Below are 57671 nucleotides of genomic sequence, written 5' to 3'. Positions count from 1 at the left end.
ATACGGGCAAGCGACGTCAGAATTTCCATGAGCCTGTCGAGATCGGTCTCGGTTTCGGCCAGGGCGACCAACGGTTGCGCGGCTTTCTTGATGGCATATTCTCCGGCGACACGGATACAGAGAATCTTGTACCCGTCATGAGCGTCGCTCAGACCTTGAACGACCTTGTCTTCATTGCTGGATAAGACTGCATTGAGTGCGTTGACGACCATATAGTCAATGGACGTGTCTCCCACCGGGTTCTTGAGCAGTTCCAACAGTCCCGGAAGAGCGTCCGGGTTTTTGCTTCCCGAAATTTCGTTGAGGATCGTGATTTGATCCAGAAATTCCTTGTCTCTGAAATTGTTAAGCATTGGCATGGTTTCTCCACATCTTACAAGGTCGGCGGTTTACTCAAAGCAAAATTCAATGGTGAAGTCCCCGTCCTTCGTCGTGAAGGGGATGGCCATGATAGGGGATTTCGCCATGTGCGAGATGGTGTGATTGTCCCCCATGACAACTGTTGGCGTGGAGCCTTGGAACACGAATCCCTGTTCGGCAAGTCCTGCTCGGGCCTGGCCTGAAATCATGTTTGTCAGTTCACCAACCGCATCCTTGACGTCTTGCATAATATCATCAATCTCGTCGCCGAGCATGTTCTTGACGATAGCGACGGCACATCCCTTGGAGAATGAGAGAGAAACGCTCCCGTTTTTTTCGCCGGTGATGCCTACCATGCCTGAGACGTCTCCCGCCGCGACATTATTTTTCTTGACGTAGGGCTTGCCTACCTCCGGCTTGATGAATGCCATGGTAGACAGTACATCAACGGCTGCTTTTATGAAGGGTTTTGCCAATTTAACATCCATGCTTATTCTCCTTGGGAAATCATATTCGCTGTCACAGAAGCTTTATTATACAACCTTTTGAAATGGTTCGTCAAAGGCAGTGTTTGTCGTTGAATGGATGAGGAAATGGTATATCCTCGTATTTCAATTACCTATCGGCTTCATGTAAAGGGGTCAAGACGTGTAGAATGAGAAATGACACTCTATAACGCCTTTGGAGAACGGAAAAGCAGGGTTGGTCCGCAAAAATGTGCAGCAAGAATGCCCGATGCGGCTTGACAAATTCGCTGGTGACTTCATATTTTGAGAAAATACAAAAAAGGGAGCTGTCATCATGAGTACATACACGATTCATCCCATCGTCATGGGAACCAAGTTGTTTGACAAGGGGATGATGACATATCAACAGGGGTATGGAACGCCGTACACGATTCCCATTTATACCTGGTATATCGAAGGCGGCGACAAGCGTATCCTCGTGGACACCGGCGAGATGCAGCCAATCATTTCCGAAGAACGGGAAAAGGCCATTGGCGGCACGATATATACCTTTGAAGACGGACTTGCGAAATACGGGCTGAAGCCGGAAGATATCGATATCATCATCCATACGCATTTGCATAACGACCACTGCGAAAACGATTACAAATGCGAGAACGCGACGATCTATGTCCACGAAAAGGAATTGGAGCATATCCATACGCCCCATCCGCTCGATTTCCGGTACCTTGAAGACTACATAGAGGATGTGGAGGAAAACGGGCAGGTGGTTGCGGTGAAGAGCGACACCGAAGTGGTACCCGGCATTACCATGATCCACACTCCGGCGCATACGCCCGGCGGCATGTCCGTGAAGATCGATACAGACAAGGGGTCCGTGTTGATTTGCGGATTCTGCACCATTCTGGAAAATTTGTATCCACCCATTGAGGTCAGGGCCATGGAAATGGAAGTGATCCCGCCCGGAACAAACACCGGCCCCAATGAGGCCTATGACATCTTGCTCAAGGCCAAGGACATGGCGGACCATGTTTTGCCGTTGCATGAGCCGAAATGGGCGAGCATGGAGACGGTCCCGGAATAACGTTTTTTCCCCACATGGACGCGGGAGGTTTTCCTTTGAAAGCCTCCCGTTTTTCTTGCCACTGCTGCCCCTCCGGGCGTAGGGTCCCCGTTATGTCTGTGGTTATTTTCGCAATTGTCCCGATTTTCGGATTGATCCTGTTTGGATGGATTCTGTATCGTCTGGATTTCCCCGGTCAGGGGTTCTGGCCGGTTTCAGAACGATTGACCTATTACATCCTTCTCCCTGCGCTGTTGGTTCAGGGGTTGTCCGGACGGACGTTTCAGGCGGACGGTCTGCCGTTGGCCGGAGCCGTTTTTCTGGCTGTCCTGTCCTCGGCTTTATTGGCGCGAATCGTCTGGCCGTTGCTGAAACTGGATGGCCCGGCCTATACGTCATTATTCCAGGGGGCATTCAGACCCAACTCTTATGTTGGGTTGTCCATTGCCGCGAGCTTGCTCGGGCCGGATTGGATGACGCTATCCGCTGTGGCCTTGCTGACCATGATCCCGATCATTAATGTCTTGTGCGTGTTGACATTGTCCCGGCATGGAACGCCCGTGGGACCGAATGAGGGCGTGGCGGTCAAGCTGGCAAAAAATCCATTGATTCTGGCGTGTGTGGTGGGGTTGACCCTGAATGTATTGCACGTGCCGTTGCCCGCCATGCTTAGTGATTTTCTGGATATCCTTGGTCGGGCGGCCTTGCCCATGGGATTGCTGGCCGTGGGGGCGGGGTTGCGTCTGGAAAAGGTGGTTGGCGGCAAGCGGTCTTTGATTGCTTCGTCCCTGATTCATCTGGTGCTTTTCCCGCTCATGGCAGCAGGGTACTGTACTCTGTTCGGCGGCAGTGCCAATGCCACGCTGACGGCTGTGATTTATACCGCGATTCCGGTGTCAGTGTCTTCGTTCATTCTGGCCCGTCAAATGGGGGGAGATCACCGTTTGATGTCGCAGATCATCACCTTCCAAACCCTGCTTTCCGCCATATCGTTGCCGGTGATACTCGGGCTGTTGAGATAGTTGGGAAAACCCCTTGATTCCGTGGGAGAATTGAGCGAATATGCCGATCATTTGTGCAGACGGTCTACAAGGAGATCATAATGGCGAAAGATTTCAGAGAATATCTTGTTGAGGTTTCCCGACATGAGCTTTTTGGGCGCGTGTTCAAAGAATTGGCCATTGGCAGTAAAGTGCTGATTTCGTTTCAGGCGAGCAATGCTCACGGGTGTACCCCGGAGGAAACGCTGGATGACGTATACGCGTATACTCAGTGGGAAGTGTCCTTGCGGGCGACCAAGCCGGCTATCGACGTTCCCAGGGCCGGGGCGTGGGATTTCCTCAAACATAATTATTGGGCCAAACCGTTTGACAAACCCGATTTTCAACGGGCCATGACAGCGGTGAATATCCCGACATCCCATTGTCAGCAGATTTTGGAAGATGTGATCGAGTATGCGCTCTTGAAGAAACAACTTGAATCCGAAGATGATATTCGCTTGATCGAAGCGGATGAAGAGGTCAAGAAATACACCAAGAACGCGCAGACCGGATGTAGCGGGTGCGGTGGCCAAAAGACCATCAAAACCAAACCCGAATAACCCCTCTTTTTTTTTGAATATGACCGGTCCGTTTCACCATAAACGGGCCTTTTCTTTTTCCTTTTCCCTTTTTCCCAATTCCTTTTCACCGCTCGACAGCCCTTTGCACTCCCGGCCCCCCGAGCGAAGCGAGCGATACAAAGTTTAGAGAGTCCAGAGAACCTTTTCAAAGGTTCTTTGGTCGTCGAAGACGCCCCCCGGCGAGGGACCGCCGAAGGCGGAAAACGCCCCCCGGCGAGGGGCCGCCGAAGGCGGAAAGTCTCCCTCGCAGGCTACAAAATTTATCCGAAAATGGCAGTGAGAACGACGATGTAGACGAGACCGGGCAAGAGATTGGCCATGCGGATTTCGGTCAGTTCCAAGAGATTGATACCGATGCCAATGATGAGCAAACCGCCACATCCGGTGATTTGGGCGATCATCATATCTGAAAAGTATTGCTGAAAAAAGTTGGCTCCCAGCGTCAGCGTGGCTTCATAGAGAAGGACGGGGATGAACGAGAAGAGCACGCCACTGCCATAGGAAGCGGCAAAGGCGATGGAAGCGAATCCGTCGAGGATGGATTTGGTGAATAGGACCGTTGTATCGCCGCGAATTCCTTCTTCCAGTGGCCCGATGATGGCCATGGCTCCGATGCAGTAGACGAGCGAGGCAGTGATGAGTCCTTCGGTGAACCGGGCATTTTTAGATCGAATGAGTTTTTTGAAACGGTTGCCGAGGCGTTCGAACAGAGTGTCGAGCCGCAACAGTTCTCCGGTGATCCCGCCAAGGAGAATGGCGAAGACAACGAGAATGGTATTTTCGGTTTTGAGGGCCATCTGGATACCGATGAGAAGGACACTGAGTCCAAGCCCTTGAAAGACGATGGTCCGAATACGTTCGGGGAAGCGGGATTGAAGCCAGCAACCCAGAACCGAGCCGCCGATGATGGCGAGGGCATTGACGATGGAACCGAGAGGAAGCACAGAAGTCTCCTGAAACGTTTGGTGTGAGAAAAAGGGTGTTTACACCCGGCCAGAGGCCCTGCCATGACGATTGATACGGATTGTATCCGTCCTTTCGGCCTTGTACGACAGGAATCCGGTGCTTGTATATGAAATAATACGCGATGCGAATCACTGTGGGAATGGTGCTTCTCCAGAGAACTGTTGCGTTTTGAAACGGGATTTTTCTCGATATTTTAGAAAAAGACCAAAAAAAATGAACAGAATGACACAAGATGATTGACAGCGAACCGTCCCTGCCCTATGAAATACGTCTCCCGTGCCAGGGTGGCGGAATTGGTAGACGCAGCGGATTCAAAATCCGCCGGCGGTAACGCTGTGGGGGTTCGAGTCCCCCCCTTGGTACCAGAATAAAATTAGCGGCTTACGATATTAATCGTAAGCCGCTTTTTGGAATAAAGCTGTCTTGTTCTTGTTTTTGCCCCACAATTGCCCCACAAAATGAAAGCATAGAGTTGCTATAAGGGCTGCCTTAGAAATGGGGGGGGCGTCTGTAAGACTACCATGGCTAAATCACAGTTAACGATTAAACTCGTAAGCGCTGTTTCTTTGATCAAAAGTATCGTTTACAGAACCTCTTAGGTTACTGTATCTACCATTCATGGTTTAATACGATAGCCAACTTAGCAAGAAGCCTCTCGTCTACTTATCAAATCCGTTCTTGCCAAGAATGGTGGTGCTTACGAACAGCTAATATCAAGACTGGCAACGATTGGTATCAAATAGACCGTTCAGGGCAAAAAGATAAGTTTCACCAGAGCGTTTTTAGCTTTGTGTGGGTTTTGCAATGCTGTCATGCTTTAAGTGTAAAAAGTATAAGGTTGGACCATGTCGCTGGTTGAGATACGAAACGATCATAACAGTTAATAAATATTGAGAATAAAATGGCAACAGATATTAACGAATGGGAATTTACCTCTGATGTTTCAAGCTGGATCAATGACGCAATCAGCTATAACCCCGCGTTACCTTTCTCAGAAGCGAACTGTGAGCAATACGTCGAAAATTCGAGGAAACGGCGCGATCTTACCCTTTATGGAAAAGATAAGAAAATAGTTCTTACTGGAGAGGTTAAGCTTCCATATCGAAAGGATGGAGGTAGTCCATATAATACGGCTGTTGTAAAAGATGCTAGACATAAAGCCCAAAAGGCTAATGCTGAATATTTTTTTACGTGGAATGTAAACGAGTTTGTTTTATGGAAACTCTCAACTGATAGCTCTAAAGCTAGCGAGAGTGGTTATCTCAGACGGCATGTTGCATCTATTACTAAACCAAGCCACTTAAGACATCAGCCTGTTGTTGATTCAATTAAAAAGTGGCTCGCGTCTTTTCTAAATGAATTTGCAGACATTATTTCTGGGGCAGTGGATATAGGATCGAAGGATCTCGATGAGCAGTTTATTGATATCCTTGAGTCTGCACTCAGTACTCCCATTTTATTTTCAATTGAGGAGCTTAATAAGCAATACAAGGAGACTAAATTTGAACATGAATTGAATAATTGGATGCGTGATGACCAAGGATGGGTGATCAGAGATGATACAATTGGCATATATGAAAATTTGGAAAGAGCATCAAAATTTGCCTGCTATTCATTGCTGAATAAACTAGTATTCCACGAGGCTCTGCTGAAACGCTACGGGAACAGCATTGAAAAAATTGTTGTACCAGATCACATCACTAAAGGTGAAGATTTGAGACTTCATCTTGAAGGATGTTTTGAAGAGGCCAAAAGAGTCACAAAAGACTATGAAACCGTATTTGGTATTTCTCATGTCTCTATTGGTAATAGAATTCCATTCTACTCTGATTATTCCGTTCAATATTGGAAGGAGTTGATTGATCAAATTCATGAGTTTGATTTTTCTAAGCTCGACTATGATGTTATTGGTAGTATTTTTGAACGATTAATAAGCCCAGAAGAACGTCACAAATACGGGCAATTTTATACTCGTGTAGAGGTTGTCGATCTCATTAATAGTTTTTCGATATTTTCAGGAGAGGAAAAAGTATTGGATCCTGCGTGTGGTGGTGGAACTTTTCTTGTCCGGGCTTACACTCGAAAAAGGGAGATACACCCCGGCAGAAAGCACAAAGATCTACTGAGTGAAGTGTATGGGTTAGACATATCAAACTATGCAGCCCATTTAACAACTATCAACTTGGCGACAAGAGACCTAATTGATGATGAAAATTATCCAAGGGTCGCATGCAGTAACTTTTTTGATGTGCGGCTGAACAATCGTTTTATGTCCTTACCTCAGCACATAAAGACAAAAGGGCTTGGGGAAATTCAAAAAGTTGATTTGGAAATGCCAGAGTTTGATGCCATTGTAGGTAATCCTCCTTACATAAGACAAGAGTTGATTCCCAAAACAAGTAAAAAAAGAAAAACACCATCAAAAGGCACGAAGGAATTCTATCGAGACCTTGTCAAATTGGAAGCAGGGGCTGAGCTGGGAGCAAGGAGCGATATACATTGCTATTTTTGGCCACACGCGGCTTCATTTTTAAAAGATGATGGCGTCCTAGCTTTTTTAACATCAAGTCAGTGGTTAGATACTGACTATGGTTTTAAGTTGCAAAAGTGGTTGCTAGAGAATTTTGAAATATTGGCTGTTTTTGAAAGTGTTGATGAACCCTGGTTCGTCGGGGCTAGGGTTACCACAGCCATCACTATACTACGCAAACAATCATCACAATCGGCACGAATGTCAAACGCTGTGCGTTTCGTTCAGCTCAGAGTGCCAATTAAGAGTATTCTCCAGCATGATGGAACTATGGCTGGAGCAGTTAATGTCGTTGACTCTTTCAGAGATGAAATTCTTAAACTTTCTCAAAATACAATAACCTCGGAGTATAGAGTCCGATTGATTTCGCAAAGTCAACTTTGGAAAGAAGGTGTAAGCATTGGGCAAGTGCTCAAAAGGTCGAACCGCGATGGAGATAGTGATAATTACCTCGGTGGGAAGTGGGGAGTTTTTCTAAGGGCTCCAGATTTGTGGTTTAACTTAGTAGATGCATACAAGGATCTCTTTGTCCCATTTGGAAATACTGCGAAAATTCGCTTCGGGGTTAAGTCCGGGAAAGACGTATTTTTCTACCCAAAAGATTGTAGCGTAAAATGTTTGGATGAGTATGAAGATGCTCTCGAATTTTACAAGATTTATGGAGTCAATAGAGACTCTGTGGAAGCCGGGGAGATAAAACTCGTCCTCTGTGGAGAGCAACGGGGCGAGATTCGACCCATTGAATCTGAATATCTTGAGCCGGAAGTCCACAGCCTTATGGAGGTGGGAGAATTTACCGTCCAGCCCGGAGATTGTGGCCGTTTAATTCTGTTAGTTAAAGACAGCAAAAAGAAACTGAAAGGAACTCACGTTCTTGATTATATTGAGTGGGGAGAAGCTCAGAATTATCACAAAGGAGCCACATGCGCTTCAAGGGTGACTGAGGAACGGGAGTGGTACGATCTCACTGGTCACAGAAGAGGTGTTGTCTTTTGGCCGAAATCACAGCAATACAAACATGTAGCACCATTTAATGAGCATCATTTGCAGTGTAATTGCAATCTATACGACGTCCACATATCAAGTAAAATCGACGCAAATCTTGTAGCTGGAGTCCTTAACTCAACCATTGTAACACTGTCTAAACATCAATTCGGGCGGCCTGTTGGAGTTGAGGGTAACTTAAAAACAGAAGTAATTGATGTAAATATGATGTTGGTGCCTGATTATTCAAAGGCATCCAAGTCATCAGCGAAACGTATCGGCAACGCATTCTCAAAAATGAAAAATCGTAAGGCAATGAACTTTTTGTCGGAAAAACGTCTTAGGAGGATGGCATATCTAGCAAAAGGAAAGGATGCCGAACTTGAGCTGCTGTCCGATGAATGTGAGCTCGATATGGCAGACAGGAGAGAGCTTGATGATGCTGTCCTTGAGATGCTTGGTGAAAAATCGAAGGAAAGGCGGGAAACCTTACTCTCTGAGATTTATGAGTATGTTGGGCAACATTATGAGCAAACACGCCAGATGGAAGAAAAAGCCATAGCGAATAAGAAAACAGCTAAGCGGTGCACTCCTGCTACTTCGCTAGAGATCGGAACGCAGATATTTGAAGAAATTGTAAAAAATCATAGCAGATTACTTCAAAAGTATGATCCAGATTTCTTGGATAGAAAGAAACCATTTGATACTTATGAGTTACCTACAGCAGGTTTGGCTAACCCTCATAAAAGTCTACTTGTTGATCATGGCGTAGAGTTTGTTAAGGGGAAAAAGGTGCTTAAGGTTGTTGAACTGAAAGAATCTAGCCAAGTTCCACTTGTGATCTTAATTGCGAGTGCTGGCACTAGAGGTTTAATCAGAGTTCCTCATCACAAAGAGGACTGTAAGCTACTGCATAAGAGGTATCAGCAATTTGTGGCGAGAAGAGATGAAACCATCCAAGCATTGGTAGAAGCTAGGACTAGAGATGAGGATATGCAGGACAAAGCCTTTGACGAAATACGACAACAAATAGTGAATTGGCAGCCCTAAGAAGTCGTAGCTGTATAAAAAAAATATGGCAATTTAATAATAGTAGGTGTTGAGATTTATAGCGCCCTTGCAACGGGGAGTTCTGATGCGGAGAGTCGGCTATGATACTCAAGTTGTTTATGGTGACGAATAGGCAACCCAGTTTGCTTGAAAGAAAGTCAATGAGTTCTGGGGCTAGTCGTCTTCGGGCAATGTAATTGTCCATATCCGTTTTAACGGGAGCTCTGCTTGTAAATCTTCATCGAGTTTGTCGTAGTTCGCTAGCAGCTGTTCAATAAGATCTTTTTGTGACCAAAGCCTAACTCGGAAAAAGCTGGCAGCAAGCTCTTTGGGAACTGTTGATTTGAAGCCACTCCAGGAAACGAATAGTCCTTCATTTGCTCCAAATTTTGTTACGGCCCCAAGCAGCTTGTCAACAGTGGGACGGTCTATCGGCGTACTTTCAGATTTTACTTCAATGCAAAGACGTGGCTCTCCAAAACCAAGCGGGCCAGCTCCTGCGAGAATGTCTGCTCCTCCGTCAGCTCCTTCTGGGCTGCGATACGTTGTGTATCCTTGAGCCTTTAGAATAGCTTCCACTAAACGAGTCAAGCTGTGCCCTTTAAACTTGGCTTCAATTATTTTAGCAATTTGATCTCTGGCTAATTCTTCAAGGTTGATCGATTCGCTTGAACCATTTGTATATGGTTCCATAGAAGAAGAAATGACATCCGCTTTTTTCTCAGCTTTCCAGTCATTTTGGCGCATTGCTTCAATGCGTTTCTCGGCATTGTTTCGCTGGACACGGCAGATCGTTAAGAAGGCACCGAATGTATACAAGAGGTCTTGTCCAAAATGAGATCGAGGAATAGCTTCGCCAACCCATTTGACCGAACGCCAGTGATAGTAAGGGTTAGGTCCTTCTGGTTCAAATTGGTAGGGGCCAGTAATTTCGCCAAAGTAAATAACAGACTGGCTCTTTAGTGGAACGACAACAAGGTCACCAATTGCCATTTCATGGGCGAAAGGCCATATCTGGCTTACCCAGTTGTGAAGACGTTTAGGCTTTGAATCGGGATGCATCGAATCTAAAAGCGAAAAGAGAGATTCTTTGTCGGCAAGCTTTTCAATATTTTTATCCAAATCTTCCCAAGTGACATATATACGTTCATCTTGAATAAATTTTTGTTCAAATTCTCCATGCGAGCCTGCGCGAACTAACCAAACAGCCATGATCCCTCCGACATTCTAATCAACATATTAAGAAAACACATGTTTCAGCTGGAAGCTATCTGAAAATACTACGGGTATCAATAATTAGATATCCTATTTGCATTGATCTTGGGTGTCAGCGTTGTATAGCTGTAAAAGTCTCAATGACAATTTGAGCTTGGTCATATGTTTGTCCTTTTTTAAAACTCCAAAGGCTAGATAAAACAAGAAGTTTTATATTTGAAATGCGCACAAAGTCGTGATAGTGGGAGAGCTAATAACTGAACAAGCAACTGCTCAAAACATTCCACCAAAGGAAGCTTTGATGTCGCAATACGAGAACAAGACCTGGAGTGCGAAAGATGCCGTGGAGTCGGCACTTCAGAAAACAACCGACCGTTTTGATACTAAAAGCTCCGTCACTGGGATTCAAACACACTTTTATGACTTAGATTGCATAACTGCTGGATTGCAAGAAAGCCAACTCACAGTCATAGCAGGGCGCCCGTCAATGGGAGTGACTAGCTTCGCTCTTAATCTTGGCACACGGGCCGCTATTAAATCTGACACTCCAGTGCTTATATTCTCTCCAGGAGAAACGGTAGAAAATATATTAACTCGGATGATTTCATTTCAATGTAAAATTGTAAATACCAATTTGAAAACTGGCAATCTTGAAGACCTGGAATGGTTAAGAATTTCTGAAGGAGCAGACTTGCTCGCCGATGCCCCCATTCAAATTCATGACGAGCCGTCAATTACGGGTGCCAAAATTGTTGAGGTTACTCATGAGCACGTTAAGACATATGGAGCTGGCCTTATTTTAATTGATTACTTGCAACTCTTACAGCCCACAAATCCAAGGCCACCAAGAGATCAAGAAATTGCAGATATGACTCGTATGTTTAAAGTCCTTGCCCGAGAAACCAAAACACATGTGATTTTACTTTCTCAGCTTAACAGGAAAGTTGAGGAAAGAACTGATAAACGTCCCATGCTTCCTGATCTTCGAGATTCTGGTGCCATCGAAGATGACGCCGACAACATTATTTTTTTATACCGCGACAGTGCATACAACAAATCTGAAGACAACCCTCTCAAAAATCATGCTGAAATCATTATAGCCAAACAGCATTGTGGCCCGACCGGCAGATGTGAATTGTTCTTTATTAAGGAATACGGGCTATTCGAAAACATGGGCGCAACGACTTCCCTCAGTGAGCTACTCGATGGGATCACTGAATAAGTGTAGGAGAAACTCATGAAGGCACTCCCAACGCGAAAAATCACAGGCGATGAAGAACTTGTCGAATTTGAGAACCTTCCCAATCATCAAGCTTGCCTGTTGGCTTTCATGATTAAATTGGGTTGGCAAATCGTAACCGATGGATCTGATTCGAATGAATTTGGTGAGTTGTATTTTAGGATACGAGGGTTAGAAAAATACCCTGGAACATGGCGGGTCTGTATTCGAGAACATTCATTAGGCGACTTGCTTCCACACCATTTTAGTTCACCCATCGAGTGCAAGATTAATGGTGCTGGTACTTCTACTTATAATTCCCTAGATGATTTTCTTATAAAGGCTTTTCATTCTCACCTGCTGGAGCAAGCGGCCAAGCAGGTCTTGTGGGAAAAGAATGTAGTCGCGGCAGCTTTGGAGGATATTGGTTACTGTGCCCCTGCATACAAGAGAAATGAGAATTTAATCGATAAATCAATATCATACTCCAGGCTGTTCTTGCGTGATGCTGTCCACGTCACCAGCGGCTTTTACTCTTTTGATCAATCTTGTCAGGTTGGATACTACTCTCAAGATGATAGTTTAATATACTATAAGGGAAATGTAGAGAGCGTCACCATTCGCCAATTGATTCTTGAGCGTCTGTTGGATAATCCAGCGCCAACCCAAGGCCAACATGAAGCGTGGTTAAGAACGATTGTTTCATTGGTTGGTGAAGATTTTGATTTGGAAACATTGCCTGAGTCATATTTGGATATTAACCAACGTTCATATCTCAATATTGAGTACTCCAAAGTATTCTCAGATCGTTTAGAAGAAGCTCTTAAACACCTGCCCGATGCTCCGACTATGGTAAAAAATGAAAAAGAAATGGCTTGGACCTTTTGTCATGTTGCCCAGCGTTCTGAGAGGATCAATTCTGCAAATATAAATGCATACGTGATGATTCACAACAAAAGAGGGAGCAAGAAAGTATACGGATTTGTGAGTGGGAAAGAACCTAATGGGCTACCTGCTCCAGAGATTATCGCACATCATGCTCAATTTGAAGATTTCCAACTCGATAGTAATTCTGACAATTATGAATTCATTTGCCTTGGACTTGCTAAAGACTTGCCGAACATAGATTAAATAGGGCTTCGATTGGACATATTTAGAGCAAGGCGACACGCGTTGGTGAATGGAACTACCTGTCACGAAATAAGTAATACTTTTTCGTGCTAAATTTTGAGTAGAAAGTGAGGCACGTTTTGGGAGAACAAAAACAATCTTAATCAATTGTTCATCTATTTGCCTTGGTGGTTAACACTAGATTTCTATCAGGCCTTAAAAAGAATGACGCGGTCCGCCTGCTGGCGAAACCGCGTCATAACGTTTATAGATAAAGCAAATCCACAGAATAAATTCAGGAACACTTTCTTCACTCAAAATGTGTACTGCCAACGGCGATGACTTTTTTTATTTTCCTTACAAAAACTTAGATTCAACTGTCCAACCTTCATCATACCTTTTCAACATAGCTTCAGTCGTATAGGGCTTTCTCAGTTGAAACACCCTAGAAAGGAATTTCGGATCAGATTTCGCAAGGCCCAAAAGCTCTTCGTAATACGGAGCAATTGGTACTTCGGCAATGGTGAACTTAACCTTTGCTGTTCCCGCCTTTTCATCATTAAGAACGGAATCAATTATTTGCACTTCTTCACGAGTGATCCAACAATCAACAATACAAAATACTGTGCGCTGTAGCTTGTGTTTTCCCCTCATTGCTTTTTCCATGATTTCAAGCGCCGTAGCTTTCGTAAGAGTAAGATCATCCCGAATTATGATTTTATCGAACACACCAGCAAGCTCAGACTTTGGCAAATAGATCTTTTCAAACAATGGTTCTTTACTTAAAACATTCCAAAGTTCTTCCTTCTTTTTGAATTCAAAATTTCCCTCAGCAATCATTTTTTGGAAATACTCAAAACCGGCTGAGCCTTTCTCAAAAGTAATACTCCTAAAACGCTTAGACTGCTTAGCGATAAGGTCCTTTTCAAGAACCTCTTTTGCTGTTTCTTTGGAGAGTTTGTCGCTGCACCCCACGAGGCAAAGAACCAAAAGTGCCTGAACCAATATTAATACTTTCTTAGGCATATATCCCCCTTTGTTTATAGAATCTAAGTTCTCCGGGGCATACTAAGAGACCGCAATGGATGCAAGTCGTTATTTTATAAAAGCTTGCCTGTTTCCCAAACTCATTTCGCGAACTTTCTTTATTTCATTAAGCCGCGGACGAAGCTGTTTGTGGATGGCTTTCTTCACCTCAACAGGAATGTTTTGTTGCTTCAAATCTTTTCTCAAAAACCGTTCCAGTTTCTTTTGTAAAAACATGCTCTTTTCATCAAAATTTGAAGCCACGTCCTTTTGTCCCTTCTTCCCCTGAAAGTAATAGTTTGTCTTAAACTGCTCGGCGTTCTTTTTCCATTTTTTGAACTGAACTTCATAAAAATTGACGGTTGCTTGTATCTCAATTTTCACATTAACTCCCTTCTTCTCGATGCCGCGCCGGAATTTGCGAAGCCGGTTGAAAGCTTCCAACCTTTCTTCTTTGTTCAAAGAGCTGTCGTCTTTGACCTGGGCACGTAATGTATCCAGCACCTTGGCTTGTTGTTGGCGATGCTGGATGGCATTGATTCGTGGATTCTTTCGAGTGAGCGCTCTTTCGAACTGACGTTGTTCTTTGTCCATTTTGGTCAAGACCTTTTTGACCTTGGCTAATGAATTGGGCTTCGCCCCCTTAGTTTTTGGATTTCGGACCTTGCTGTTTCCTCTGGTGGCAACATGATCTAAGCCTTCCCTAGTTAACTCTGTGGCCAACGACTGCCTCATTTCAAAAATTTGTTTTTTCCCAAGCCGAAGCTTGGGGGCCTGCCTGTCTGTGTTGACGGTGTTCACAATCATATGAACATGCGGATATTTGCCGTCCTGGTGAACTCCGAGTGCATATTTATAGCCAGGTTCCCCGAAATGTTTTTCGGCCACCCTACGGGCAGCTTTCAAAGTTTTGCCGATATTATCTTCATTCAGTTTGGCTGAGGCAGATAAGATTAGATGAACAGCATGACGAGGCTGTTTCTTCACATGTTGTGGTTTGCGTTTAAAATCGTGTTTCCATTCATCGTAAATCTCATCGACTTCCAATTGCCCCCGACGCAAGACTCCATCTTCAGCTTCAAGGTCGACCAACTCCTGATTTTCCTTGCCTTCGGTTCGTCCGATGTAATCCAACATTCTTTTGACTGATGAAGGGGCCGTTGCCCATCCCGCAACTTTAACCACCGCTTGCGGGGTATAACGTTTTGATGAAGGCTTGCCTGAAGTTTTTCTAGCTTTGGCATTGCTGGTCTGCGAAAAGTGGAGGGAACCAGCGCGACTCCGCTTAGCTCGGCCAACGCGAAATTCATCCGAGTCCTTTCTAGAAGTCGAAGCCATGACGCACCTTCTTGAAATCTTCAGCCAACTTTTTAAAAGATGCGCTCAATTCCTTGAGAGTTTCAAGCACCTGCTGGGAAGCCTGCGGGTGACCTGAATTCATTCGGTATGCGATTTGGTTCAAGTTGGAACCAACACCATGAAATTCTTTGCGCCATGCCGTAAACTCTTCAACCAATTCACGGCTCAGTTGAGGTTGATCACTTTGCAAACAAGATTTCACAGCTTCACGGATCAACTCAGACAAGCTGTGGGCCTCAAGTTCCTTTTTTTGTTTCTCAAGTCCTAAAAGCATATTTTCATCAAGACGAACTGTGACTCTATTCGATTTCATAAAAGCCTCCTGGCCGGGACCCTTTAGGGAAGGCCCAAGCGGGTGAAGCTGCCAAAGGCAGCAAGGGGGTTGCCCCCTCTCCTTGTCGACTGACAAGGCAGGATTTGCGCCAGCAAATAGCACTTTGTCTGGCAAAGTGCGTATCCTGCCATAAACAAAATCAATGTTTCATTGGATTCAATTTTGCCGAGTAATGGTATTCAGACACCAGACAAAAGCGTAACTTATTTAGATGATTGAACATATATTAAAAGCCATAAAAAAGCACAATTTGTGTCCCATCCAAAATCGAGTGTATCTCTGTGTCTTTTCATTGTGTCCCAACCTTTTTGACTTGTATCCCTTGCATTAAGACTTGTGTTCTCGTCATTAAGGCCTGTGTCCATAGCTTTTGAATGAGGCTCCGGTCATTAACCGAAGCCTCACCGTTTTAAATGCGAGTTTGAAGCTGGCATTCCGGCTCTAGGGAGATAAGATGCAATGCTTCACGAATTAGACGTCTTTGGTTGTGTTGGTATCTAGGAAGCAATTTTTCCCAATATTGAGTCGCTTTAGGGCTGAGAACCAGACGAGCGCTGATCAAATCATCAACTTCCACATCGTCCTGCTCCGGCCTAATTCCTATAGCCAAATCAAAAAGTCCCATCCCTATGGCATCAAGGTATTTCCGTTGTGCATACTTCCGAGGAACTTTGACATTAATCTTTGTTGTTTTGTCATTCATGATCGATTCCTTTTTTTAAAATCATTTTTTTTGATTTTTATTAAGAACCAGTGAGAGGACGAGGCAAAGCCTCTTATGAAGTCGTAAGGCTATCAGAATGCGTATAGCGCTTCGCTTCGTTACGCGGTTCAAGGCGCGCTTTTGCATACTGTGTTGACCTCCGTTCCCTTCGGTCACTATACGCTTGCAGCGGGCCTTTCCTGGGTTGACGGGGTTCCAAGGGGTGTCCCCAGGTTCTCGACCGAAGGGAGAACGGAACCGGTTTCCGGTTCGACAAGCAAGGGAGGCTTCCGACCGTATAAAGGCCATCAGCCTGACCTCTCAATAGCCTTTTAGCTACAAGCCTCTATTCTTTTTAAATATCTCAACGCATTCATCACTCGAAAGACCTGTTAGGAATAAGGACCAGATTTCTTTTTTGACCTTTTTGCTCAAATACAAACCCTCGATGGCGCAGGAAGCGCTAGCATTACGAAAGACCCGTGCTCGCCTTTTCAGTTCCGATTTATCCAATTTAGTATCTCCGCAGGACATCTTGAACCCTCCTTTTTAACGCTTGAAATTCTTTGGCCACTTTTGGAGTGGGCATTTTTCCCGGTTCCAATTTTTTGAAAAAAGCTTTTTTGTCTGCCACCAGAGTATCAATTTCTTTTTGAGTTATTTTAGGCTCACTTTTGTTATGTCTCGTCTGTTTACTGTTTAAAATCATAGAAGCTCCTATTGTATTAGAGAACAAATTCGCCTTGGTGTTGAGAACACCAAGGCGAACCATTGTTTTTAACGGGGTTTTCTCGGATCTTGTATTCCGAGTTTTGCGTTCAAATAATCAGTGGCACTCTTAAAACCCCCAGAAAGGGCGTCTCGGTTTCCATATACTGCTTTCCCAATCGAAAGTTGTCCTTTTCCAACTGCCGTGCCAGCTGTGAGGCTTGCTGTCATAGCTTGTCCTCCGGCCATGGAAGCCATGCCGGCAATTCCGGCAGTGCTTCCGGCCACAGTGCTAGTCAATCCTGCGGCAATTTCAGGAGTCTTGAGTGTGATAGCAAAGCAAAGGATGCACCAGATAAACAAACCAAGGAAATCGCCGGTAAAATCAATTGTATTGGTGGTGTAGGTCGACATTTTAAACACGGCTTGGCTAATTCCGCTGTAGCAAATAGCAACGACCATTGCCGTGAATATTGCAGTCAATGCAAAGTTGCACAGCATTTTAAGCCATCCCCAAAAAATGCCACGCGTTTTTTTAAAACAGGCAAGAAGCAGGACTATTCCACCAACATAAAAGAGAAGCCACATCATAAAATAGTTTAGGATGAACATAAAAATGAAAGCACAATACATGATCAAGTAGGCGGCGATCAAAAGCAGAATAGCCAACAGAGTAATGAATGCCCAAGCCGGATTAAGCAGGCTCCAGGATGACGGCAAAAGGCCTTTACAACTCTTGATAAATTCCAAAGCCATCATATCAAGACCTGTAAAAAGGTCTGTCATCGTATTAATTTCTTTAAGATAAGCAGCTTGACCTGTAGCCGTAGGATTCTGGCTGCTGACTTTTTCAACAATGCCAAACAAGAATGTCAAAAGATCGGTGAAAAGATCAAATGTTGGCCGGATTACATAATTAAAATATCCAGCCGATTGAAGGACAAGTACATAAACGCTCGAAACCAAAAGACAGGTTATGAAGATGTCTTTTGCATCTTTCCCGTCCTTCTCTCCATACAGATACTGAAACCCTGTGTACACGAGATACAAGACAAAGACGGAATGAAAAAAGATGCCGAAGCTGTCCATCATACTTTGGTACATTTCAAGATAGAATCGGCTTAAACTTATAGTGAGAGAATTGTATATTGAAGCTGAGACAGTCATTATTAAAATCCTCCTGTTGCTTTGTTTATGACGTCCAGAATGGAATCATCCTCGTCAATATCAAGGGCTTCCTGCTGTAGTTCTTCAAGTCGTTTATGGCCCTGGTTTGGTTCCTCAAATAAAGGATCATAAATTCCCCATGAGGGAAGAGTTTTATGCTTTTCATATTTAAATTCATCAGAATCAGAACTGCAACCGACCAAAAGCAATGCCAACATCAGTGCGAGAGTTTTCATTTTAAAGTCCTGTAGCTTTATTGATTATTTCCAAAATGGAATCATTTTCTTCGACTCCGACACTTTCAATGAGCAATTCTTCAAAGCGCCGGTGGTCCTCAAGTCGCTGTGTGACTTCCTTGAGTTTGTCTTGTCTGGCTTTGATGGCCTGTTCGGACACACCATCATATTTGAGAGCGGCCATTGATTGCTGATACTGAGCATCCAAAGCAAGCATGTCCTGAAGGACAAGAAGGATTTCCAATAAGAGCCTGTTATTTAGGTCTGCAGCATCCTTCTCACTGTTGGTGGAATCAATACTTCTGGCGAGTTCTTGAGCCTTTTCAACACGTGCCCCCATGCCTTGAGTTGTCTTTTCCGACTTATCTAAAAGTTCCTTCAAAGCCAGTTGACGAAGATCAAATTGTCGATTCATGAGACTTTTCCATTTGTCAGGATCAATGCTGCGCGGGTCGACAAAAGCATCATCAAGGAGGTCTTCAAAATCTTCGATAGCCTTGTCTGGGTTTGACACGGCATCATAAAATCCTTTGTACTTCTCATAGCGTCCCATCCAGGACGCCTTGGTCTTATCGTAAAAGGTTTTGACGGCCATAAGGTCGTCATAGACGCCCTTGGCGCGGCTGTAATTGGTATGAGCCTTTTCGTAAGTGCTTTCGATGGTGTCAGTGTACTTCTGAACCAATTCAAGCTGTTGCAGAGCCGTTTCCAATTGCTGCACAGTTTTTTCTAAACCCATCGATTCGTACATGTGGGAGACCGCATCAGCTACGGCTATTCCTCCCGCCTTGGATGTAGAAGGGAATATAAGGGGCAGACCGATTAAGAGCAGGGCAAACCATAAAGCGCACTTATTCACTGGGAACCTCCTTTGGTTTTGGTTGCCATTTCCCTTCGGACCCTTTGCGGCCCCATTCAATTTTGGTGATTTCTTCGCCAGACAGGCGATAGGCTTTCTTTTCGTTGACCCACTTGATTCGACTTCTTTCGTGAATCCATCTCCGCCCGACTGCCCTGACGATGGAGACGGGCGTCTCGCTTTGGATTTCGGGTTCAGGGTCTTCCTTGTATTCTACGCCAAGTAGCTCGGCATATTTATTCCACTGGTTGAGCAACCCCCATGTCCTAAGGTCGCGTTGACTTCGAATCCATTTCCAGCGAAGAGCGACTTGGCGAACGGTATAAATGCCATAGTCGTCTTTCCCCCCATCAAGCACCACCAGGCCGTGGTTCTCATCGAAAAAGATAGGGGCATTTTCAACATCCTTCCCGAATCCCCGAAGATCATACTTGAGGCGGTGAGCGAGTTGAGCGACACTTCGTTTTGATTCCAGACGGAAGTATTTGACGTTGAACTGAACAAGACTTCGATCAATTCCTGGAAATACTTGTTCTAGATGGTCCGCAAGCAACTCCCTTGTAACATCGACATCAATCTTACCTTGTATATCGCATTTGATGACTTGTGGTTTTTTATTCACCCTGCGAATTGCTATGGGCAAAACGCCACTATGGACGTGGAAACGGTCACGCATAAGGTTGGTGTCTCCAACCGCATGGATGTTGGCGTATGCAAACAAACCATCCTCAGTCTTAAGGCCAAACAACTTACGCTCAAATTTTTTGAGTTCACAGAGGAGGGCTTTGCGCTCTTTTGAACCTTTAGGAAATTGGGCTTCAATCGCCTCTGGAAAGGTAAAGACAAAGGCCCAAAAACGTTTAATCCCTTGGGCTGTTGCTGCCGCTAATAGTTTGTTGAAGAACCTTCGAGCTGTCCTTTCCTTATCCTTGTCGTTGCAACCGGGGCAGGATGTTTTGCCGCATGAAAAGGATGAAAGGCGTGATCCATTCTCTTTGTACTGTATTTCCCATCCAAAAGACTTTGCACCTCCACAAGTGAGGAAGTTGAATTCGGCAAAAGGGTCATGATGGTTGTTTTCTATCCCTTCGAGCTTCATGGCCGTCTGCCTGAAGAATGATCGCCATAGCCAATATATGGTCGGTATAAATTAGCGTTGTGCTAAGGAGTAGCCTCTGGTAGGCATACAGCCATGAAAGGTCATCCATGGCAGATTCGTATGAAAGAGGCGGGGCTTTCTGCTCGAGAATTGTCCGCTCTTACTGGGAAGCATGAAACCACCATCAGCAGACAATTCACCTCTGGCAAGTTAGAAACATATACTAAAACGGTAATTCTGGCTTGGGAGATGATGGACCATAAGATGAAGAACGCTATTTTGAGCGAAGTGAAAAATTAGTTAAAGCCATCTGAAACAATTATTCTTTGAACTCCCAAAAGTAGATATGGTTTAAACTTTGTTACCAACTATTGTTCGTAGGCGATTGTTATCCCATGCTTGGTTTAGATAGAAGGATCGACACATTGAATTTTAAAGAATCCCAGACAGAACAAAAATTACGTGGTGGTTACTATACACCCGGCGACCTTGCTGACTTTCTTGCTCGATGGGTCGCCAAAAAGGATCCTCAATCTGTTTTGGAACCTAGCTGTGGCGATGGCGTTTTTTTAAATAAGATTGCATCAGCTTGCGACAATCCAGATGTGTTGGGGTTTGAAATTGATAATGATGAAGCATGCAAGGCATACGAATGTGCAACGGCTTCTGGGCTAAAGAATATTAATATTCAAAATAGCGATTTTTTAGGATGGGCTATTGACGCAATTGAAAAGGAAAAGGTTGTGTTTGATGCTGTCCTCGGAAATCCTCCATTTATACGTTATCAGTACCTTCCTTCTCTTTTCCAAGAACGCGCAGAACAGATATTTAAAAAATTAGGGTGCAAATTTACGAAACATACCAATGCTTGGGTTCCATTTGTTTTGGCTTCCTTTGCATTACTTCGGCCCGGCGGTCGTCTTGCGATGGTTGTCCCCACAGAAGTCCTCCATGTAATGCATGCGAGCTCATTGCGAACTTTCCTTGGCAAAGAGGCGCGACAGCTGGTGATCATTGACCCAGAAGAGTTATGGTTTCCCGGTACGCTGCAAGGGGCAGTATTGTTGCTAGCAGAAAAGAAGCGCGGCCCACGTGACAAAGCTAAGGGGCTCGGGATTTATCCTGTTCGCGGACGTGAATTTATAAAGATAGATCCTGATGAGTTATTCAATGCCCCTCGCCATATTAATGGGAAAACGATTGAGGGCAAATGGACCAGGGCGCTTGTGGACCCTTCTACCCTTGAACTTCTTGATGGGTTGCTTGAGGAGAAAGCAATTCGTAGGTTCAACGATATTGCTAAAGTAGATGTCGGGATTGTGACTGGCGCGAATAAGTTTTTTTTAGTCCACGACAAAACCATTCAACAATTCGGTTTGGAACAATGGGCACATCCGATGTTTGGGCGAAGTGATCATTGTCCCGGTGTAATTTATGACAAGGATCAACATCGTGAAAATGCAAAAAATGGCAAGCCCACTAATTTCCTTTGGTTTCAAGATACTAGCGTAGAGAAAAACCCCAAAGGGATGGCATATATACAGCAAGGAGAAACTGATAAACTGCATACCCGCTACAAATGTCGCATTCGCAAACCTTGGTATGAGGTCCCATCTGTTTACTCCACAGAAGTAGGGATGCTGAAACGCTCACATAATGCACCCCGTCTGATACTTAACAAGCTTCAAGCTTATACGACGGATACTGCATACCGGATACGTATTAAAGAAGGTAGCGCGAATCAGCTCGTATTTAATTTTGTGAATTCGTTAACCGCACTAAGTGCCGAACTTGAAGGCCGTTTTTATGGTGGAGGTGTTCTTGAATTAGTCCCCTCTGAGATTGAACGCCTTTTAATACCAACGGCTGCAAATATTCCAGAGGACGTTCAAGGTTTGGATAAAGCCATTAGATCTTTACCGATGGATTTAGTCTTAGAACAGCAGTCGAAGATTATACTTAGCACACTCGGTCTGAGTGCATGCGAACAAGATAATATTTTGAGCGCGTGGAACAAACTTCGAAGCCGACGACAACGCGTGCCTTCTAAATAGATTTAGTCAATTTCAATGACGAATACACCATGATACAGTTCATTACGGTACATGGTGAGGGTTCGTCCTAAAAGATCTTCCCTTGCGATGATCGGCTTTGCACTTCCCCAATGGACTCTAGTCATACTGTTTCTCTGTTCATAAGTACGAGTATCAGTTCGGCTGTCATGTGACAGCCTTAAATCATGGATTCCATAGTTAATATCACGGATTACTAGTTGGAATTGGGCTTCTGCCTGTTCCTTGCCAAGAGTTCCTGAGGTCGTGTCCAGTCTCCAGTCTAGCTCATTGAAGACTTGATCTCGGAAATAATGTCGCTGATCTATGCCCTCCATAGCTCCCTTCTTGAAGAGCATGGAGCCAGTAGGATTAGTGTTGGTTCCGGTCGGAATAGTTAAGTCTCGGCGAACCAATGGACCACTTTCCCACACATTTATTAAATTTGAGCGTCCCGATATTGTTGTACCTCCTGTGGGAGTTACTCCAAGAACGGGAGATGTTGTAACAAGTTGATTTTTAAGATTCATTTTCCCAATGGTGTCTAAATCACGATTGTTAGATGAGCCTGAGATCGTTGGAGGCCGGGTAACGCTTTCGTCAACAACTCGTCCAGAATCGAAAAGTTGTTGTATGGAGGCGTTATCATTGATTTGAAATACGTTTTTGTTGTATTCAGAGATCATACCATCAATTTTACTTTCTAGTTCACTTTTGAGGTCGCGATTTTCGGAGTCATCCATCTTTAATGTAAGGAAAAGGCTTGCTTCGATATTTGAATTAAGACCACCAACCGTTAGGTTCGCACTTCCGATAATTACGCGCATTTCGGTGTTGCTGTAAGAAAAGTATATTTTGGGATGGAAAATAACTGAGCGTGATCCTGTATCCACAGCATAAGTAGTACAACCAATTTCTATGCTTTCTTGCAAGCCTTGTGCGGATGTAATTCCGTTACGTATGCCAGTTAGGATTGTAGCTTGTGCAGCAATGGGTTCAAGATTCTTTCTTATAAGTGAGAGCCCTCTCTTAGTCATGAAGGCGGCGCTAATAATTACCCGCTGCGGGTTGGGGATTTCGAGTACCTGTTTTACCGCTTCCAAATGGTTGTCATGGGTAACAGCCTGAACGAGAAAATTTTTTGACATAATTAACTCCTTTACTTTGGAATTGGGTAATTTAATAAAGAGGTTGGATAAATACCAAGAGCGTCAGCTATTTTGTGTATGTTGATAAGGCTGACGTTGCGTTCTCCTCGTTCAATTCCCCCAATGTAAGTTCTGTCTAGTCCGCATTTTAGTGCTAGGGCTTCTTGCGTTAACCCTTCATCCTTTCGAATAGCTCGCAAGTTTACTCCAAAAAGTTTTTTGATCTGTGATTCTTGTTGCTGTTTCATGCTAAAGAACGTGCTCGCTTAGACGACTATGAGTCCACCGACTATGGGTATCTTTAGTGTTGAGAAATTTTGAGTGGATCAGTGCTAGATTTTGGGATTTCTGAATTTGTTGTACGATATTAGCATGTTGTTTTAAGTAGCTCGGAGAAATTGTGTTGGCGGCTATTAAGGTAAAAAGTAATTGGTAGCTCGATTCGAACGACGTATGCGAGAGACAGAAGTATTGGTGTTTTTTGCAATATTCTGTTTTGCCTCTTCTTTTTTCGTGTTGAAGTTTTTTTGGAAAGAAAGAAATTTTTGAGTTTTGTGAGTAACTATGTGCGTAACTGAATCGAAGCTGAATTCGTTAATGTTTAATAATTAGGATGTTGTGTTCATGATATGCGTTCCCCCATTTACCAGAATAAAATTAGCGGCTTACGATGAAAATCGTAAGCCGCTTTTTGGGTTTCCGAGTTTTGAATGGATTTGAGGGAACCCGTGCGAAATTTGCTTCCATCAAGCTGTCGAATCAGTGTCTCCACAGTCCCAGAATTTCACGCAATCAGCATTAGGCTCCAATGACTGGCTGCTGTCGAAAAGCCCTTGTGTGTTTGAGCGTGAGTCGGGCCAATCAAATATCATCAGTTAGGCTGAATGCGCTGTCAGTCTTTTCATTGAAATCACATACCGTTTTCCACGTTGAAGCAGAGGGCAAGCCTTCTGTCTCGATGCGTGTCCTTTCAACGCTTGAGAGTCCTTGTGTTTATGGCTTTTGGGGGATCGGTTTGTATGGTGGATTTTGTTTTCTGGTAATTAACCATTTATTTTGCTATGTGTTTTCCGTTTTTTTAATTGTATCCGTTAAAAAAGGAGTGATGACTGTGGACAATGAAATTCAGACAGTGACTGTAAAGAATATTGACATGTCTATGTGGAACATGTGCCGATTCATGGTGAAATGGGTTATTGCCTCAATACCAGCCATTTTTATTCTCTGCGTCTTATCCGTTTTGGTTGCCGGTCTGCTCGGTGGTTTGGGAGCTATGTTCCAATAGGGAGCACTGAAGGTCGTGAACCGGTGGTCAGTCCCGAGTCTATTCATGCAGGCCGGAAAAACTGATGCGTTTCTGGCGATTTCGTGCATGAATACCCCGGGTTGTCCAAAGGGGCGAGGTGGAGGAAAGCCTTTTTCAGTGGCTGCCCTTTTTGAGTCCAATGAGAGTCATGGCGGGGTACGATGAATAGCGTACCCCGCCTTTTTCTGGTTTCCTCGAAGACTCAGTCGGTTGAGAGTCCGTTTCTCCTCTCTCAAGCCGTGTCGAGTTGTTTTTTCCTTTTCTTCATATTTAAAGAGAACCTTTCTTTTGTCTGATTCTCCGTTACGCTTTAACCCTACTGTGTTAGTGTGATTTGAGTCCCGTTATTTATCGAAATAGAATATATTATATTGCTGTGCTTGCAAAAGTATGCAATCACCTATTCGTATTCCAATTCATCAGCAAAAATGAACACCCGGCGGGGCTTTGTGCTGTGTTGTCACGGGATACTTTCAAGAGAAAATCAGGATTGGCGATGGTGGTATGACTGGGGGATGTCGTTGAAGCGGCGCTTCTGACATTTCAGCCCCGGTGGTGCCACGTGATGGCGTTGTTTTTCGTGTCATTTGACGTGTTGCTATGGATGCGACGCCTTTCTGCTCGATGACAGTCTTGAGCAACACGTTCGTTATATTGACCTGTTTTGTCTTTTCAGATGCCGCCACAGTGTTTCAGTTTTCATACACATTCTTTTTCGAGAATATAATAGATCGCGAGCTATGCGCTTTATAGCACTTTGCATATCAAGTGGAGGAATACATGAAACTCGGCAAAATTGGGATTGGGCAGAGGCTGGTGGCTGTTTTGGCTGTTTTGATGGTCATTTTGGTGGCTTTTTTTTGGATCAACGTCAATGTCGGGACAAAGGGAATGGCTTTGTCCATTGTTCAGAAAACGCTTGAGCAAAACGCCCGGAGCGCAACCGATCTGGTTGATAGTTGGATCAGAGACCAAATGGCCTTTTTGGAGCTTGCCGCAACAAATCCCATGGTGATCGACGCGGCCGATGGGGGAGACTGGCAGGCTGCGACCGAGTGGCTGACAATTGCCAAAAAGAATGATCCGATGCTGGAATCCCTTTTTGTGCATGATGCGCAAGGCAACAGTGTCGTCACGACCAATTCGGGTGGTCGGGGGAAAAATTATAGATCTCGGGGGTATTATTCCGCGGTGATCGGTCGAGGAGAAGACTCGTTCATTTCGAAATTGAAATTGTCGCCGGTGAGCCAAAAACCGAGAGTGGCGTTGGTCCGGGCTGTGCGGAAAGACGGACGGATTGTCGGCTATGTCGGTATGTCCGTATTGAGTGAAGGGTTTGCTCGTCGGTTGTTATCGATCAAGGTCGGAGAAAATGGGTACTGTTTTCTTTTTGATGCGAATGGGCGAGCTTTGGCACATCCTGACGAAAGTTTGGTTTTCAAGGAGCTTGGCAAATACCCATTCATTCAGACCAGTCTTCGCGAAAAAAACGGATTTCTCGAATACATCTGGAATGACAGTGTGAAATATATGGCGTTTCGGCAGGTTGGAGCAACTGGGTGGATTGTGGCACTCTCCGGGGAACGATCTGATTTTCTGGTCGAGGCCAGAGCAATGCAACTGCAAGTTCTTGTTGTAGGTCTTGTTTCATTGGTGGTCATCCTCTTGCTTATTTACATCATTATTCGAAAACTTGTGACTCGGCCTCTCGCCGTGATTGTCGAGACCTCGGAAGCTGTGGCTCATGGAGATTTGTCTGTTGCTTTTTCCGGTCGGTTCAGCGGGGAATTGGCTCGACTTAGGACATCGTTCAGTTCCATGGTGAAAAATTTGCATCAGGTGGTTGGGAATATTCACACTGGCAGTGAGAATGTCGCTTCGGGGTCAGAAGAATTGACGGCAACTGCTGAAACCTTGGCGCAGGGGGCCAATACTCAGGCCTCGGATGTGGAACGGTTGTCTGGAGCCATTGAAGAAATGAGTACCAGTATCAATAATAATGCCAAAAATGCCAAGGAAACTGAATCTTTGGCGCGTGAAGCGGCCAGGGATGCCCAGTCTGGTGGTGCGGCCGTGGCCCAGGCGGTTTCGGCGATGAAGGATATTGCCGAAAAGATTTCGATTATTGAAGAAATTGCCCGCCAAACCAATTTGTTGGCGTTGAATGCCGCCATAGAGGCTGCGAGGGCCGGGGAACATGGCAAGGGGTTTGCCGTTGTCGCTGCCGAGGTCCGAAAACTTGCCGAGCGTTCCGGTGTGGCCGCGAGCGAGATCAGTGAATTGTCTTCATCCAGCATGGAAGTGGCTGACACGGCAGGGAAGATGTTGAAAAAGTTGGTGCCGGATATTCAGAAGACCGCCGAATTGATCCAGGAAATATCGGCGACTACTCGCGGACAAAAGACTGAAGCCAGTCGTGTCAGTGCGGCGATTCAGGAGTTGGATCAGGTGGTGCAGCAAAATGCAGCGGCTTCGGAAGAAACGTCCTCTACCGCTGAGGAGTTGTCTGGCCAGGCCATGCAGTTGCAACAGATCGTCGGCTATTTCACATTGCAGAATGATCCGGGCATGACTGCGCTTGGTTCGCAAGCTGGTCGTGAGTACGAGTCGTCGGTGGAGTCCATGCCTTCTGCATCAGCACCATCGCTTCCGTCCAATGTGGATGCTGACGGAGAGTTTGAGCGTTTTTGAGTCAGGGGGAATGTCGTGTCCGACAGATTCTCGTGTCTTGGACAAAAAGAAAGGCTCCATGGCGGTGTTTGGAGCCTTTCGGGGGAGTCCCCGGCGGGGAACGCCGGGAAAACAATTATCAAATCATGTGCCCTATAAAACACATATTTGCGTGGTTCTGACAATAGGGGATGTTCCCGTTGTCCGAAGGACCTGTCGGGAAAAAATCCCATATGGGCATCTTTTGAAACACAAGCAGCCGTCCGGCTTGGGTGGCTGGACGGCTGCTTGTGTTGGAATAAAGGCGTTGAATCAATCTTTTTGGAGCAACGTTTTGGCAATGTCCATGTCATAGAGAGCCAAGGGGTTGCGGTCGGTTCCACGTTCACGGAACATGGCGGCAGCCTGTTCGATGGCTGCGTATGGCATCCATTTATGCTTTTCCCAGATGACTGGTTCCTTGGGATTGTACAGTCTGAATTCTATATCATCACCATTGGTCCGGACGTACATGCGGACTTCGGGATGTTGTAGTGATGGGGTATAATAATGGCCTCGTTCATCTTTCATGGATCGCTCCTAACCGTTGAAACCAAAGCGGAGAGTTCCACCCGCTTCGTATGTCTTTATGTTCATGCCCGCGAGCAGTATTCTCAGGGGTCTTCCGAAGAAAAAATCGTTCATATCCACGGACATGCCGGTCTTTTCAGGGACCAGACGGCGAATTTCCTGATCGAAAACGACCATTTCTTTCAGATCTTCTCCGGCCTGATGATCTCCATCACGGGCAGCTTTGGCCAGTATTTCCATGGCGTGGGGCGCACATTTCTCGTCGTGTTCGGCCATGAGTGCCAGCAGGGGGTGTCCTTCGGGCATCAGATCGGCGCGTTTCAGACGGTCCTTCTCGTACATAGCCTTGAGTGGCTCGATGTCCTCGCAAAAAAGGACTTCACACTCGATGGGCCGGGTACTGTACATGCCGCAGGTGTTGCCTTCGGGGCTGAAGTACATGCAGGTCCATGTCCCGTCACGTCCCTTGATTTTCAGCATTTCCTCGGAAAGCGGAGCCACCGCCTGCTTCGGTTGATCGTAGACCCATTCGCCGGGGCGCAGGGTGACGATGTCCGTCAGGGCAATGGTTCCATCCTGAATCAATGGGAGGTCAGCCGTGTGAAGGGCCGGACCACCTTTTCTGCAACAATCGCCACAACGTCGGCAGCGTGTTTTATCTGTAATTGGTTTCTGCAAGTTTGTGTTGCTCCTCATATCCTTTTGCGGTATCCCTAATGCGTTTCATAACCTGTACCACGGGACCGATACTCCGGCTGGGCCGCAAAGGCAAGCGGGAGCGGGAATGTGATGATCAGTACAGGGTGTCCGTTGGGTCCGGAAGTGAAGGAGTGACAATGATTTGGTGGATATTTCGGTTGACATAAAACCGAAATATTCAGTACGTTGACAGCTCTGCACACCTTGTGAATAACGGTGCAAACACCGAAATTCAAGGGACTTGCGTTACGTAGGAAAGGCGCTCAGGCATCAAGTGATCTCCATCACTGTTTGCCGGTCTGAGTGTAATAATGGTTGATGGCAACATCTTAATCAAAAATGGAGGTTAAGGGAATGGCGAAACACAAAACTCCTCTGTTGGATCAGCTGGAAAGCGGCCCGTGGCCCAGCTTCGTATCCGACATTAAACAGGAGGCTGCATCTCGAGCCAAAAACGAGAAGGGTCTTGACTATCAGATCCCCGTTGACTGTCCCGAGGATTTGCTGGGCGTGCTCGAAATGTCCTACACCGATGGTGAAACTCACTGGAAGCATGGCGGAATCGTCGGTGTTTTCGGTTACGGCGGCGGCGTTATCGGCCGGTACTGTGACCAACCTGAGATGTTCCCCGGCGTAGCTCATTTCCATACCATCCGTGTGGCTCAGCCGAACGGAAAATGGTACAGCACCAAGCTGTTGGGCGATCTGATGGACATTTGGGAACTCCGTGGTTCCGGTCTCACCAACATGCATGGCGCCACAGGCGACATCGTGTTCTTGGGCACCAGCACCCCGCAGTTGGAAGAAATCTTCTTCGAACTGACCCACAACCTGGACATCGACCTCGGTGGTTCCGGTTCCAACCTGCGTACTCCTGCTGCTTGCATGGGTATGTCTCGTTGTGAGTACGCCTGTTACGATTCTCAGGAACTGTGCTACAATCTGACCATGGAATATCAGGATGAGCTGCATCGTCCTGCATTCCCCTACAAGTTCAAGTTCAAGTTCGATGCGTGCCCCAACGGTTGCGTTGCTGCTATCGCTCGTTCCGACCTGTCCTTCATCGGTACTTGGAAAGACGACATCAAGGTCAATCAGGAAGCCGTTGCCGCATATGTCGGTGGCGAATTCCCGCCGAATGCCGGCGCCCATGCCGACAGAGACTGGGGCCCGTTCGACATCCAGAAAGAAGTTGTCGATCTGTGTCCGTCCAAGTGCATTTCCTACGAAGATGGCAAATTGACCATCGACAACAAGGAATGCGTCCGTTGCATGCATTGCATCAACACCATGCCTCGCGCACTGAAAGTCGGTGACGAACGCGGTTGCTCCATCCTGTGTGGCGCAAAAGCTCCGATTCTCGATGGTCCCCAGATGGGTTCCCTGCTTGTGCCTTTCATGGAAGTCAACAAGGACGACGACTATCAGTCCATCAAAGATCTCATCGAAAACGTGTGGGATTGGTGGATGGAAGAAGGCAAGAACCGTGAGCGCGTTGGTGAAACAATGAAACGTCTTGGCATGGCCGCATTGGTCCACGCTGCTGGCGTTCCGTTTGATGCCCGCCAGGTTCAGGAACCTCGTCACAACCCCTACATCTTCTGGAAAGCTGATGATGTTAAAGGTGGTTGGGATCGCGATATCAACGATTTCCGCAAGCGTCACCAGCGCTAAAAAGAGGAGTGAAATAATATGGCTTTTATTTCTTCCGGGTACAATCCCGCCAAACCGATGGAAGGTCGGGTTTCCGACATTGGCCCTCGTCACTTCGGTGAGTACCTGCCCCCCGTTATCAAAGATAACTTCGGGAAATGGGACTACCATGAAATCATCGAAGCCGGTATCTTGCTGCACGTTGCCCAGTCTGGCGACAAGACGTACACCGTCCGCGCAGCAACTGCTCGCTTGATGACCGTTACTCATATTCGTGAAATCTGTGAAATCGCAGACAAGTTCTGTGGCGGTTTCGTCCGTTTCACCACGCGTAACAACCTCGAATTCCAGGTTGAGACCGAAGAGGCTGCCAAAGAACTGAAGGCGTTTCTGAACGCCCAGAAGTTCGAAGGTGGCTCCATGAAGTTCCCTGTTGGTGGTACTGGTGCTGCTGTCACCAATATCGTCCACACACAGGGCTGGGTCCATTGCCATACTCCGGCAACTGACGCTTCCGGTACTGTCAAGGCCACGATGGATGTCGTCTTTGACGATTTCACCAACATGAAGTTGCCTGCTCCGGTTCGCATCTCCATGGCCTGCTGCCTGAACATGTGCGGCGCTGTTCACTGCTCCGATATCGCGATTCTCGGTATTCACCGTAAACCGCCTATTATCGATCACGAGTACTTGGACAACCTGTGCGAAATCCCCTTGGCTGTTGCTGCCTGCCCGACTGGTGCAGTCCGTCCGACCAAGGTTGAAATCGAAGGCAAGACCTACAAGACCGTTGCTGTTAAAGAAGAGCGTTGCATGTTCTGTGGTAACTGCTACACCATGTGCCCCTCTCTGCCCCTGGCTGACGGTGAAGGCGACGGTATCGCCATCATGGTCGGTGGTAAGATCTCCAACCGTATCACCAAACCCGCCTTCTCCAAGGTCGTGGTTCCCTTCGTGCCCAACGAGCCGCCTCGTTGGCCTACGTTGACCAAGGTGATCAAGAAGATCCTCGACACCTACGCCGCAGAAGCTAACAAATACGAACGTCTGGGCGACTGGGCCAATCGTATTGGTTGGGAACGTTTCTTCGAGAAATGCGACCTGCCCTTCTCCGAGCATCTGATCGATGACTTCCGTGATCCTGCTTACTACACCTGGCGTCAGACCACTCAGTTCAAGTGGTAAGATAAATACATTCGGGGTACGGTCTTCACGGCCGTACCCCGTTCTTTTCAATTCACAAGGAGTCCATCATGGCACTCGATATGGAAACTGCAAAAGCTGAAATCATTGCTTTTTGCGAGTCGAAGTCAAAGAACAAATCCAAGTTCTACTTCAATGACTTCACCAAGATTTTTCCTGATGAAAAAGCTCGTGCTGTCAAGAAAATTTTGACCGCCTTGATCCAGGAAGAAAAAATGGTATTCTGGTCCTCCGGGTCCACAACCATGTACGGCCTTGCCGGAGCCGGCAAACAGGCCCATTCCGAGGGCGAAGACTAGACTCTAGCAAAGCTCGGTAATTGAGGCCTTGCCCGTGTCTTCATGATACTGGGCAAGGCTTTTCTTGATTATACGGTATAATTCGCCATGGTGCAGAACACGCTTTCTCGTCTGATTCTTGCCGGTTTGTCCGGTGGCACAGGAAAAACGATTGTTTCCCTGGCTTTGACCCGTGCTTTTAAAAGAGCCGGGAAAAAGGTGGTTCCCTTCAAAAAGGGGCCGGACTATATTGACGCGCAGTGGCTGAGTGTGGCTGCGGGGCATTCCTGTTCAAATTTGGACCCGTTTTTCCATTCAGTGCGTGATATCCGTGCGCTTTTTTATAATAAATCGCAGGGGTCTGACGTGTGTCTTGTGGAGGGCAACCGGGGTCTTTTTGATGGTATGGACGAACAGGGATCGTGTTCAACCGCAGAATTGGCACGAATTCTTGATGCGCCTGTCATTTTGGCTATCGACTGTACAAAGATGACACGGACGGTGGCGGCGGTGCTCCAAGGGTGTCTTCAGTTCGAACCAAACTTGCGGATTGCCGGTGTCATTCTGAACCGCACGGCCGGAGAGCGACACCGATCAGTGCTTCGTAAATCCATTGAAACTCATACGGATGTCCCTGTTTTGGGCATGTTGCCGAAAATCAGAACAAACCCGATCCCGGAGCGGCACATGGGGTTGGTGACCGATCATGAATCCGACGCCACAGCCCAACACGCACTTGATGCCCTTGCCGATATGGCGGAAGAGTGGCTGGATATTGAAGCCATTTTGCACAGTGCCGCGACCGCCCCGGACTTTGGTCCTGATCCCGGCCCGATTTTTCCTGGTCAGCCTGCCTCCAAAAAGGTGCGCATCGGCTATGTCAGGGACGCTTCTCTCTGGTTTTATTATCCGGAAAATCTGGAAGCCCTTGAACACGCGGGCGCAGAGTTGGTCCGATTGAGTCTTTTGTCCGATGCGCCATGGCCATCCATCGACGGATTATACCTTGGCGGAGGGTTCCCTGAACTTTTTGCCGACCGTCTGGCGGCCAATACAACCATCATGCGCCATGTGAAGACTCTGTCGAATGCCGGACTGCCTATCTATGCGGAATGTGGTGGCTTCATGGTGTTGTGCAATTCTTTGGAAATGCGAGAAACATCATATCCCATGGCGGGCGTTTTTCCTGTGGGGACTTCATTTTGTCCTAAGCCCCAGGGGTTGGGGTATACCGAGGCCGAAGTCGTCGAAGACAATCCTTTTTTCCGTACCGGGTCGCGTATTGAAGGGCATGAATTTCATTATTCCCTGTGTGTCTCGGAAGCCTCTACACCCTTGAAGCCCGTGTTGAAAATGGGTCGGGGGCACGGTGGAGGCCTTGGCTGGGATGGCTTTTTGCACAAAAATACAGTGGCTGGATATAATCATATTCATGCCGTGGCTGTCCCTGAGTGGGCACCCCTCTTTGTCGCGGCCGCCAGCAAATATCGTTCTTCGTCGTAGCGCGTAAATTTCTTGTCTCCTGGTCGCCTTTCATGAGAAAGTCCGGCTGAACCCATCAAGACAACAAGTGAGTAGCATAATGAGTATTCCGTTTATTGATTTGAAATCACAGTATAAAGAGATTGAATCCGCCGTTAAGGAAGGCATCGACGGAGTTCTGGAGCATGGCGCGTATATCATGGGACCGGAAATTTCGGACCTTGAAGCGCGGCTGTCGAGTTTCAGCTCCGTTCGTTTCGGTGTCGGATGTGGTTCCGGCACAGACGCATTGATTATGGCTTTGATGGCCTTGGGTGTTGGCCCGGGAGATGCCGTTTTCACTTCGCCGTTCACCTTCATGGCAACAGCCGAGTGCATTGCCTTGGTCGGGGCAACTCCGGTTTTTGTGGATGTCGATCCCGTGACGTATAATCTGGACCCCGAGGACTTGCGTCGCAAGATTGCTGACGTCAAGGACAACCGGTCCGATTTGACCCCGAAGGGTGTCATTGCCGTGGATATTTTTGGGCAGCCGGCTGATTATGACGCCATTGAACCCTTGGCTCACAACAGTGGACTGTTTCTTGTTGTTGATGCAGCGCAGTCCTTTGGTGCGACCTACAAGGGCAAGCCGGTCTGTTCGTTGGGTGATATCGCCTGTACCTCGTTTTTCCCGGCCAAGCCGCTCGGATGTTACGGTGATGGCGGGATGGTTTTTGCCCACAACGAAGAGTTGCACAAATTGCTTTTGTCGATTCGTGTCCATGGCATGGGCGAAGACAGATATGAAAATGTCCGGTTGGGAATCAACGGACGTATCGACTCCATTCAGGCAGCCGTTCTGCTTGCCAAGTTCGAGATTTTCCCCGGTGAAATCATCAAGCGGCAGCAGGTCGCTGATCGCTATGAAGCCTTGCTGGCATCTGTCCCCGGTTTGACCACGCCGACGGTCGCTGAAGGGAATACCTCTGTTTGGGCGCAGTATTGTGTCTTGGCCGAGAATTCAGAGCATCGGACGGAACTGATGGGCAAATTGAGTGACGCCTCGATCCCCTCAGCGATATATTATCCGAAACCGTTGCATCTCCAGAAGGCCTTTGCCAACCTGAAGTATACCGAAGGCGATCTCCCGGTTTGCGAGAACATCGCCAACCGTGTCTTTGCGTTGCCCATGCATCCGTATCTTGGCGAAGAGGATCAGGCGAATATCGCCGAGGCTCTCAAAGGATAACGCATGGCTACTGGTGGATCTTCAACCTTTTCCCGTGTGCTCAAGCCGATTGTGGCAGGGCTTGCATTGGCGTACATGCTGACGGCTCTGGTCGATAAGCCTGCGCCCGTGCATTTCCCTTCAGAGGCACAGTCTGTTGCGAAACAAACGGAAATTTTTGAACCACAAGCAGAACTCGTTATCGAGAAAAATATCATGAAATTGGGGTCGCTCCTGTCTGTCACGGCTATTGAGCCCGTGGCACAGGAGGGATTGCCCGTATTTACAAGTCCCGTTATTTCGGATGAAGTCGAGTTGCTTCCCGAATAGGGCAGGGTCTCGTTTGGCAGGGCGGATCGTCCGTTCCATCATGTCCAAGATCTATCGGCATATGCCGACAATTTGCCAGTGAAGCGTCCCTCTGTTACACGGTGGAGCGCAAATGATAGCACGCCGGGCATTGCCGGCACAAAGGAGATACACAATGATTAAAATGGAAACCAGCATGGGTGACATCGTCATCGAGCTTGACTTTGAAAAAGCACCTAAATCCGCTGCGAACTTTCAGCAGTATGTGGAAGATGGCTTTTACGATGGTCTGATTTTTCATCGCGTTATCGGAAACTTCATGATTCAGGGTGGCGGCATGGACGAAAACATGCAAGAAAAAGCAACCCGTGAACCCATTGTCAACGAAGCCAACAACGGTTTGAAAAACGACTGTTACACCTTGGCCATGGCTCGCACCATGGACCCGCATTCCGCTTCGTCCCAGTTCTTCATCAATGTCAAGGACAATGGCTTCTTGAACTTTTCGTCCGAAACCCCTCAGGGTTGGGGCTATGCCGTTTTCGGCAAGGTCGTGGAAGGCACCGATATCGTGGATACGATCAAGGGAGTTTCCACCGGACGCAGCGGTTTCCACGATGACGTTCCGGTCGAGCCTATTTTCATCACCAAGGCAACTGTGATCGAAGACTAATTTCGACTCGAAAAATTCATCAGATTGCATATGAAATGGCGTCCTGTGATACTTCTCAGGACGCCTTTTTTTGTTGAAAATGAAATTGAGTCGTCGATCAGACGGTGATATTCAGGCCGGTATACGCTGTCTGCCCCTGTCCGAACATCAGTCCGCCGCCGTCAAACCATGACGTCGGGTCGGAATTGTCCGCAAACCACCATGTCATCGATTTGACCTGAAGATCCTGTATCATCTGTCCTTGCGACAACTTGGCGCTGGCCGTACTCGTCAGTTTACCCAATTGCAGAATCGTTTTGAATTCATCAACCTTGTCCGGGTTATCTTCAAAATATTTGTCGATGATCTCTTTATCTTCATGTCCCTTGGCAACGGTGACCTTGCCTGTGGCTGGATCATAACTCAACGGAAGTTGTTTGGTCACATCCACGCCCAGTTCCTTGAGGTCCGCGGTGACAGTGATGTCCCATTTTGCCTCCAACTGAGCACGGTGCTTATCGACATCCAGAAAAGATAATCTGTTATCCTTGCCCTTGGGAATCTTGGCAAGGTATGACTCAATTTCGTTCGCTATGCCCGATTTCCCTGAAGTCTTTCCCTGCTCCTTGTCCATCTCCGTTGCCCTGCTTTGCAATTGCTGCTCTTCATTCGCAGCCTGCAAAAGCGCATACGCATCCATGTATCCATTTGAACCGATCGATTGAACAGCCATCACAGCCCTCACTCTTCAACGTTTTTGGGTAATTCTTGCCCACTCCTTGCCAACAGCATATCCCGTGCCAGCCCTACCGGGGGCCACCTTTGGCGTCGCCTTCGGCGTGACCAGGGCTTTGCCCTGGACCCACCAGAGAACCTTTTGAACAAGGTTTTCTGGACTCTCCAAAACTTTTTATCGCTCGCTTCGCTCGAAGCTGTCGGCAGCGTCAGTTCGTGCGGTTCTTGGGAGAACGTTGTAAAAAATTACATTTTTTACAGATTCTATAGAGACATTTTAAAAGGTGTGTTTCTGCACAGCGTTCTTTTCTTTTGTTTCATTAATCCCACTTAACGGATGTCGTGGGGCCTCGCCGAAGGCGCGATAAAAAGTTCTGGAAGGGAGTCCAGAGGGGAACCTCTTTCAAGAGGTTCCCCTCTGGCCGTCGGAGACATCTCTTTTCCTTAGCCGTCGGAGACAAAACACAAAAAAACGTCCCGAAAGCGAGTGCTTTTGGGACGTTGTGTGTTTGGAATTTGAAGGTTTTTATTTCATGGTGTGATATTTTTTCAGATCAGCTTCACGAATTTCTTTCCGTTTGATTTTGCCGGAAATGGTTTTTGGCAGCTCATCCACGTATTCGATGACACGCGGGTACTTGTACGGAGCGGTCAATTCACGGACAAAACTTTGGAGTGATTTGGTCAATTCCTCTGTCGGTTCGTATCCGGGGGCGAGGACGATGGTGGCCTTGACGACCTGCCCTCGTACATCGTCGGGAACGCCGGTTACAGCGGCTTCGATAACGGATTCGTGTGAGACCAGAGCTGATTCGACTTCAAAGGGGCCGATTCGATACCCGGAGCTTTTGATGAGATCGTCGGTCCGGCCCATGAACCAGAGATAACCGTCTTCGTCTGCCCAGGCCTTGTCGCCAGTGTGATACCAACCGTCGAATTTGACGGACGCGGTTTTTTCAGGTTCATCCAGATAGGAATCGAACAGACCACGGACTGGCTTGTCGATACGGATGCAGATTTCACCTTCTTCACCTTGAGGGACGCGTTGACCTGCTTCGTTCATGAGCGCGATGTCCCAACCTGGCACGGGCTTGCCGATGGAGCCTGGTTTTGGCGTCATGCATTTGAAGGTTGCAACCTGAAGGGTTGTTTCGGTCTGACCATAGCCTTCGTACAGGGACATGTTGAACGCGTCCTGCCAGGCGTGGAAGACCGATTCATTGAGCAATTCACCGGCGGTGGTGCAATGTCGAAGTGAGAGTGTGTACTTGGACAAATCTTCACGCACGAGAAAACGGTACACCGTGGGCGGTGCGCAAAACGTGGTGATCTTGTTGTCCTGCATGATTTGCAGCAGATGGGCCGGATCAAATCGGCCACGGAAATCCCAGACAAAAACGGTCGCACCTGCCATCCATTGTCCGTAGAGTTTTCCCCAAACGGATTTGCCCCAACCTGTATCGGAAAGGGTCAGATGGATGTCGTCTTCTTCGAGATCGTGCCAGAGAGCACCAGTGGTGAAATGGCTGGCAGGGTATGAGAACGAGTGCATGACCATCTTTGGCAGTCCTGTGGTTCCGGACGAAAAGAAAATGACCATGGGATCTTCACCGCCGGGCGTTTCTGCCGTGCGCGGGAAAGACGGTTCGCCGGTTTCCAGCAGGGCGTCATAGTCCTGCCATCCATCCTTGGTTTCGCCGTCCACCTGCACACACAGCTTCAAGCCGGGGCATTTTTCTCGAACCGCATCCACTCGATCGCAGATGGAGTCTTCGCAGATGAAAGTCGAGACCTTGGCGTAATTGACTCGTTCCGAAATATCCTTTTTTGTCAGCAAAAACGGTGAGGGAATGGGCAGTGCTCCGATACGATGCAGCGCGAGCATCACCGTCCAGTATTCCAACCGACGATACAGGACGAGCATGACCCGATCGCCTTTTTTGACGCCCTGTTTGACAAGAGCGTTTGCAAGCTGACTCGATGTCTTCTGGAAAAATCCAAAATCGAATTCTCGGCGAGTGCCTGCATTATCAACATGAATAAGCGCGGTTTTCTTCGGCTCCATCGCATCCAGAATGTCGTATGAAAAGTTGAAATTTTCAGGGCATTCCGGTTTATATCTAGCGCATAAGTCAGCGTAATCGGCGTATTCTTCCTTAGTAAACATGATAACTATCTCCGTGATTCTGAATCAATTCTACTCGTTTGAGTGTCCATACAAAAAAAACAACTTTGTCCGGGTTGACTGGAAAAGAGCCAACCCTACAGAATCACATCAAGGAATTTGACTTCTTTGCCATCCATGCCGCGCAAGGCGTGGGGCGTTTCCGAATTGAAATACAGTGAGTCCCCCGGTTCGACCGCGATTGAGTCGCCACCAAGTGCAACTTCCAAGCGTCCTTCGAGAACATAGATGAATTCCTGGCCGCGATGTGCGGTTTCGACCATGTCTTCCTTGGCCTTTGGTGGCACCGTAATCAGAAACGGTTCCATTTCACGTCCGGCGAACTTGTAGCCCAGGGATTTGTAATCATAGTCCGTGCGGCGATCGACGGCGTACCCTTCGTCCTTTTTCACCATGGCATAGGACTTCAGGTGGGGTTCCTGGCCGGAAATGAGTGTGGTCAGATCAACTCGGCACAGGCGAGAGACGTCCAGCATGTAGCCGACCGGGATTTCGATTGTCCCGGATTCGTACTCAGCAACCTTGTCCTCGGGCAGGCCCAGAAGCTCTGCCATTTCGGCGACGGTCCAGCCGATTCCTTCACGCAACCCCACCAGACGGGGTGCTATTTCCTTGTACTGTTCCATGTATACCTCCAGTTCAGGGATACTTCAGACACATCGGAAAAGACCTGTTTGCGGTCTTTCCGAAATTTTTCTCCTGTCGTCGCAAGCCGTGTACATTAGGCTTTGCGACGACGGAACCATCTTTCTCCAGTCGATGCAGTCTCGAAAGGGGAAAGGGGAAAAGAGGAGACCTGTGAGCCTCCTCCTTCAGGGCATCTTTTAGGCGTCCGGCCACAAAGAGGCCCCAAGATCACGCAATTTGTATTTCTGAATTTTCCCGGATGCTGTCATGGGATATTCAGTCATGAACGTGACAAATTTCGGAATCTTGTACCGGGCAATTTTCCCGCGACAATAATCAACCACGTCTTCCGGCTCCAGATCCGCGTCTTCCTTGAGAATGACAAATGCGCCGACCTGTTCGCCGAATTTATCACTGGGAACACCTGCTACCTGGACGTCGAGAACACCATCCATCGAATAGAGGAACTCTTCGATTTCACGAGGGTAGATGTTTTCTCCGCCACGGATAATCATGTCCTTGAGACGGCCCGTGATGGAGAGATACCCATCGGTATCCATGACACCCAAGTCACCGGAATGGAGCCAACCATCCGTGTCGATGGCATCGATCGAAGCCTTTTCGTTGTTGTAATAGCCTTTCATGACATTGTAGCCGCGACAACAGACTTCCCCTTGAACGCCGGGAGCGCATTCTTCGCCCGTTTCTGGATCGGTAATGCGAATTTCCACTTCGGGCATGGCCGGGCCAACGGTTTCCGTCATGTGTTTGATGCTGTCACCGACAGTGGTCTGACTCATGACCGGGCTGGCCTCGGTCAATCCGTAACAGATGGTGATTTCCTTCATGTTCATCTTGTCCATGACCCGTTTCATGACTTCGACGGGACAGGGCGATCCGGCCATGATCCCCGTCCGGAGTGACGAGTAGTCAAACCGGTCGAACATGGGGTGATCGAGTATGGCAATAAACATGGTGGGCACACCATACAGGGCGGTACATTTTTCTTGGTCAAGCGCGAGCATGACATCGGTCGGCACGAAATCTTCGAGGATAATCATGGCGACACCGTGGTTCACACAGGCGAGCACGCCAAGAACGCAACCAAAACAGTGGAAGAGCGGCACGGTCAGGGCGAGTCGGTCACCGGGCTGGAAGTTCTGGTTCTTGCCGATCCAGTATCCGTTGTTTCCGATGTTGTAATGCGTCAACTGTACCCCTTTCGGGAATCCGGTGGTTCCGGACGTGTACTGCATGTTTACGACATCATGTGAATCCAGTTCGGCCTGACGGGCTTCATATTCCTCATTAGAGACCATGGCGGACATGGCCTGTAATTCCGGGATGGAATACATGCCACGATGTTTTTCGTGGCCGAGATAGAATACCCGCTTCAAGTGAGGGAATGTCTCGGTCCGAAGCTGGCCGCGTTCCTGTACCTTGAGTTCCGGGACCTGGTCGTACACGGACGCGAGATAGTCGTGCCCACGGTATTCACCGATGATGAACAGATTTTCGGCTTCGGAATGCTGGAGCAGATATTTCAACTCATGAGACCGATAGTGCGTATTGACCGTCAACAGGATGGCCCCGATTTTGGCCGTGGCAAATTGGAGTGCCACCCAATAGGGCACATTGTTGGCCCAGATGGCGACCTTTTCGCCTTTTTTTACGCCTAAGCCCATGAGTCCTTTGGCGAGGGTGTCCACCAGTTCGCCAAATTCCTTGTAGGTCAGGTGAAAATCGCGGTCCACATAGACCACGGCGTCTTTGTCAGGCCATTTTTCAACCGCCTCGTCCAAAAGTTGGCCGAGGGTTATTTCACGAAGTGCTGTCATGTCGCCCCCTATTCCGGGAAGTAGAGAACAGCATAAATTTCAGCCATTTCATCACCGGCACAGGCAACATTATGCGGAACGACGGAATTGAAATAGGTGGAATCTCCTTTTTCAAGGATGGTCACTTCCTGGCCATATTTGATCCGTACTTTTCCGGAGTGGACGATGATGAACTCTTCGCCTTCGTGGGACGAAAGGTGGTGGTCCTTGGCGGATTCCGGCATCAATTCAATAAAGAACGGCTCCATGTGGCGATCGGTTTTCCCTTTGCCAAGCGAGTGGAAACGAAGTCCCGGCTCCTTGCCATCAGGGTGCATCACGAGTTCTTCCGTGCGTTCGTCAAGTCGTGTCACCAGGGGATCATGGGAAACATGGTCATCCATGAACGTTCCCAGTCGTACTCCCAGAGCGCGGGCAAGCTTCACGAGTGGTTGAAGTGATGGGTATCTGTCTTCAACCTCGACAGCACGAATGAATTCTTCACTCAAATTTGTTCGATTCGCCAAATCCTCAATGGTCAATTTTTGTTTTTCTCGGTAGGACTGAATCCTTTTGCCGATAGTGTCCATCAGTGGAGTCTCCTTAAAACATCAACATTATCTACATTATATAAAATCTTCTGCGATCGATCGACCCGGAAGACACTCTTTTCCTGCTTTTGCATGTACCCGAAAGAAATTGGATTGTCACCTTGGTACCATTGGGGAAAGTCGGATATTTCCTACGAAAAATTATCTTTTTTTCCATGATCGGTCTTGAAGTGGCACACGATGAGAGAAACCGTATGTGCTTCTTGTGTTTGGTCGTGATCTTTTTCGTATGATGTGACACTTCAAATCGGCTCTGATGTTTAATCCACTTTCAAAATTTCGTTTAGTTCAATCAATCACTTCAACAGGTTGCCATCCCTTGCCCGGCTGTGTAATTTCAATCATGCATAGAGAATTGATAACAATTGAGGATAGTCGTGACTTCAGACAAAAAGACCGTTGCACAGGATGACTCCCTGCACTCCATCACCATTCCCGAAGACATTGAACGTGAAAAAATATCCGGTGTCTTTTCTTCCCAATCCCTGAACAAGGTCGGCACGGGCACCACCGTGCGCAAGGCCATCCAAAAATCCTACTGGTTTGCCGAAGAAGCCGCGCCGGACGAACAGGGGAGGGGTATCATGGTTCAACCGTTGAATAACAACAATATCCCATCCGGCCCAAAGGAACGCTATTCCCTGTCCGAATTCCTTGGAAAATTCAACCCGGAGTTGGAATACTATCAGGCCGAAGTCTTTCCCAGAATACAGGAGATGAATTCCACCTTGAAACGGGCAGAACAACAGCGTGAGCAAGGTGCGTTGTATTCCGCACAATTCGAATACGAAGCCACGCTCTCTTTCGACGAACAGAACGTCCGCGCCAATTTCGGACTGGGATTAACCTACATGGAACGGGGGGAGAGCGAGAAAGCTGCCGATATTTTTGAGCGGGTGGTTGATCTGGATGCGGCCTTTGCCCCGGAACATAAGCATCTATTCAACGAATTCGGCATTAATCTTCGCAAATCAAAACTGACCGATCAGGCCGTTGAATATTATTCCCGCGCGTTGGAAATTTCAAAAAACGATGAAAACCTGTATTACAACATTGCCCGGGCCTACTACGAGCAAGGCGACAAGGACGCCTGTCTGCACAATCTGCACACGGCCTTGCGTTTGAAACCGGGACACAAGGAAGCAAACAAGTTTCTAAAATATATCAATAAAGAAGGGTAATATGTGTTTAACCCTTGATGCTGTCTCATTCACGTACCCAAACGGTCCGACTATTTTGCGCCATGCCAGTCTGACCTTTGAGCAAGGGGCATTCTTTCTTGTCCGGGGACCATCCGGGTCCGGGAAGTCCACCTTACTCCGTATCTTGTGTCGATTGGAAGAAATTCAATCCGGCTCAATTCACTACAAGGATCACGACATCACCGACATTCCACCCGCTTCATTGCGGCGGTGTGTTGCCTATGTCCAGCAAATGCCAACACTGCTTCCCGGGACGGTTCGTGACAACCTGCTCTTGCCTTTTACTTTTCAGTCCAACAAGGATTTGTGTCCACCGTCGGACCTCGAACTGTCCGCGCTCCTTGAATCCTTTCTTCTTTCCGGGGTGACGCTTGACAGTGAGGCCGATCGCCTTTCAGTGGGCCAATCGCAACGAATCTGTCTGATTCGCAGTCTCCTGCTGCGCCCGGAGGTCATCCTTCTGGACGAGCCGACCGCGTCCTTGGACCCGGAAAGTGCTCGCGTCGTTTTGAACAAGGCCGCTGAACTCAGTCGAGAAGGCATCACGGTCATCATGATTTCCCATTCGGAAGAAACACCCGAAGGCGTGACCCGGCTCGTTTCATTTCACGAAAAAAAACTGGTGCTGCAATGACGCAATCCCTCATAGAAATTGGACCGTTTCAACTGACGCTCTGTCTTGGATTCGTGGTGCTGGCAGGGCTGACATCGTTCAAGCAGCAGCTCGGATTGGAGCGTGATTTATTCATCGGGACCATCCGCACCTTTGCCCAGCTTTTTCTCATGGGCTATGTGCTTAAGTTCGTCTTTGAGGTCAATATCAGTTGGCTGGTTTTACTCATGTTCACCGCCATGGTCGCGGCTGCGGTTCACATCATTCGTGGCCGGGTGTCTGAAAAATCAATCCCCTTTGTCGTCCCAACTTTTATCTCCATGCTGCTCACCTACACCGTTGTGTCCATGCTGGTGACCGGGATCATTGTCGGTGCCAAGCCCTGGTGGACGCCACAATATTTTATCCCATTGGCAGGAATGATCGTCGGCAATTCCATGACTGCAATTTCAATCTGTCTCGATCGTTTGTTTTCCGATCTCAAAGCCCGTCGTCACGAAGTGGAAATGAAGCTCGCTTTGGGAGCCAATTATCGCGAAGCTTCACAGGATATCCTTCGTCAGGCCGTCAAGGCCGCCATGATCCCGTCTATCAATTCTCTCATGGCTGTCGGTCTGGTGTCATTACCCGGCATGATGACCGGACAAATCCTCGCAGGTGCAGATCCCCTGACCGCCATTCGCTATCAAATTGTGGTCATGCTGATGCTTGTCGCCGCAACATCTCTCGGAACGCTGATCGTCTCCGTGCTCATTCGCAAACGGTGTTTCTCCAAAGCCGAACGGCTGCTCATTCGATAGAATAAAATAAAGAATGTCTCCGACGGCCAGAGGGGAACCTCTTGGAAGAGGTTCCCCTCTGGACTCCCCTCCAGAACTTTTTGGCGCGCCTTCGGCGAGGCTCTGCGATATCCGTTGAGTGGAATTGAAGAAGTGGGAAAAGAGAAAATAAATAAAGAGCCAAAAATGGTTAACAAAGAGAAAACGTTTCAAATCTTAACCGTCTGTAAAAAACAATTTTTCACGAAGTACTCTCACAAGCCGCACGAACAACGGCTACCGACAGCTTCGAGCGAAGCGAGCGACAAAAAGTTTCGGGGAGTCCAGAGGCCCCTTTTCAAAGGGGCCTTTGGCAGGTCCAGGACAGCGTCCTGGTCCCGCTGAAAGCGCCTCCCGGTAGGGTGGCATGGAATGTCTCTGACGACCAGAGGGGGGCCTCTTGAGAGAGGTTCCCCTTTAGGCTGTCGGAGACATTTTATCCGCCGAGGTAGGCTTTTTTGACATCGGGATCGTCTCGGAGCTGGTCACAGGGGCCTTGGGCGACGATTTCTCCGGTATCGATGACATAGCCTCGGTGGGCGAATTTGAGGGCGAGGTTGGCATTCTGTTCGATGAGGAGAATGGTCATGCCTTCCTTATTGAGTTCCTTGAGGGTGCGGAACATGTCGTACATGAGCAGGGGGGCAAGTCCCATGGAGGGTTCATCGAGCATGATGATCTTGCAGCCGGACATGAGCGCGCGGCCCACGGCGAGCATTTGTTGTTCACCGCCGGACAGGGATTCGGAGCGTTGTTTTTTGCGTTCGTCGAGTCGGGCGAACAGGGAATAGACGCGTTTGTAATCCCGGTCGATGTCGGCCTGTGAGTCCTTGCGGGCATAGGTTGCCAACTTGAGATTCTCCTCGACCGTGAGATTGCCGAAAATGTGTCGGCCTTCGGGCACCAGGGCGAGGTGGAGGTCACTGACGATCTTGTCCGGGGCCATGCCGAGTATGGACGAGCCATTGAAACGGATGTCACCCTGGGTGATCTGCGGGGCTTCGGGTGGCGGGAGCTGGGCAATGGACATGAGTGTCGTGGATTTGCCAGCTCCGTTGGCTCCGATGAGTGTGACGATTTCGCCTTCGGCAACGGTGAAGTTGATACCGTGAAGGGCCTCGATGTTGCCGTATTTGACGTAGAGGTCTTCGACCTCGATGAGTGGAGTGGTCATATGGTGTCATCTCCGAGATAGGCCTTGATGACGGCCGGGTTGCTTTGAATGTCTTCAGGAGTGCCTTCGGCGATGGTGGCCCCGAAGTCGATGACCTTGATCCATTGGCACAGGGAGGTCACGACTTTCATCTGGTGCTCGATCATGAATATCGTGATGTCAAAGTTCTCGTGAATCCAGTGGACGAGCTTGATGAGGTCTTCCACGTCGGAGGAGTTCAGCCCTGCGGCGGGTTCATCCAAGAGGAGCAGTTTTGGGCGGATGGACATGGCCCGGGCGATTTCCACACGGCGTTGTAGGCCATAGGACAGGTTCTTCGGGAATTCGTTGGCAACGTCGGTGAGTGACATGGCTTCGAGCAGTTCCTCGGCGATTTCCAGAATTCGGGCCTCGCGTGCCCGGTATTTGGGACCACGAATGATGGAATCCCAGACCGAATAGCCCATGCGGTAGTGTTGGGCAATGCGGATGTTGTCGAGCACGCTCATGTCGTGCCAGAGGCGGATGTTCTGGAAGGTTCGGGCGATGCCCATGGAGGTCACCTGATGCGGCTTGAGACCGGCGGTGGGGGCACCGTCAAAGGTGATGGTCCCTTCGGTGGGCTGGTAGAAGCCGGAAATCAGGTTGAATATGGTGGTTTTGCCGGCACCGTTGGGACCGATCAGCCCCATCAGTTCGCCGCCCTGCATTTCGATGCTGAATTCGGACACGGCCTGAAGCCCGCCGAATCGTTGGGTCATGGTATCAATTTTAAGCAGTGACATGGTGTCCCCCTATTTGAACGTGTAGTACTTTTTGAGTTTCGGGAACACGTCTGACAGTTCCTTGTTTCCCATGATGCCTTCGGGCCTGAACTGCATGATCAGGACGAGAAGCAGGGGGATGATAACCCATTTGATGACACCAGCTGACGGTTCCCAATCCGGGAAAACGAAGGTTGCCGGGGCCATGAGGAAATCAATGAGGGACTGGGAACGGAGAACTTCCATCAGGAACGTGAAGACCACTGCCGAGATGACCGCGCCGGAGAGCGATCCCATGCCGCCGAGATAGACCATGACCATGGCCTCGGTGGATTTGAGGATGTTGAAGGATTGAGGATTGACGTAGCCGACCACATGCGCAAACAGGCCACCGGCACACCCGGCCAGTCCTGCGGAGATCATGAAGTTGACCAGTTTGATCTTGTTGGTGTTCACGGACATGATTTCCGCAGCGGTCTCATCCTGACAGATGGCGTTGACGCCCTTGCCGTAGGTGGATGTGATGAACCGGCGGATGACCCAGATGGTGAGCACCATGAAGGTGATGACCCAGAAAAGCATCCATGGGCCGTTCAGTGTGTCTTTCATGGCCCAGACGGTGTCTTTCATGCCCTGAAAGCCTCGGGAGCCACCAATGAAGTTCATGTTTTCAATGGCGGAAATGACCATGTAGTTGACGGCGATGGTGATGATGGCGAGATAGTCGTCACGGGTTTTGAATGCCGGGACAGCGACCAGCACACTGGTCAGGGCCGCGACGAGACCGCCGATGAAGATGATCACCGGGAAGATGAAGATCGCCATTTCCGGGGGCAGCATGGGCGTGCCGAGGGTTTGGCCGAAGCAGAGAACGGACAAGACGGAGGAGGCGTAGGCGCCCACGCACATGAAGGCCGCATGACCACAGGTGAATTCACCCATGTTGCCGTTGACCAGATTGAGCGATGTGCACATGATGATGTTGATGCCCACATACATGAACACGGCTTGGATATAGTTGCTGATGATGCCGAATTGCGCCAGGGACAGAAGGAAGAGGGCGCTGACAACCATGACGAAGTTGAGAGAGTATTTTTTCATGTGATGTCTCCCGACTAGATCTTGGTTGATTGCGGCATACCGAATAATCCGGTGGGCTTTATCCACAGGATAATCAGCAGGATCGTGAAGGCGAACAGGTCTCGGTAGGTGGACGGGAAGACCGTGACAACACCGACTTCAATGAAGCCGAGGAGGAACCCGCCGTAAAAGGCACCCCGGATGTCTCCGATACCGCCGACAACCGCCGCGATAAAGGCCTTCCAGCCAATAATCATCCCCATGAATGGCTCAAGGACCGGATAGGACATGGCAAAAAGCAGTCCGGCCAGTCCGGCGAATCCTGAACCGAGAATGAAGGTGAAAACGATGATGGCGTCAATGGGAATACCCATGAGCGGGATCGCGAATTTATCGTAGGAAATACCACGCATGGCCATGCCGATTTTCGTTTTGGTGACGATGAAATTCAGGATGGCAAAAACCGCGATGGCCGTGACGATGACGATGACTTTCAAGTTGGTGATGGTGACGTCGCCGAAATGCCAGATCGATTTTTCGACGAGCTCGGGAAATTTGAGACGGCTGGCACCCAGAACCGCGAGGTTGGAGTATTCGAGGATCAGCCCACACATCAGCGCGGTGATAACAACATAGAGTCGGTGTGCTCCCTTGCGGCGGAGTGGTCGATAGGCAACGCGTTCAAGGGTGACGCCGACGCAGGCGGTCAGGAACATGGTCAGGGGAACCGCAACCAGGAATGTGAGAAAAGGAGATAGCCCGATGGCCGGGCCGAGCAGGAAGCTGGCCACGAAAAAGGCGATGTAGGCACCCACCATGAAAATATCACCATGAGCGAAGTTGATGAGCCGCAACACGCCGTACACCAAGGTGTAGCCTAACGCGATGAGCGCATAGAAACTGCCCCATTGGAGGGCATTGAGTATGTTCTGAATAATAAAATCCACTGTTGCACTTCCCGGGAATTGTCTGTGGGCCTTCAACATTTGAGGCGCGTCGGCCCGTTTTCACGGTAAAAAAGCGGGGGCCGAATAGCCCCCGCCCGATCAGAGTATGTTGGTTAATTCCTTATGGACAGACAGCTTCTTCAAAGACGAATTCGCCTTTGTCGGAGATCCTGACGACCACGGCGCACTTGATGGGATCACCTTGCGCGTCGAATTTCGAGGAACCGGTGATGCCGTCGAAGGATGTGATGTTGGACAAGCCTTCACGGATGGCCTTACGCATGGCCATGGTGTCTGATTCGACTGTGCCAGCGTTTTGGATGGCCTGAATCATCATGCCGATGGAATCCCAGGTCAAAGCGGCGTAGTCGGCCGGGGTGGCTCCGTACATTTCTTCATACCGTTCGATGAATTCCTTGGTCGCGCCCTTGGCTCCGGCCGCAGCATAATGGGTGGAGAAGAAGTTGCCGTAGCAATCGTCGCCACACAGCTTGATGAGGTCGGGAGTTCCCCAGGCGTCGGAGCCCATGAATGGGCCTTTGTAGCCGAGGTCCCGGGCCTGTTGGATAATCAGGGCGACCTGATTGTAGTTGTCAGGCACGAAAATGAAGTCGGGCTTGGCACTGATGACGGTGGTCAACTGCGCGGAAAAGTCCTGATCCTTGGTGCCGTGAGACTCAAAGGCGACGACCGGACCCAATCCCTTGGCTTCCCAGGATGTCTTGAAAATTTCGGCCAGACCCTTGGAATAGTCGTTGGACACGTCGAAGATGACACCAGCGGTTTTGGCACCGAATTTCTTGGATGCGAAATCCGCGGCAACAGGTCCCTGGAAGGGATCGAGGAAGGCGGCGCGGAAGACCCAAGGGCGATTGAGCGTGGTGCTCGGGTTGGTTGACCACGGGGAAATCATGGGCACGCGATTCTCATTGCAGGTGCCGCCTGCGGGGACAGCCTGTCTGGATGAGTTGGGACCGATGATGGCCACGACATTTTCCTGGTCAATGAGTTTCAGGGCAACATTGGTGGCGGATTCTGCCTTGGATTCGTTGTCCATGTACACGAATTCGAGCATATACTTCTGGCCGCCGACGTCCAGGCCACCCGCGTCGTTGATGTCCTTGAGATACATTTCTGCCGCGTTTTTGGACCCTTCGCCAACTTCCGGGATGTCACCTGTCAGCGGCAGGTTGAAGCCGATCTTGATCGTGTTTGATTTTTCCTCGCTACAACCAGCCAACAGAAAAGCACTGCATACCATCATCAGGACCAGCAGACCAATGCCTTTGAAAACTCCTTTCATCCTCTCCTCCTCTCATAGAAATAGTAGTTACCAATCGAAACAGCGTAGATGCTTACACGAAATACCCCGTTAGAGGAAGGGGGTTTTCAAAATACAATTTTGCAAATATGGTGGTATGGTTGGATAAAAGACGTCTTTTCAAGGTGTTTCATAAGAAATGAAACCGAAATTTTTCAAAAAGAAAAATTTCGGTTTCCAATATTGTCAACATAAAGTTTTCAAAAAACTCAATTGTGTATTTATGGCTTATTTCATGGACGAATTGAGTGTTTTCCTTTTGATAAAATCCAGGACTTCAGTCACGCAGTCTTCGAGGGATCTGGTGGCTGTTTCAAGGTGCAGGTCCGGGTTTTCCGGTGGATCATACGGAGCACTGATGCCGGTATAATTTTTGATTTTTCCCTGCCGAGCGAGTTTGTAATACCCTTTGACATCACGTTTCTCACATTCTTCGACCGGACAGTCCACATGGATGAGATAGAAATCCCCATCTTCATGCATGGCACGGAGACGCTGTTGAACGTCGTGCTCCGGGGTAATGAACGCGCACAGGCAGATGGTCCCGGCGTCCATGAAGAGTTTGGTCATTTCACTGATACGTCGGATGTTTTCGGCTCGATCCTTCGGTGAAAAAGCCAAGTCGCCACACAGCCCATGCCGGACGTTGTCGCCATCAAAAGTGTAGGCATGAATGCCACTGTCGAAAAGGCGTTTTCCCACGGCGTGGGCAATGGTTGATTTCCCGGCTCCGGACAGGCCGCAGAACCACAGCGTCACGGCGCGGTGGCCATTTCGTGTTTCGCGGTGCTTCCGGAAGACTTCGCCACGGAATGTACCGTTGCTGTTATTGGGTGTCATTTTTTGCGTTTTTTTGCGCTTTCTTTTGGGCTTTTCGGGCCTTTTTCGCTTCGATCTTTGCTTCTTCCTCTTCTCGCAGAGCGCGGCGAAGCACCTTGCCAACCATGGTCTTGGGAAGGTCTTCCCGGAACTCGACCTTGCGGGGGACCTTGTAGTTGGCCATTTTTTCTCGACAGTAGGCAATGACGTCACTTCTGGACAACGTTTCGCCCGGTTGTGTCACGACGTATGCCTTGACGATTTCACCGCGTGCTTCATGCGGGATACCCACGGATACGGCTTCCTTGATTTTCGGATGCGAGTGCAACACTTCATCGATTTCTCGTGGGTAGATGTTGTATCCACCCGAGATAATGAGGTCTTTCTTGCGGTCCACGATGTAGAAATATCCTTCTTCATCCATGGTGGCGATGTCGCCGGTGTACAGCCAGCCGTTTCGCAGGACGTCGGCCGTGGCGTCCGGGCGGTTGTAATAGCCTTGCATGATCTGCGGTCCTCGGACCACGAGTTCCCCGCGCTTGCCCGGCGGGAGCGGGTCGCCACCGACTTCCATATCAACAATCTTTGCGTCTGTATCCGGGAAGGGCAGTCCGATGGAACCGACCTTGCTCACGCCTTCCAGCGGGTTGAAGTGGGTGACTGGAGAGGCCTCGGTCAGGCCATACCCCTCGGTGATGGCGGTGCCGGAGCGTTCCTTGAATTGTTCCATGTATTCAACTGGCATGGGCGCGGACCCGGACACACAGACATTGATGGACTTGAGATCATACTTGTCGATGTTCTTCTGCTGGAGCAGGGAAATGTACAGCGACGGTGCCCCGGGAAAGACCGTGGGCTTGAGCTTGTTGATGCCCTTGAGGACATCCAGTGGGACGTATCTCGGGAATGGAGCGAGCGTTGCGCCCAGACTGGTGGGCCAGGCCAGGCACGTGGTCAATCCATATATATGGAAATAGGGGAGGATACCGAGAAAGGTTTCTTTTTCCTTACCCAGAGTGTGCATCATGGCATGGCACTGCCGCATGTTTGCACTGATATTGAAATGACTGAGAATGCATCCCTTGGCCACGCCGGTGGTCCCGCCAGTGTATTGGAACAGGGCCGGGTCCTGATAGTTCGTTTTTTCTTCGGTGAATCTCTCGCGGCCTTTGGTCAGGTCTTTGAAGGGGAGGACGTGTTTTCCGTCGTAGGGGATTTTGGGAGCAGTGCCGTTTTTTTTGGCTTGGAGTTTATACAGAGTGCTGAGGGGAAATTTCAATCCTTCACCAACGGTGGTGATGTAGAATTTTTCGACCGGAATGGCCCCTCGCAATTTATTTAATTTGGGCCAAAGCATGTCCAGAGTGATGCAGCATCTGACCCCTGCATCGTTGAACTGGTGAATGATTTCCGTTTCCATGTACAGCGGATTGGTCATGACACCTGTTGCTCCTGCCCGCAGAACGCCCCAAAAAGCGATGATGGTCTGCGGGAGGTTGGGGAGCATCAGGGCAACCCGATCCCCTTTGCGTATTCCGGCGGCTTTGAGATTGGCTGCGAAAATTTCGCTTTGAATTTTGAGCTTGGCATAGGTGATTGACCAGTTCTTGAAGACAATGGCCGTTCGTTTTGGCCATTTGTGGGCAGCCCTGTCCAGAAAACGGAATAAGGGAATTTTGTCATAGTCCAGGGTTGGCGGCACGTCAGGGTCATACGCCTTGAGCCAGGGGCGTTCTATATGCTCCATGGAGAGGATATCCTTGTTGTGTTGAAATAATAGTGTCTCCCAAACCTATAATAGGCGGGGCACGGGGTCAATACAGTGTGTTTCAAACGGTGACAAGTCGAGTTTTTGACGAACGAACGCATCATTGCCGTTTTGGCTGGGAAAATGTGTTTTTCTGGCAGCATGTTATGAAAAATAAACATATGAATGCCAGCGAGTTGATCTGAGAGGGCCCCGTTTGCCATCGGGAGAATCGTGTTTTGGCAGATTCTTTGCAACTCTTTTTTTTGTTTCCAGAATGAGGAAAGGATTTCCGTGCGGCTAAAGTTTGCATTGAAACCGACCGATTATTCAATGTGTCAACGATTGTCGCGCAATGGCTTTGAAAAAGACATGGACGAAAATCCGTTTCAAATCATGGAAAATTGGTGTGTTGACAGGGCTACAGCCCCTGTCTAGAGTGACATGTTTTGATGTGTAAATCCTCTGTGTCGAGGATGATTCATTGACCGAACGAACGACCGAGAGAGTTATGGCTGACCATGGTGAAAATGTGATTCCCGGAATGTTGATAACCGATGGGTGTTATCTGAAACCGAGCAAGCGCGCGCGAGTGCTTGCCATTTTGGATGCGCTTTCACGGGATTCCACAGTGTCCCAGTTTGAGTTGGGTCGGCAGCTTCATCTGTCCGGGGCCATGGTCAATCAATATCTCAAGCAACTGCAATCCGAACAATTGATAGAATTTTACCCGGTCAACGGAAAGAGCTACAACTATACCCTGACAGAACAGGGTAAGGCGTCTCGACAGCGGATGTTTTCCGACTATTCGTCTGAAACGGTTCGTCTGTACTCGACGATCAAGGAATTCGTGTTGAACCGGCTTGGTTTTCTGGAAAAACAGGGAAAGACAAAATTGGTCTTGTTCGGTGCTTCCGAGACGTGCGAAGTGGTGCTGTCCGCTCTTCGAGAGACAGGATTCCAAATACTGGCACTGCTTGATAATGATACGAAGAAACAGGGGCAGATTTTTAATGGTCATGTGGTTTCCGCGCCGCATGTTCTGGATCAGGTTGACTGCGATGCCGTTGTCATTACTTCTTTTGGCAAACAGGCCGAGATTTTCGAGCAGCTCGAGCCATATTCTGAAAAGCGCGGATTTCAAATTGTGAGATTCTGATATGCAACAGATTCAGTCCGTCACACTTCGTTCAGGTGTCACCATTGGCTCCGGCCATCCCTGTTTTATTGTCGCAGAGATCGGCAACAACCATCAAGGTGAGTACAATATCGCCCAAAAGATGGTCGATGAAGCCGCCGCTGCCGGTGTGCAGGGGGTTAAATTTCAAAAAAGGGATGCCGAGGCCCTTCTGACCCGGGAGGGCAGGGCTGCGCCGTATACCGGCCCCAACAGTTTTGGACCGACCTATGGTGAGCATCGTGACGCTTTGGAGTTGTCTATTGAAGAAATGGGACGGCTGAAGGCGTACAGCGAATCCAAGGGATTGATCTTTTTTGCTTCAGCCTGGGATGCACCCAGTCTTGACCAGATTGTCAGCCTGGATGTGGAGCTGCTTAAGATCAGTTCTGCTGAGCTGGTCAATGTGCCGTTGGTACGCAAGTATGCTGCTACGGGTATTCCGATCATTTTGTCCACCGGCATGAGCAGTCTGGAAGATATTGATGTGGCCTTGGCCGAAATTCATGCGTTTCATGACAAGGTGATTCTGTTGCATTGCAATTCCACGTATCCCTGCCCGGAAGACCAGATTGGACTGCCGGTCATGGACGCTTTGAGGGAACGGTACACCGTCCCTGTGGGCTATTCCGGCCATGAAAAGGGCGTTGGTCCCAGTGTGGGCGCAGCAGCTCTTGGAGCGTGTGTTGTCGAGCGGCATTTCACGTTGGATAAAAGCCTGAAGGGAACCGATCACCAAGCGTCGCTGGAACCGCAGGAACTGGCGTCCATGGTGACCATGATTCGGGAAGTGGAAAAAGCCATTCAGGTCAAGGGAAAGGTCGTGTTTCCCGAAGAGCAGGCCGCTTCCAAAAAACTCCGTAAATGCATCGTGTTTTCTCGGGAATTGCCTGCGGGGCATGTCTTGACCGAAGCGGATCTGACCACGCGTTGTCCGAGAGTCGGTGTGTCTCCGGTCCATTGGGATGAAGTTTTGGGCAAGGTTCTCAATCGCGCTGTTCAGCTCGAAGAGCCCGTCCAATGGGATACCCTGCGGAATGAAGCGGGAACTGTTGGCGAGGTCGCGACGTCCTGAACAAGGGAATACGGTGCCCTTGATGCAGCGCGTCACAGCGTGACGTGTTCATGAAAGATGCGTCGTTTTTTTCAGACCCCATGAGCTTTTTGTTTGTGGGGTTTTGTCGTGCCTGAAAGGGGTGGTGTCAAAATCGGATAAAAGTGAAAATAATCATTCATTTTGGGTATGAGGCCGTGTTAAGCGTGTCTTCGGACAGTCCATTCGGGGAAGGGAGGAAACCAAATGAGCCAGGCTGATATATTGTTGGAAACAGGGACAAATGAACTTGAGATTATTGAGTTTTTTGTCAAGGAAGAGACTGAGAAGGGTGTGGTCACCCAATATTATGGCGTGAATGTCGCCAAAGTTCTTGAAGTTGTCGAGGCTCCAGAGGGACTTGAAGGGTCCGAAGCGGCCGTGCATCCGAGTTTCCTTGGGACGATTCCCCTTCGAGATCTGATTTTGCCCGTTGTGGATTTGAGCGTCTGGCTTGATATCACCAAGGCACCAGCCCCGAATGAACCGATTATTGTCACGGAATTCAACTCCATGATCACCGGTTTTCTGGTTTCCGGCGTAACGCAGATTTATCGCGTCAATTGGGCCGATGTGGAGCCGCCCAGCAAGTACGTTTCGTCCATGGAGACAAACTGCATTACCGGCACGATCAAGATCAAGGACCGATTTGTCCTCATGCTCGACCTTGAACAGGTCCTGGCTGATCTTGACGGATCCGGGGCTGCCAATGTGCAAGAGAACAGTGTGGTTGCCGATGAGCGATATCGTGCATTGATCGCGGATGATTCCACATCCGTGCGGCAGTTGTTGGAAAATAATTTTACCACGGCGAATTTTGACGTGGACATGGTCGGTGATGGGGCCGAAGCATGGGCACGGTTGCAAGACATCAAGGAAAAATCCATCGAGGAAGGAAAAAGTCCTCTGGAGTATCTGGACGCGGTGGTGTCGGACGTGGAAATGCCTCAGATGGATGGCTACACGTTGACTCGCCGAATCAAGGAAGATCCTGTGCTCAAGGTGTTGCCCGTGACCTTGTTCTCATCACTTATTTCAAAATCCGTCCTGCACAAAGGCAAGGCCGTCATGGCTGATGCCCAAGTAACCAAGCCTGAATTCGAAGGATTGACGCAGAAGGTTATTCAGTTGATTCAAGGATGGAGCGAACAGGAGTCCTGTTAGCCGACAACTTCACCCAACTGTTTGCGCAGGGTGCTGATGCCACAGGAGTGGTGCATGTAGACCGGAACATTCTTGCCGCGCACTGCGTCAAGCACGTCTTTCCGGGCCTTGTGGGAGACCTTGTTGGTGAACATCACCACAAAATCGACGTTTCCCAATGATTGGGATATCTTTCGTTCCTTGCCGGTAAAATGTTTGAGTTTGACGCCATTTTTCTTGGCTTCAATCATGTATTCCCTTTTGAGCCTGTCCATTCCGCCAACGAGCGCAGCACACATATTTGCCTCTTTTGTTGTTGAAATTGAAAATCGTTATCAATCAATATAGTGAGAATGAGGGGGTGTCAACACAAAAGCCGTTTTTCTTTTAGGTTGGAGGAACAGTGCCTGAGGCCATTGGCACTGATTTGGTCGATCCGGTTATTCTGTTGAGGTCCAGGATTCGTTTTCCGGATCGATTTCCGGGAGCGCGCATGGAGGCGTTTCAACGACCCGGTTGCCCCGGCCTTTATCCAGAAGGAAAGGGGCTGTGCCGATGACAAGGTTGACCTGACCGCCAAGCAGGATATGTCCCTTGATGCCAGTGAAATCGTTGAGATCGGTCCAGGCAAAGGTGTTGGCCGTGGCCTTGAGTGATTCAAAGGGATAACAATAGATCGCGTATCGACCTTCACCCCGGACCCGGTTGTTGGCAAAAAAACCGCGCGAGCCGGTCTGAACGATGCCGCGAGACCTGTCGCCGCCTGCCAGAACGATGTCGTTGCAGGTGACCACAGTGTCATTGGCATAGAGCAATATTCCGGTGGAGGCATTGCCGCGTCCTTCGATGCGGTTGCCGGTTATGGCAATTCGACTGTTGCGGGAAAAATCCGTGCCCCCTCGCGTATCGAAATACCAGCCGGCCACAATGCCGTTCGGGGTATATTTGTGTGGGTAGGGAATTCCTTCTTCGGCAGTCACGATGCGGTTTTCGGCGATGGATATGGACCCATTCCCTTTGATATCCCGGACGTTATCCAGCACTTCAATGGCGTTGCGAGAGGTGTGGAGGATCGTGTTGTTGCGGATAGTGATTGCTGCGCCGGTGGTCCAGTTCGCGAGAACGCCGAATCCCGCTGTGGTGTCCGGGTGGGTGTCTTCCATGAAAAACCGATTGTCTTCAATTCGAATCGTGCCGGTCACCGCTTTTTTCAATGGTCCTTTGGTGAAGACGATGCGATTGCCCACAACGACTCCGGCTTGAAAGGGCAGGGTGTCCCGTTCGGATCGTTCGATGTCGATTTGTTGGGGAAGGACGTTGGTCACGACACAGTCCCTGATATCCAGCCCACTGACATGCGGGAAATGAAGCGGCGAGCCTTTGGCCCGATCGAATCGGATGGCGCGGATGGCCACAATGGGCCCGGTTTCGGCCGGAGGAGCGTCCGGGTACGGCAAAGGGGCGTACAATGTCCAAAATCCGCCGCTGATGAGTGTTTTTGGATCACCTATTTCGTCGATTTCTCCGGAAATGCGGATGTTTTTCGTGATTTTGATTCGCCCGTCGGTTCCGAAATTGAAATGTCCCTTGAGCAGCACTGAGCCGCCCTTGTCCACGGCGGCCTGAACATTGGGGACATCCTGCGTCGGAGTGTCAGTGCCAATAACGGTGGTATCGGCTGCATGGGCCGGAACTGCACAAACAAGGGCCAGCAAAAAGAGCGTGACCAGTCCGGATAGAGTGAATTTCAAGCGAAGAATTCTGTGTGGCATGGAGAAGAAATTACATGCTTTGGACCGGGTTGACAAATGGTGGGTCAATATCCCTGCCGGTGTTCACGATCTCGTTGTCCCCTGTCTCGAAAATTCCTGTCCACACGGTTGTATGCGTCTTGTGCTCGGATGGCGTTGGCCACGGCTTCACAGGCAAACTGAAGGTCCGGTTCATCGGCGGATTGAATGGTCCGCAGGATTGTTTTAAGGGCCGTGCTGATGATGCGTTGTCCGGCCCAGTCCGGGTAGTGTGTCCAGTGCGCAATGGCGGTTTTCGTCTTGCCGAGTTTGGCTGCTGCGTATCCGGCATGAAGGAAGGCATCAGGAATATCCTTTGCTTCGAGACATGTTTCAAGGGTGTGGAGGGCGTCTTCAAAACGTCCAGTTCGGGCATAACAGATACCGGCCATGACCAGATGCGACGGGCGCACGTCCTTGTGTGCGGCGGTTTTTTTGCGCAGATGGTCGTCAAACGCGGTGGCTGCCGTGGCAAAATATGCGGCGGCCTTTGTTTCATCGCGACGGAATTCAGCGGTTCGCCCTCGTTCGAAATTCTTTTCACCAATGCGATACGGCTGCACAAAGCGGTCGAAAAAAGCCATGGTTGGGTCTCCTTGGGTGGTGGGATACCATCTCAATACACAAAAATACCATGTCGGCACTCCAAGGCTTAATCTGGTAACAGTACCAGTAAAAGTGAAGCTCAAAGGAGGCCGACATGGCTAGGATTAAAATATCAT

The 57671-nt window shown here is 48.6% G+C and carries 55 protein-coding genes and 1 tRNA gene (1 of these 56 running past the window's edge); 24 read left to right on the top strand and 32 right to left on the bottom strand.

The genetic code is table 11. The features are described 5' to 3' along the window. Positions 1-359 carry the start of a HEAT repeat domain-containing protein gene (locus GO013_RS13315; RefSeq protein ID WP_163811901.1) on the bottom strand. Its footprint begins 1225 nt before the window's first position, so the window shows 359 of its 1584 coding nt (coding positions 1-359); its start codon is at positions 357-359; its stop codon lies beyond the left edge, outside the window. A gap of 30 nt (positions 360-389) precedes the next feature. Further along, positions 390-848, bottom strand: a complete 459-nt coding sequence (locus GO013_RS13310) for a chemotaxis protein CheX (RefSeq protein ID WP_163811899.1) — start codon at positions 846-848, stop codon at positions 390-392. 313 nt (positions 849-1161) lie between these two features. Here GO013_RS13310 and GO013_RS13305 point away from each other — a divergent pair, with 313 nt between their 5' ends. The 3 genes from GO013_RS13305 to GO013_RS13295 all read left to right on the top strand — a co-directional run bounded on the left by GO013_RS13305 (position 1162) and on the right by GO013_RS13295 (position 3490). After that, positions 1162-1911 (top strand): N-acyl homoserine lactonase family protein, encoded by a 750-nt coding sequence (locus GO013_RS13305; protein WP_163811897.1) that lies wholly within the window; start codon positions 1162-1164, stop codon positions 1909-1911. Positions 1912-2003: 92 nt separating this feature from the next. Further along, positions 2004-2912 carry an AEC family transporter gene (locus tag GO013_RS13300; protein ID WP_163811895.1) on the top strand — a complete coding sequence of 303 codons (909 nt, stop codon included), beginning with the start codon at positions 2004-2006 and terminating at the stop codon, positions 2910-2912. Between the two features lie 80 nt (positions 2913-2992). After that, positions 2993-3490 carry a hypothetical protein gene (locus GO013_RS13295; RefSeq protein WP_163811893.1) on the top strand — a complete coding sequence of 166 codons (498 nt, stop codon included), beginning with the start codon at positions 2993-2995 and terminating at the stop codon, positions 3488-3490. 281 nt (positions 3491-3771) lie between these two features. Here the strand turns inward: GO013_RS13295 and GO013_RS13290 are convergent, their stop codons facing one another. After that, positions 3772-4455, bottom strand: coding sequence for a DUF554 domain-containing protein (locus GO013_RS13290; protein ID WP_163811891.1), 684 nt, complete (start codon positions 4453-4455; stop codon positions 3772-3774). Positions 4456-4755: 300 nt separating this feature from the next. On the opposite strand from GO013_RS13290, the gene GO013_RS13285 reads away from it, so the two are divergent. Together GO013_RS13285 and GO013_RS13280 are read left to right on the top strand one after the other, a co-directional pair. Next, positions 4756-4842 (top strand) — tRNA-Leu (locus tag GO013_RS13285). Between the two features lie 536 nt (positions 4843-5378). Continuing rightward, entirely contained in the window at positions 5379-9041 is a 3663-nt protein-coding gene (locus GO013_RS13280; protein ID WP_163811889.1) for an N-6 DNA methylase, read from the top strand. A gap of 174 nt (positions 9042-9215) precedes the next feature. On the opposite strand, the gene GO013_RS13275 is transcribed toward GO013_RS13280, so the two are convergent. After that, positions 9216-10253 carry a restriction endonuclease gene (locus GO013_RS13275; RefSeq protein ID WP_163811887.1) on the bottom strand — a complete coding sequence of 346 codons (1038 nt, stop codon included), beginning with the start codon at positions 10251-10253 and terminating at the stop codon, positions 9216-9218. Positions 10254-10557: 304 nt separating this feature from the next. Between GO013_RS13275 and GO013_RS13270 the strand changes: the two genes are divergently transcribed. Together GO013_RS13270 and GO013_RS13265 are read left to right on the top strand one after the other, a co-directional pair. Continuing rightward, positions 10558-11478 (top strand): DnaB-like helicase C-terminal domain-containing protein, encoded by a 921-nt coding sequence (locus GO013_RS13270; protein ID WP_163811885.1) that lies wholly within the window; start codon positions 10558-10560, stop codon positions 11476-11478. A 15-nt stretch (positions 11479-11493) separates the two neighbouring features. Beyond that, on the top strand, positions 11494-12606 hold the full coding sequence (locus tag GO013_RS13265; protein ID WP_163811883.1) for a hypothetical protein: 1113 nt from the start codon (positions 11494-11496) through the stop codon (positions 12604-12606). A 336-nt stretch (positions 12607-12942) separates the two neighbouring features. Here the strand turns inward: GO013_RS13265 and GO013_RS13260 are convergent, their stop codons facing one another. The 9 genes from GO013_RS13260 to GO013_RS13220 all read right to left on the bottom strand — a co-directional run bounded on the left by GO013_RS13260 (position 12943) and on the right by GO013_RS13220 (position 20076). Next, on the bottom strand, positions 12943-13611 hold the full coding sequence (locus tag GO013_RS13260) for a hypothetical protein (protein ID WP_163811882.1): 669 nt from the start codon (positions 13609-13611) through the stop codon (positions 12943-12945). Positions 13612-13680: 69 nt separating this feature from the next. Further along, positions 13681-14949 carry a relaxase/mobilization nuclease domain-containing protein gene (locus tag GO013_RS13255; protein ID WP_163811880.1) on the bottom strand — a complete coding sequence of 423 codons (1269 nt, stop codon included), beginning with the start codon at positions 14947-14949 and terminating at the stop codon, positions 13681-13683. Further along, complete coding sequence (gene mobC, locus GO013_RS13250) at positions 14933-15283, bottom strand: plasmid mobilization relaxosome protein MobC (protein ID WP_163811920.1); 351 nt, start codon at positions 15281-15283, stop codon at positions 14933-14935. Before mobC ends, GO013_RS13255 begins: the two co-directional genes overlap by 17 nt. Before the next feature lie 430 nt (positions 15284-15713). Beyond that, complete coding sequence (locus tag GO013_RS13245; protein ID WP_163811878.1) at positions 15714-16007, bottom strand: hypothetical protein; 294 nt, start codon at positions 16005-16007, stop codon at positions 15714-15716. A gap of 514 nt (positions 16008-16521) precedes the next feature. Then, positions 16522-16716: a hypothetical protein gene (locus GO013_RS13240; protein ID WP_163811876.1), complete on the bottom strand. Its 195-nt coding sequence runs from the start codon at positions 16714-16716 to the stop codon at positions 16522-16524. Between the two features lie 68 nt (positions 16717-16784). After that, entirely contained in the window at positions 16785-17882 is a 1098-nt protein-coding gene (locus GO013_RS13235; RefSeq protein ID WP_163811874.1) for a type IV secretion system protein, read from the bottom strand. Positions 17883-17884: 2 nt separating this feature from the next. Then, a complete protein-coding gene (locus GO013_RS13230) occupies positions 17885-18118 on the bottom strand; it encodes a hypothetical protein (RefSeq protein WP_163811872.1) in 234 nt (77 codons plus the stop codon). 1 nt (position 18119) lies between these two features. Further along, positions 18120-18977 carry a hypothetical protein gene (locus GO013_RS13225; protein WP_163811870.1) on the bottom strand — a complete coding sequence of 286 codons (858 nt, stop codon included), beginning with the start codon at positions 18975-18977 and terminating at the stop codon, positions 18120-18122. Continuing rightward, positions 18970-20076, bottom strand: coding sequence for a hypothetical protein (locus GO013_RS13220; RefSeq protein WP_163811868.1), 1107 nt, complete (start codon positions 20074-20076; stop codon positions 18970-18972). Before GO013_RS13220 ends, GO013_RS13225 begins: the two co-directional genes overlap by 8 nt. Positions 20077-20169: 93 nt before the next feature. Here GO013_RS13220 and GO013_RS13215 point away from each other — a divergent pair, with 93 nt between their 5' ends. Together GO013_RS13215 and GO013_RS13210 are read left to right on the top strand one after the other, a co-directional pair. Beyond that, the gene (locus GO013_RS13215; RefSeq protein ID WP_163811866.1) at positions 20170-20376 is read left to right on the top strand and encodes a helix-turn-helix domain-containing protein; all 207 of its coding nucleotides are present in this window, start codon (positions 20170-20172) and stop codon (positions 20374-20376) included. Positions 20377-20471: 95 nt separating this feature from the next. Beyond that, positions 20472-22130 carry an N-6 DNA methylase gene (locus GO013_RS13210; RefSeq protein ID WP_203529608.1) on the top strand — a complete coding sequence of 553 codons (1659 nt, stop codon included), beginning with the start codon at positions 20472-20474 and terminating at the stop codon, positions 22128-22130. Between the two features lie 2 nt (positions 22131-22132). Here GO013_RS13210 and GO013_RS17040 read toward each other — a convergent pair whose 3' ends face one another. Then, positions 22133-23275 (bottom strand): phospholipase D family protein, encoded by a 1143-nt coding sequence (locus GO013_RS17040; RefSeq protein ID WP_203529607.1) that lies wholly within the window; start codon positions 23273-23275, stop codon positions 22133-22135. A gap of 11 nt (positions 23276-23286) precedes the next feature. Then, on the bottom strand, positions 23287-23523 hold the full coding sequence (locus GO013_RS13200; RefSeq protein WP_163811864.1) for a helix-turn-helix transcriptional regulator: 237 nt from the start codon (positions 23521-23523) through the stop codon (positions 23287-23289). A gap of 560 nt (positions 23524-24083) precedes the next feature. Here GO013_RS13200 and GO013_RS17035 point away from each other — a divergent pair. Both GO013_RS17035 and GO013_RS13190 read left to right on the top strand, forming a co-directional pair. Next, complete coding sequence (locus tag GO013_RS17035; RefSeq protein WP_203529606.1) at positions 24084-24560, top strand: hypothetical protein; 477 nt, start codon at positions 24084-24086, stop codon at positions 24558-24560. A gap of 801 nt (positions 24561-25361) precedes the next feature. Continuing rightward, complete coding sequence (locus GO013_RS13190) at positions 25362-27272, top strand: methyl-accepting chemotaxis protein (protein ID WP_163811862.1); 1911 nt, start codon at positions 25362-25364, stop codon at positions 27270-27272. Between the two features lie 291 nt (positions 27273-27563). Here the strand turns inward: GO013_RS13190 and GO013_RS13185 are convergent, their stop codons facing one another. Continuing rightward, a complete protein-coding gene (locus GO013_RS13185) occupies positions 27564-27821 on the bottom strand; it encodes a hypothetical protein (RefSeq protein ID WP_163811861.1) in 258 nt (85 codons plus the stop codon). 9 nt (positions 27822-27830) lie between these two features. Beyond that, the gene (locus GO013_RS13180) at positions 27831-28499 is read right to left on the bottom strand and encodes a YkgJ family cysteine cluster protein (RefSeq protein ID WP_239057866.1); all 669 of its coding nucleotides are present in this window, start codon (positions 28497-28499) and stop codon (positions 27831-27833) included. Positions 28500-28874: 375 nt separating this feature from the next. On the opposite strand from GO013_RS13180, the gene dsrA reads away from it, so the two are divergent. The 7 genes from dsrA (at position 28875) to GO013_RS13145 (ending at position 35328) form a co-directional block, all read left to right on the top strand. Then, positions 28875-30194 (top strand): dissimilatory-type sulfite reductase subunit alpha, encoded by a 1320-nt coding sequence (dsrA, locus tag GO013_RS13175; RefSeq protein ID WP_163811857.1) that lies wholly within the window; start codon positions 28875-28877, stop codon positions 30192-30194. Positions 30195-30212: 18 nt separating this feature from the next. Continuing rightward, positions 30213-31358, top strand: a complete 1146-nt coding sequence (gene dsrB / locus GO013_RS13170) for a dissimilatory-type sulfite reductase subunit beta (protein WP_163811855.1) — start codon at positions 30213-30215, stop codon at positions 31356-31358. Between the two features lie 80 nt (positions 31359-31438). After that, positions 31439-31675, top strand: coding sequence for a dissimilatory sulfite reductase D family protein (locus tag GO013_RS13165; RefSeq protein WP_203529610.1), 237 nt, complete (start codon positions 31439-31441; stop codon positions 31673-31675). Positions 31676-31762: 87 nt separating this feature from the next. After that, positions 31763-33157: a cobyrinate a,c-diamide synthase gene (locus GO013_RS13160; protein WP_163811851.1), complete on the top strand. Its 1395-nt coding sequence runs from the start codon at positions 31763-31765 to the stop codon at positions 33155-33157. Positions 33158-33236: 79 nt separating this feature from the next. Next, entirely contained in the window at positions 33237-34367 is a 1131-nt protein-coding gene (locus GO013_RS13155) for a DegT/DnrJ/EryC1/StrS family aminotransferase (protein ID WP_163811849.1), read from the top strand. 3 nt (positions 34368-34370) lie between these two features. Next, positions 34371-34676, top strand: a complete 306-nt coding sequence (locus tag GO013_RS13150; RefSeq protein ID WP_163811847.1) for a hypothetical protein — start codon at positions 34371-34373, stop codon at positions 34674-34676. Positions 34677-34830: 154 nt separating this feature from the next. Beyond that, positions 34831-35328, top strand: a complete 498-nt coding sequence (locus tag GO013_RS13145; RefSeq protein ID WP_163811845.1) for a peptidylprolyl isomerase — start codon at positions 34831-34833, stop codon at positions 35326-35328. A 97-nt stretch (positions 35329-35425) separates the two neighbouring features. Here GO013_RS13145 and GO013_RS13140 read toward each other — a convergent pair whose 3' ends face one another. The 5 genes from GO013_RS13140 to GO013_RS13120 all read right to left on the bottom strand — a co-directional run bounded on the left by GO013_RS13140 (position 35426) and on the right by GO013_RS13120 (position 41261). Then, positions 35426-36040: a hypothetical protein gene (locus GO013_RS13140; protein WP_163811843.1), complete on the bottom strand. Its 615-nt coding sequence runs from the start codon at positions 36038-36040 to the stop codon at positions 35426-35428. Positions 36041-36568: 528 nt separating this feature from the next. Continuing rightward, entirely contained in the window at positions 36569-38209 is a 1641-nt protein-coding gene (locus GO013_RS13135) for an AMP-binding protein (RefSeq protein ID WP_163811841.1), read from the bottom strand. Positions 38210-38304: 95 nt separating this feature from the next. Then, positions 38305-38853: an XRE family transcriptional regulator gene (locus GO013_RS13130; RefSeq protein WP_163811839.1), complete on the bottom strand. Its 549-nt coding sequence runs from the start codon at positions 38851-38853 to the stop codon at positions 38305-38307. A 198-nt stretch (positions 38854-39051) separates the two neighbouring features. Beyond that, entirely contained in the window at positions 39052-40692 is a 1641-nt protein-coding gene (locus tag GO013_RS13125) for an AMP-binding protein (protein ID WP_163811837.1), read from the bottom strand. An 8-nt stretch (positions 40693-40700) separates the two neighbouring features. Next, positions 40701-41261, bottom strand: coding sequence for an XRE family transcriptional regulator (locus GO013_RS13120; protein ID WP_163811835.1), 561 nt, complete (start codon positions 41259-41261; stop codon positions 40701-40703). Positions 41262-41659: 398 nt separating this feature from the next. Here GO013_RS13120 and GO013_RS13115 point away from each other — a divergent pair, with 398 nt between their 5' ends. From GO013_RS13115 to fetB, 3 genes are read left to right on the top strand one after another with little or no spacing between them, the layout of a single operon-like run. Then, entirely contained in the window at positions 41660-42463 is an 804-nt protein-coding gene (locus tag GO013_RS13115) for a tetratricopeptide repeat protein (protein WP_343219570.1), read from the top strand. A 1-nt stretch (position 42464) separates the two neighbouring features. Next, positions 42465-43118, top strand: coding sequence for an ABC transporter ATP-binding protein (locus GO013_RS13110; protein WP_163811831.1), 654 nt, complete (start codon positions 42465-42467; stop codon positions 43116-43118). Then, positions 43115-43897 (top strand): iron export ABC transporter permease subunit FetB, encoded by a 783-nt coding sequence (fetB, locus tag GO013_RS13105; protein WP_163811829.1) that lies wholly within the window; start codon positions 43115-43117, stop codon positions 43895-43897. The genes GO013_RS13110 and fetB overlap by 4 nt, the downstream gene beginning before the upstream one ends. 454 nt (positions 43898-44351) lie before the next feature. Here the strand turns inward: fetB and GO013_RS13100 are convergent, their stop codons facing one another. The 7 genes from GO013_RS13100 to GO013_RS13070 form a co-directional block, all read right to left on the bottom strand. Further along, positions 44352-45089, bottom strand: coding sequence for an ABC transporter ATP-binding protein (locus tag GO013_RS13100; protein ID WP_163811828.1), 738 nt, complete (start codon positions 45087-45089; stop codon positions 44352-44354). Beyond that, positions 45086-45853, bottom strand: coding sequence for an ABC transporter ATP-binding protein (locus GO013_RS13095; protein ID WP_163811826.1), 768 nt, complete (start codon positions 45851-45853; stop codon positions 45086-45088). Before GO013_RS13095 ends, GO013_RS13100 begins: the two co-directional genes overlap by 4 nt. Before the next feature lie 9 nt (positions 45854-45862). Further along, positions 45863-46933: a branched-chain amino acid ABC transporter permease gene (locus GO013_RS13090; RefSeq protein WP_163811824.1), complete on the bottom strand. Its 1071-nt coding sequence runs from the start codon at positions 46931-46933 to the stop codon at positions 45863-45865. A 14-nt stretch (positions 46934-46947) separates the two neighbouring features. After that, complete coding sequence (locus GO013_RS13085; RefSeq protein WP_163811822.1) at positions 46948-47859, bottom strand: branched-chain amino acid ABC transporter permease; 912 nt, start codon at positions 47857-47859, stop codon at positions 46948-46950. A 121-nt stretch (positions 47860-47980) separates the two neighbouring features. Further along, on the bottom strand, positions 47981-49162 hold the full coding sequence (locus GO013_RS13080) for an ABC transporter substrate-binding protein (protein WP_203529604.1): 1182 nt from the start codon (positions 49160-49162) through the stop codon (positions 47981-47983). Between the two features lie 246 nt (positions 49163-49408). Beyond that, a complete protein-coding gene (gene cysC, locus GO013_RS13075) occupies positions 49409-50020 on the bottom strand; it encodes an adenylyl-sulfate kinase (RefSeq protein WP_163811821.1) in 612 nt (203 codons plus the stop codon). After that, the gene (locus tag GO013_RS13070) at positions 50007-51746 is read right to left on the bottom strand and encodes a long-chain fatty acid--CoA ligase (protein ID WP_163811819.1); all 1740 of its coding nucleotides are present in this window, start codon (positions 51744-51746) and stop codon (positions 50007-50009) included. Before GO013_RS13070 ends, cysC begins: the two co-directional genes overlap by 14 nt. 511 nt (positions 51747-52257) lie before the next feature. Between GO013_RS13070 and GO013_RS13065 the strand changes: the two genes are divergently transcribed. The 3 genes from GO013_RS13065 to GO013_RS13055 all read left to right on the top strand — a co-directional run bounded on the left by GO013_RS13065 (position 52258) and on the right by GO013_RS13055 (position 55180). Further along, complete coding sequence (locus GO013_RS13065; RefSeq protein ID WP_163811817.1) at positions 52258-52905, top strand: winged helix-turn-helix transcriptional regulator; 648 nt, start codon at positions 52258-52260, stop codon at positions 52903-52905. A gap of 1 nt (position 52906) precedes the next feature. Then, a complete protein-coding gene (locus GO013_RS13060) occupies positions 52907-53998 on the top strand; it encodes an N-acetylneuraminate synthase family protein (RefSeq protein WP_163811815.1) in 1092 nt (363 codons plus the stop codon). Between the two features lie 225 nt (positions 53999-54223). Next, a complete protein-coding gene (locus GO013_RS13055; RefSeq protein ID WP_163811813.1) occupies positions 54224-55180 on the top strand; it encodes a chemotaxis protein in 957 nt (318 codons plus the stop codon). On the opposite strand, the gene GO013_RS13050 is transcribed toward GO013_RS13055, so the two are convergent. From GO013_RS13050 to GO013_RS13040, 3 genes are all read right to left on the bottom strand, one after another. Next, entirely contained in the window at positions 55177-55458 is a 282-nt protein-coding gene (locus tag GO013_RS13050) for a DUF2325 domain-containing protein (RefSeq protein ID WP_163811811.1), read from the bottom strand. The genes GO013_RS13055 and GO013_RS13050 overlap by 4 nt on opposite strands. Positions 55459-55599: 141 nt before the next feature. After that, positions 55600-56931 carry a right-handed parallel beta-helix repeat-containing protein gene (locus GO013_RS13045; protein WP_163811809.1) on the bottom strand — a complete coding sequence of 444 codons (1332 nt, stop codon included), beginning with the start codon at positions 56929-56931 and terminating at the stop codon, positions 55600-55602. Positions 56932-56975: 44 nt separating this feature from the next. After that, positions 56976-57533 (bottom strand): hypothetical protein, encoded by a 558-nt coding sequence (locus GO013_RS13040; RefSeq protein ID WP_163811807.1) that lies wholly within the window; start codon positions 57531-57533, stop codon positions 56976-56978. Positions 57534-57671 lie beyond the last annotated feature (138 nt).

It is taken from the genome of Pseudodesulfovibrio sp. JC047 (assembly GCF_010468615.1).
Taxonomy (GTDB): domain Bacteria; phylum Desulfobacterota; class Desulfovibrionia; order Desulfovibrionales; family Desulfovibrionaceae; genus Pseudodesulfovibrio.
This window is presented reverse-complemented; position numbering and strand designations above follow the sequence as displayed.

What these genes read in the sequence shown, in the direction of transcription:
- GO013_RS13215 (WP_163811866.1), top strand. Translation starts at nt 20,170, where the DNA reads ATGAAAGGTCATCCATGGCAGATTCGTATGAAAGAGGCGGGGCTTTCT.
- GO013_RS13100 (WP_163811828.1), bottom strand. Translation starts at nt 45,089, where the DNA reads ATGACCACTCCACTCATCGAGGTCGAAGACCTCTACGTCAAATACGGC.
- GO013_RS13210 (WP_203529608.1), top strand. Translation starts at nt 20,472, where the DNA reads ATGCTTGGTTTAGATAGAAGGATCGACACATTGAATTTTAAAGAATCC.
- GO013_RS13280 (WP_163811889.1), top strand. Translation starts at nt 5,379, where the DNA reads ATGGCAACAGATATTAACGAATGGGAATTTACCTCTGATGTTTCAAGC.
- GO013_RS13095 (WP_163811826.1), bottom strand. Translation starts at nt 45,853, where the DNA reads ATGTCACTGCTTAAAATTGATACCATGACCCAACGATTCGGCGGGCTT.
- GO013_RS13220 (WP_163811868.1), bottom strand. Translation starts at nt 20,076, where the DNA reads ATGAAGCTCGAAGGGATAGAAAACAACCATCATGACCCTTTTGCCGAA.
- GO013_RS13240 (WP_163811876.1), bottom strand. Translation starts at nt 16,716, where the DNA reads ATGATTTTAAACAGTAAACAGACGAGACATAACAAAAGTGAGCCTAAA.
- GO013_RS13200 (WP_163811864.1), bottom strand. Translation starts at nt 23,523, where the DNA reads ATGAAACAGCAACAAGAATCACAGATCAAAAAACTTTTTGGAGTAAAC.
- dsrB (WP_163811855.1), top strand. Translation starts at nt 30,213, where the DNA reads ATGGCTTTTATTTCTTCCGGGTACAATCCCGCCAAACCGATGGAAGGT.
- GO013_RS13310 (WP_163811899.1), bottom strand. Translation starts at nt 848, where the DNA reads ATGGATGTTAAATTGGCAAAACCCTTCATAAAAGCAGCCGTTGATGTA.
- GO013_RS13190 (WP_163811862.1), top strand. Translation starts at nt 25,362, where the DNA reads ATGAAACTCGGCAAAATTGGGATTGGGCAGAGGCTGGTGGCTGTTTTG.
- GO013_RS13185 (WP_163811861.1), bottom strand. Translation starts at nt 27,821, where the DNA reads ATGAAAGATGAACGAGGCCATTATTATACCCCATCACTACAACATCCC.
- GO013_RS13245 (WP_163811878.1), bottom strand. Translation starts at nt 16,007, where the DNA reads ATGAATGACAAAACAACAAAGATTAATGTCAAAGTTCCTCGGAAGTAT.
- GO013_RS13080 (WP_203529604.1), bottom strand. Translation starts at nt 49,162, where the DNA reads ATGAAAGGAGTTTTCAAAGGCATTGGTCTGCTGGTCCTGATGATGGTA.
- mobC (WP_163811920.1), bottom strand. Translation starts at nt 15,283, where the DNA reads ATGAAATCGAATAGAGTCACAGTTCGTCTTGATGAAAATATGCTTTTA.
- GO013_RS13070 (WP_163811819.1), bottom strand. Translation starts at nt 51,746, where the DNA reads ATGGAGCATATAGAACGCCCCTGGCTCAAGGCGTATGACCCTGACGTG.
- dsrA (WP_163811857.1), top strand. Translation starts at nt 28,875, where the DNA reads ATGGCGAAACACAAAACTCCTCTGTTGGATCAGCTGGAAAGCGGCCCG.
- GO013_RS13145 (WP_163811845.1), top strand. Translation starts at nt 34,831, where the DNA reads ATGATTAAAATGGAAACCAGCATGGGTGACATCGTCATCGAGCTTGAC.
- GO013_RS13295 (WP_163811893.1), top strand. Translation starts at nt 2,993, where the DNA reads ATGGCGAAAGATTTCAGAGAATATCTTGTTGAGGTTTCCCGACATGAG.
- GO013_RS17035 (WP_203529606.1), top strand. Translation starts at nt 24,084, where the DNA reads ATGACTGGCTGCTGTCGAAAAGCCCTTGTGTGTTTGAGCGTGAGTCGG.
- GO013_RS13260 (WP_163811882.1), bottom strand. Translation starts at nt 13,611, where the DNA reads ATGCCTAAGAAAGTATTAATATTGGTTCAGGCACTTTTGGTTCTTTGC.
- GO013_RS13165 (WP_203529610.1), top strand. Translation starts at nt 31,439, where the DNA reads ATGGAAACTGCAAAAGCTGAAATCATTGCTTTTTGCGAGTCGAAGTCA.
- GO013_RS13060 (WP_163811815.1), top strand. Translation starts at nt 52,907, where the DNA reads ATGCAACAGATTCAGTCCGTCACACTTCGTTCAGGTGTCACCATTGGC.
- GO013_RS13110 (WP_163811831.1), top strand. Translation starts at nt 42,465, where the DNA reads ATGTGTTTAACCCTTGATGCTGTCTCATTCACGTACCCAAACGGTCCG.
- GO013_RS13140 (WP_163811843.1), bottom strand. Translation starts at nt 36,040, where the DNA reads ATGGCTGTTCAATCGATCGGTTCAAATGGATACATGGATGCGTATGCG.
- GO013_RS17040 (WP_203529607.1), bottom strand. Translation starts at nt 23,275, where the DNA reads ATGTCAAAAAATTTTCTCGTTCAGGCTGTTACCCATGACAACCATTTG.
- GO013_RS13255 (WP_163811880.1), bottom strand. Translation starts at nt 14,949, where the DNA reads ATGGCTTCGACTTCTAGAAAGGACTCGGATGAATTTCGCGTTGGCCGA.
- GO013_RS13120 (WP_163811835.1), bottom strand. Translation starts at nt 41,261, where the DNA reads ATGGACACTATCGGCAAAAGGATTCAGTCCTACCGAGAAAAACAAAAA.
- GO013_RS13045 (WP_163811809.1), bottom strand. Translation starts at nt 56,931, where the DNA reads ATGCCACACAGAATTCTTCGCTTGAAATTCACTCTATCCGGACTGGTC.
- GO013_RS13130 (WP_163811839.1), bottom strand. Translation starts at nt 38,853, where the DNA reads ATGGAACAGTACAAGGAAATAGCACCCCGTCTGGTGGGGTTGCGTGAA.
- GO013_RS13265 (WP_163811883.1), top strand. Translation starts at nt 11,494, where the DNA reads ATGAAGGCACTCCCAACGCGAAAAATCACAGGCGATGAAGAACTTGTC.
- GO013_RS13150 (WP_163811847.1), top strand. Translation starts at nt 34,371, where the DNA reads ATGGCTACTGGTGGATCTTCAACCTTTTCCCGTGTGCTCAAGCCGATT.
- GO013_RS13040 (WP_163811807.1), bottom strand. Translation starts at nt 57,533, where the DNA reads ATGGCTTTTTTCGACCGCTTTGTGCAGCCGTATCGCATTGGTGAAAAG.
- GO013_RS13160 (WP_163811851.1), top strand. Translation starts at nt 31,763, where the DNA reads ATGGTGCAGAACACGCTTTCTCGTCTGATTCTTGCCGGTTTGTCCGGT.
- GO013_RS13065 (WP_163811817.1), top strand. Translation starts at nt 52,258, where the DNA reads ATGGCTGACCATGGTGAAAATGTGATTCCCGGAATGTTGATAACCGAT.
- GO013_RS13090 (WP_163811824.1), bottom strand. Translation starts at nt 46,933, where the DNA reads ATGAAAAAATACTCTCTCAACTTCGTCATGGTTGTCAGCGCCCTCTTC.
- fetB (WP_163811829.1), top strand. Translation starts at nt 43,115, where the DNA reads ATGACGCAATCCCTCATAGAAATTGGACCGTTTCAACTGACGCTCTGT.
- cysC (WP_163811821.1), bottom strand. Translation starts at nt 50,020, where the DNA reads ATGACACCCAATAACAGCAACGGTACATTCCGTGGCGAAGTCTTCCGG.
- GO013_RS13235 (WP_163811874.1), bottom strand. Translation starts at nt 17,882, where the DNA reads ATGACTGTCTCAGCTTCAATATACAATTCTCTCACTATAAGTTTAAGC.
- GO013_RS13305 (WP_163811897.1), top strand. Translation starts at nt 1,162, where the DNA reads ATGAGTACATACACGATTCATCCCATCGTCATGGGAACCAAGTTGTTT.
- GO013_RS13155 (WP_163811849.1), top strand. Translation starts at nt 33,237, where the DNA reads ATGAGTATTCCGTTTATTGATTTGAAATCACAGTATAAAGAGATTGAA.
- GO013_RS13230 (WP_163811872.1), bottom strand. Translation starts at nt 18,118, where the DNA reads ATGAAAACTCTCGCACTGATGTTGGCATTGCTTTTGGTCGGTTGCAGT.
- GO013_RS13055 (WP_163811813.1), top strand. Translation starts at nt 54,224, where the DNA reads ATGAGCCAGGCTGATATATTGTTGGAAACAGGGACAAATGAACTTGAG.
- GO013_RS13050 (WP_163811811.1), bottom strand. Translation starts at nt 55,458, where the DNA reads ATGTGTGCTGCGCTCGTTGGCGGAATGGACAGGCTCAAAAGGGAATAC.
- GO013_RS13125 (WP_163811837.1), bottom strand. Translation starts at nt 40,692, where the DNA reads ATGACAGCACTTCGTGAAATAACCCTCGGCCAACTTTTGGACGAGGCG.
- GO013_RS13135 (WP_163811841.1), bottom strand. Translation starts at nt 38,209, where the DNA reads ATGTTTACTAAGGAAGAATACGCCGATTACGCTGACTTATGCGCTAGA.
- GO013_RS13300 (WP_163811895.1), top strand. Translation starts at nt 2,004, where the DNA reads ATGTCTGTGGTTATTTTCGCAATTGTCCCGATTTTCGGATTGATCCTG.
- GO013_RS13270 (WP_163811885.1), top strand. Translation starts at nt 10,558, where the DNA reads ATGTCGCAATACGAGAACAAGACCTGGAGTGCGAAAGATGCCGTGGAG.
- GO013_RS13275 (WP_163811887.1), bottom strand. Translation starts at nt 10,253, where the DNA reads ATGGCTGTTTGGTTAGTTCGCGCAGGCTCGCATGGAGAATTTGAACAA.